This is a genomic window from Chitinophaga sedimenti (assembly GCF_023156195.1).
GTDB classification, from domain to species: Bacteria; Bacteroidota; Bacteroidia; order Chitinophagales; family Chitinophagaceae; genus Chitinophaga; species Chitinophaga sedimenti.
On record NZ_JAKUKA010000001.1, the window covers coordinates 4,191,529 to 4,246,340 of the forward strand.

64 protein-coding genes and 3 pseudogenes (2 of these 67 only partly in view) are annotated in these 54,812 nt (G+C 49.7%); 26 read left to right on the plus strand and 41 right to left on the minus strand.

Going from position 1 to position 54,812, the window contains the following annotated elements:
• The 3 genes from MKQ70_RS23860 to MKQ70_RS23870 form a co-directional block, all read right to left on the minus strand.
• Positions 1-87, minus strand: partial view of a hypothetical protein gene (locus tag MKQ70_RS23860; protein ID WP_248074787.1) — the beginning only. The gene continues 168 nt to the left of window position 1, outside the view; the window shows 87 of its 255 coding nt (coding positions 1-87); the start codon lies at positions 85-87; its stop codon lies beyond the left edge, outside the window.
• A 346-nt stretch (positions 88-433) separates the two neighbouring features.
• Complete coding sequence (gene uvrA / locus MKQ70_RS23865) at positions 434-2,782, minus strand: excinuclease ABC subunit UvrA (RefSeq protein ID WP_248074789.1); 2,349 nt, start codon at positions 2,780-2,782, stop codon at positions 434-436.
• Complete coding sequence (locus MKQ70_RS23870; protein ID WP_248074790.1) at positions 2,758-3,060, minus strand: hypothetical protein; 303 nt, start codon at positions 3,058-3,060, stop codon at positions 2,758-2,760. The genes uvrA and MKQ70_RS23870 overlap by 25 nt, the downstream gene beginning before the upstream one ends.
• Positions 3,061-3,792: 732 nt before the next feature.
• On the opposite strand from MKQ70_RS23870, the gene MKQ70_RS23875 reads away from it, so the two are divergent.
• Positions 3,793-4,380, plus strand: a complete 588-nt coding sequence (locus MKQ70_RS23875; RefSeq protein WP_443657567.1) for a sigma-70 family RNA polymerase sigma factor — start codon at positions 3,793-3,795, stop codon at positions 4,378-4,380.
• A gap of 58 nt (positions 4,381-4,438) precedes the next feature.
• Here MKQ70_RS23875 and MKQ70_RS23880 read toward each other — a convergent pair whose 3' ends face one another.
• Positions 4,439-5,644 carry a thiolase family protein gene (locus MKQ70_RS23880; RefSeq protein WP_248074791.1) on the minus strand — a complete coding sequence of 402 codons (1,206 nt, stop codon included), beginning with the start codon at positions 5,642-5,644 and terminating at the stop codon, positions 4,439-4,441.
• Positions 5,645-5,799: 155 nt separating this feature from the next.
• On the opposite strand from MKQ70_RS23880, the gene rlmN reads away from it, so the two are divergent.
• The 3 genes from rlmN to MKQ70_RS23895 all read left to right on the plus strand — a co-directional run bounded on the left by rlmN (position 5,800) and on the right by MKQ70_RS23895 (position 9,283).
• Entirely contained in the window at positions 5,800-6,870 is a 1,071-nt protein-coding gene (gene rlmN, locus MKQ70_RS23885) for a dual-specificity RNA methyltransferase RlmN (protein ID WP_248074792.1), read from the plus strand.
• A gap of 669 nt (positions 6,871-7,539) precedes the next feature.
• On the plus strand, positions 7,540-8,508 hold the full coding sequence (locus MKQ70_RS23890; protein ID WP_248074793.1) for a pseudouridine synthase: 969 nt from the start codon (positions 7,540-7,542) through the stop codon (positions 8,506-8,508).
• Between the two features lie 52 nt (positions 8,509-8,560).
• Complete coding sequence (locus MKQ70_RS23895; RefSeq protein ID WP_248074794.1) at positions 8,561-9,283, plus strand: RluA family pseudouridine synthase; 723 nt, start codon at positions 8,561-8,563, stop codon at positions 9,281-9,283.
• A gap of 109 nt (positions 9,284-9,392) precedes the next feature.
• Here MKQ70_RS23895 and MKQ70_RS43355 read toward each other — a convergent pair whose 3' ends face one another.
• The 4 genes from MKQ70_RS43355 to MKQ70_RS23915 form a co-directional block, all read right to left on the minus strand.
• On the minus strand, positions 9,393-9,572 hold the full coding sequence (locus MKQ70_RS43355; RefSeq protein ID WP_248074796.1) for a thioredoxin domain-containing protein: 180 nt from the start codon (positions 9,570-9,572) through the stop codon (positions 9,393-9,395).
• A gap of 56 nt (positions 9,573-9,628) precedes the next feature.
• On the minus strand, positions 9,629-10,027 hold the full coding sequence (locus MKQ70_RS43360; RefSeq protein WP_248074799.1) for a redoxin domain-containing protein: 399 nt from the start codon (positions 10,025-10,027) through the stop codon (positions 9,629-9,631).
• Positions 10,028-10,466: 439 nt separating this feature from the next.
• A complete protein-coding gene (locus MKQ70_RS23910) occupies positions 10,467-10,886 on the minus strand; it encodes a hypothetical protein (protein WP_248074801.1) in 420 nt (139 codons plus the stop codon).
• Between the two features lie 23 nt (positions 10,887-10,909).
• Positions 10,910-11,092, minus strand: a complete 183-nt coding sequence (locus MKQ70_RS23915) for a hypothetical protein (protein ID WP_248074803.1) — start codon at positions 11,090-11,092, stop codon at positions 10,910-10,912.
• Positions 11,093-11,193: 101 nt separating this feature from the next.
• Here MKQ70_RS23915 and MKQ70_RS23920 point away from each other — a divergent pair, with 101 nt between their 5' ends.
• Both MKQ70_RS23920 and MKQ70_RS23925 read left to right on the plus strand, forming a co-directional pair.
• Positions 11,194-11,532, plus strand: a complete 339-nt coding sequence (locus MKQ70_RS23920; protein WP_248074805.1) for a hypothetical protein — start codon at positions 11,194-11,196, stop codon at positions 11,530-11,532.
• Between the two features lie 76 nt (positions 11,533-11,608).
• A complete protein-coding gene (locus tag MKQ70_RS23925) occupies positions 11,609-12,199 on the plus strand; it encodes a helix-turn-helix transcriptional regulator (RefSeq protein ID WP_248074806.1) in 591 nt (196 codons plus the stop codon).
• 30 nt (positions 12,200-12,229) lie between these two features.
• On the opposite strand, the gene MKQ70_RS23930 is transcribed toward MKQ70_RS23925, so the two are convergent.
• From MKQ70_RS23930 to MKQ70_RS23940, 3 genes are all read right to left on the minus strand, one after another.
• The gene (locus MKQ70_RS23930) at positions 12,230-12,943 is read right to left on the minus strand and encodes a LolA-like protein (protein WP_248074807.1); all 714 of its coding nucleotides are present in this window, start codon (positions 12,941-12,943) and stop codon (positions 12,230-12,232) included.
• 72 nt (positions 12,944-13,015) lie between these two features.
• Positions 13,016-13,579, minus strand: a complete 564-nt coding sequence (locus tag MKQ70_RS23935; RefSeq protein ID WP_248074808.1) for a DUF4412 domain-containing protein — start codon at positions 13,577-13,579, stop codon at positions 13,016-13,018.
• Positions 13,549-13,737, minus strand: coding sequence for a hypothetical protein (locus MKQ70_RS23940; protein WP_248074809.1), 189 nt, complete (start codon positions 13,735-13,737; stop codon positions 13,549-13,551). Before MKQ70_RS23940 ends, MKQ70_RS23935 begins: the two co-directional genes overlap by 31 nt.
• Before the next feature lie 78 nt (positions 13,738-13,815).
• Between MKQ70_RS23940 and ade the strand changes: the two genes are divergently transcribed.
• Positions 13,816-15,459, plus strand: a complete 1,644-nt coding sequence (gene ade, locus MKQ70_RS23945; RefSeq protein ID WP_248074810.1) for an adenine deaminase — start codon at positions 13,816-13,818, stop codon at positions 15,457-15,459.
• Positions 15,460-15,509: 50 nt separating this feature from the next.
• Here ade and MKQ70_RS23950 read toward each other — a convergent pair whose 3' ends face one another.
• Complete coding sequence (locus MKQ70_RS23950) at positions 15,510-16,613, minus strand: anhydro-N-acetylmuramic acid kinase (protein ID WP_248074811.1); 1,104 nt, start codon at positions 16,611-16,613, stop codon at positions 15,510-15,512.
• A 120-nt stretch (positions 16,614-16,733) separates the two neighbouring features.
• Between MKQ70_RS23950 and MKQ70_RS23955 the strand changes: the two genes are divergently transcribed.
• From MKQ70_RS23955 to MKQ70_RS23970, 4 genes are all read left to right on the plus strand, one after another.
• Positions 16,734-17,462 carry a von Willebrand factor type A domain-containing protein gene (locus tag MKQ70_RS23955; protein WP_248074812.1) on the plus strand — a complete coding sequence of 243 codons (729 nt, stop codon included), beginning with the start codon at positions 16,734-16,736 and terminating at the stop codon, positions 17,460-17,462.
• Complete coding sequence (locus tag MKQ70_RS23960) at positions 17,405-18,703, plus strand: vWA domain-containing protein (RefSeq protein WP_248074814.1); 1,299 nt, start codon at positions 17,405-17,407, stop codon at positions 18,701-18,703. The genes MKQ70_RS23955 and MKQ70_RS23960 overlap by 58 nt, the downstream gene beginning before the upstream one ends.
• 19 nt (positions 18,704-18,722) lie before the next feature.
• Positions 18,723-19,376, plus strand: a complete 654-nt coding sequence (gene upp, locus MKQ70_RS23965) for a uracil phosphoribosyltransferase (protein ID WP_248074816.1) — start codon at positions 18,723-18,725, stop codon at positions 19,374-19,376.
• Positions 19,377-19,591: 215 nt separating this feature from the next.
• Positions 19,592-20,512: a PorP/SprF family type IX secretion system membrane protein gene (locus MKQ70_RS23970; protein ID WP_282457577.1), complete on the plus strand. Its 921-nt coding sequence runs from the start codon at positions 19,592-19,594 to the stop codon at positions 20,510-20,512.
• Here the strand turns inward: MKQ70_RS23970 and MKQ70_RS23975 are convergent.
• Positions 20,509-21,132, minus strand: coding sequence for a DNA-3-methyladenine glycosylase (locus MKQ70_RS23975; RefSeq protein ID WP_248074818.1), 624 nt, complete (start codon positions 21,130-21,132; stop codon positions 20,509-20,511). The genes MKQ70_RS23970 and MKQ70_RS23975 overlap by 4 nt on opposite strands.
• A gap of 111 nt (positions 21,133-21,243) precedes the next feature.
• Between MKQ70_RS23975 and MKQ70_RS23980 the strand changes: the two genes are divergently transcribed.
• Together MKQ70_RS23980 and MKQ70_RS23985 are read left to right on the plus strand one after the other, a co-directional pair.
• Positions 21,244-21,975 (plus strand): EI24 domain-containing protein, encoded by a 732-nt coding sequence (locus MKQ70_RS23980; RefSeq protein WP_248074820.1) that lies wholly within the window; start codon positions 21,244-21,246, stop codon positions 21,973-21,975.
• A 187-nt stretch (positions 21,976-22,162) separates the two neighbouring features.
• The gene (locus tag MKQ70_RS23985; protein WP_248074822.1) at positions 22,163-22,666 is read left to right on the plus strand and encodes an SAM-dependent methyltransferase; all 504 of its coding nucleotides are present in this window, start codon (positions 22,163-22,165) and stop codon (positions 22,664-22,666) included.
• An 89-nt stretch (positions 22,667-22,755) separates the two neighbouring features.
• Here the strand turns inward: MKQ70_RS23985 and MKQ70_RS23990 are convergent, their stop codons facing one another.
• Positions 22,756-23,145: a hypothetical protein gene (locus MKQ70_RS23990; protein ID WP_248074824.1), complete on the minus strand. Its 390-nt coding sequence runs from the start codon at positions 23,143-23,145 to the stop codon at positions 22,756-22,758.
• 9 nt (positions 23,146-23,154) lie between these two features.
• The gene (locus MKQ70_RS23995; RefSeq protein WP_248074826.1) at positions 23,155-24,528 is read right to left on the minus strand and encodes a M20/M25/M40 family metallo-hydrolase; all 1,374 of its coding nucleotides are present in this window, start codon (positions 24,526-24,528) and stop codon (positions 23,155-23,157) included.
• Between the two features lie 216 nt (positions 24,529-24,744).
• On the opposite strand from MKQ70_RS23995, the gene bshA reads away from it, so the two are divergent.
• Entirely contained in the window at positions 24,745-25,866 is a 1,122-nt protein-coding gene (bshA, locus tag MKQ70_RS24000) for an N-acetyl-alpha-D-glucosaminyl L-malate synthase BshA (RefSeq protein WP_248074828.1), read from the plus strand.
• A gap of 71 nt (positions 25,867-25,937) precedes the next feature.
• On the opposite strand, the gene MKQ70_RS24005 is transcribed toward bshA, so the two are convergent.
• The 11 genes from MKQ70_RS24005 to porU all read right to left on the minus strand — a co-directional run bounded on the left by MKQ70_RS24005 (position 25,938) and on the right by porU (position 35,831).
• On the minus strand, positions 25,938-26,150 hold the full coding sequence (locus tag MKQ70_RS24005) for a peptidoglycan DD-metalloendopeptidase family protein (protein ID WP_248074830.1): 213 nt from the start codon (positions 26,148-26,150) through the stop codon (positions 25,938-25,940).
• A gap of 28 nt (positions 26,151-26,178) precedes the next feature.
• Entirely contained in the window at positions 26,179-27,006 is an 828-nt protein-coding gene (locus MKQ70_RS24010; protein WP_248074832.1) for a murein hydrolase activator EnvC family protein, read from the minus strand.
• 20 nt (positions 27,007-27,026) lie between these two features.
• A complete protein-coding gene (locus MKQ70_RS24015; protein WP_248074835.1) occupies positions 27,027-27,350 on the minus strand; it encodes a hypothetical protein in 324 nt (107 codons plus the stop codon).
• A gap of 104 nt (positions 27,351-27,454) precedes the next feature.
• The gene (gene lolB1 / locus MKQ70_RS24020; protein ID WP_248074837.1) at positions 27,455-28,288 is read right to left on the minus strand and encodes a lipoprotein insertase outer membrane protein LolB1; all 834 of its coding nucleotides are present in this window, start codon (positions 28,286-28,288) and stop codon (positions 27,455-27,457) included.
• Between the two features lie 32 nt (positions 28,289-28,320).
• The gene (locus MKQ70_RS24025; RefSeq protein WP_248074839.1) at positions 28,321-29,292 is read right to left on the minus strand and encodes a tetratricopeptide repeat protein; all 972 of its coding nucleotides are present in this window, start codon (positions 29,290-29,292) and stop codon (positions 28,321-28,323) included.
• Complete coding sequence (locus MKQ70_RS24030; protein WP_248074841.1) at positions 29,223-30,077, minus strand: tetratricopeptide repeat protein; 855 nt, start codon at positions 30,075-30,077, stop codon at positions 29,223-29,225. The genes MKQ70_RS24025 and MKQ70_RS24030 overlap by 70 nt, the downstream gene beginning before the upstream one ends.
• Positions 30,078-30,079: 2 nt before the next feature.
• Positions 30,080-30,523, minus strand: a complete 444-nt coding sequence (gene dut, locus MKQ70_RS24035) for a dUTP diphosphatase (protein ID WP_248074842.1) — start codon at positions 30,521-30,523, stop codon at positions 30,080-30,082.
• A gap of 33 nt (positions 30,524-30,556) precedes the next feature.
• Positions 30,557-31,054 (minus strand): 2-C-methyl-D-erythritol 2,4-cyclodiphosphate synthase, encoded by a 498-nt coding sequence (gene ispF / locus MKQ70_RS24040; protein WP_248074844.1) that lies wholly within the window; start codon positions 31,052-31,054, stop codon positions 30,557-30,559.
• 136 nt (positions 31,055-31,190) lie between these two features.
• Complete coding sequence (gene porV, locus MKQ70_RS24045; protein WP_248074846.1) at positions 31,191-32,348, minus strand: type IX secretion system outer membrane channel protein PorV; 1,158 nt, start codon at positions 32,346-32,348, stop codon at positions 31,191-31,193.
• 323 nt (positions 32,349-32,671) lie between these two features.
• On the minus strand, positions 32,672-33,400 hold the full coding sequence (locus tag MKQ70_RS24050) for a type IX secretion system sortase PorU (RefSeq protein ID WP_248074848.1): 729 nt from the start codon (positions 33,398-33,400) through the stop codon (positions 32,672-32,674).
• A complete protein-coding gene (gene porU, locus MKQ70_RS24055) occupies positions 33,375-35,831 on the minus strand; it encodes a type IX secretion system sortase PorU (RefSeq protein WP_248074850.1) in 2,457 nt (818 codons plus the stop codon). Before porU ends, MKQ70_RS24050 begins: the two co-directional genes overlap by 26 nt.
• Before the next feature lie 229 nt (positions 35,832-36,060).
• Between porU and MKQ70_RS39365 the strand changes: the two genes are divergently transcribed.
• The 3 genes from MKQ70_RS39365 to MKQ70_RS39375 are packed head-to-tail and all read left to right on the plus strand — an operon-like array spanning position 36,061 to position 37,614.
• On the plus strand, positions 36,061-36,519 hold the full coding sequence (locus tag MKQ70_RS39365) for a formylglycine-generating enzyme family protein (RefSeq protein WP_282456685.1): 459 nt from the start codon (positions 36,061-36,063) through the stop codon (positions 36,517-36,519).
• Positions 36,520-36,557: 38 nt separating this feature from the next.
• On the plus strand, positions 36,558-37,040 hold the full coding sequence (locus MKQ70_RS39370) for an SUMF1/EgtB/PvdO family nonheme iron enzyme (RefSeq protein WP_308199150.1): 483 nt from the start codon (positions 36,558-36,560) through the stop codon (positions 37,038-37,040).
• Between the two features lie 4 nt (positions 37,041-37,044).
• Positions 37,045-37,614: an SUMF1/EgtB/PvdO family nonheme iron enzyme gene (locus tag MKQ70_RS39375; RefSeq protein ID WP_282456686.1), complete on the plus strand. Its 570-nt coding sequence runs from the start codon at positions 37,045-37,047 to the stop codon at positions 37,612-37,614.
• A gap of 453 nt (positions 37,615-38,067) precedes the next feature.
• On the opposite strand, the gene MKQ70_RS42625 is transcribed toward MKQ70_RS39375, so the two are convergent.
• From MKQ70_RS42625 to MKQ70_RS24115, 11 genes and pseudogenes are all read right to left on the minus strand, one after another.
• A complete protein-coding gene (locus tag MKQ70_RS42625) occupies positions 38,068-38,196 on the minus strand; it encodes a thioredoxin domain-containing protein (protein WP_372490025.1) in 129 nt (42 codons plus the stop codon).
• A gap of 62 nt (positions 38,197-38,258) precedes the next feature.
• Positions 38,259-38,528, minus strand: a pseudogene (locus tag MKQ70_RS24070) (peroxiredoxin); the annotation flags it as partial.
• A gap of 8 nt (positions 38,529-38,536) precedes the next feature.
• Complete coding sequence (locus tag MKQ70_RS24075) at positions 38,537-38,740, minus strand: Ig-like domain-containing protein (protein ID WP_248074852.1); 204 nt, start codon at positions 38,738-38,740, stop codon at positions 38,537-38,539.
• A complete protein-coding gene (locus tag MKQ70_RS24080; RefSeq protein ID WP_248074854.1) occupies positions 38,730-40,100 on the minus strand; it encodes a M23 family metallopeptidase in 1,371 nt (456 codons plus the stop codon). Before MKQ70_RS24080 ends, MKQ70_RS24075 begins: the two co-directional genes overlap by 11 nt.
• Positions 40,101-40,276: 176 nt before the next feature.
• On the minus strand, positions 40,277-41,080 hold the full coding sequence (locus MKQ70_RS24085) for an ABC transporter ATP-binding protein (RefSeq protein ID WP_248074856.1): 804 nt from the start codon (positions 41,078-41,080) through the stop codon (positions 40,277-40,279).
• On the minus strand, positions 41,077-41,550 hold the full coding sequence (locus tag MKQ70_RS24090; protein ID WP_248074858.1) for an ABC transporter permease: 474 nt from the start codon (positions 41,548-41,550) through the stop codon (positions 41,077-41,079). Before MKQ70_RS24090 ends, MKQ70_RS24085 begins: the two co-directional genes overlap by 4 nt.
• Positions 41,537-41,854, minus strand: a complete 318-nt coding sequence (locus MKQ70_RS24095) for an ABC transporter permease family protein (protein ID WP_248074860.1) — start codon at positions 41,852-41,854, stop codon at positions 41,537-41,539. The genes MKQ70_RS24090 and MKQ70_RS24095 overlap by 14 nt, the downstream gene beginning before the upstream one ends.
• A 60-nt stretch (positions 41,855-41,914) precedes the next feature.
• Positions 41,915-42,745 carry an OmpA family protein gene (locus MKQ70_RS39380; protein WP_282456687.1) on the minus strand — a complete coding sequence of 277 codons (831 nt, stop codon included), beginning with the start codon at positions 42,743-42,745 and terminating at the stop codon, positions 41,915-41,917.
• Between the two features lie 62 nt (positions 42,746-42,807).
• Positions 42,808-43,677, minus strand: coding sequence for a hypothetical protein (locus MKQ70_RS24105; RefSeq protein ID WP_248074862.1), 870 nt, complete (start codon positions 43,675-43,677; stop codon positions 42,808-42,810).
• Between the two features lie 108 nt (positions 43,678-43,785).
• Complete coding sequence (locus MKQ70_RS24110; RefSeq protein WP_248074864.1) at positions 43,786-44,772, minus strand: PspA/IM30 family protein; 987 nt, start codon at positions 44,770-44,772, stop codon at positions 43,786-43,788.
• Positions 44,772-45,293 (minus strand): kinetochore Spc7 family protein, encoded by a 522-nt coding sequence (locus tag MKQ70_RS24115; RefSeq protein WP_248074866.1) that lies wholly within the window; start codon positions 45,291-45,293, stop codon positions 44,772-44,774. Before MKQ70_RS24115 ends, MKQ70_RS24110 begins: the two co-directional genes overlap by 1 nt.
• A 711-nt stretch (positions 45,294-46,004) precedes the next feature.
• Between MKQ70_RS24115 and MKQ70_RS24120 the strand changes: the two genes are divergently transcribed.
• The 9 genes and pseudogenes from MKQ70_RS24120 to MKQ70_RS39390 all read left to right on the plus strand — a co-directional run bounded on the left by MKQ70_RS24120 (position 46,005) and on the right by MKQ70_RS39390 (position 52,341).
• Positions 46,005-46,436: an ATP-binding cassette domain-containing protein gene (locus MKQ70_RS24120; protein ID WP_248074868.1), complete on the plus strand. Its 432-nt coding sequence runs from the start codon at positions 46,005-46,007 to the stop codon at positions 46,434-46,436.
• Between the two features lie 29 nt (positions 46,437-46,465).
• On the plus strand, positions 46,466-46,819 hold the full coding sequence (locus tag MKQ70_RS24125) for an ATP-binding protein DrrA1-3 family domain-containing protein (RefSeq protein ID WP_248074870.1): 354 nt from the start codon (positions 46,466-46,468) through the stop codon (positions 46,817-46,819).
• A 57-nt stretch (positions 46,820-46,876) separates the two neighbouring features.
• Complete coding sequence (eno, locus tag MKQ70_RS24130; protein WP_248074871.1) at positions 46,877-48,166, plus strand: phosphopyruvate hydratase; 1,290 nt, start codon at positions 46,877-46,879, stop codon at positions 48,164-48,166.
• 86 nt (positions 48,167-48,252) lie between these two features.
• A complete protein-coding gene (locus MKQ70_RS24135) occupies positions 48,253-48,567 on the plus strand; it encodes an FtsB family cell division protein (protein ID WP_248074872.1) in 315 nt (104 codons plus the stop codon).
• 198 nt (positions 48,568-48,765) lie between these two features.
• The gene (locus MKQ70_RS24140) at positions 48,766-48,966 is read left to right on the plus strand and encodes a hypothetical protein (RefSeq protein ID WP_248074873.1); all 201 of its coding nucleotides are present in this window, start codon (positions 48,766-48,768) and stop codon (positions 48,964-48,966) included.
• A 53-nt stretch (positions 48,967-49,019) separates the two neighbouring features.
• Positions 49,020-49,403 (plus strand): endonuclease III domain-containing protein, encoded by a 384-nt coding sequence (locus MKQ70_RS24145; RefSeq protein WP_248074874.1) that lies wholly within the window; start codon positions 49,020-49,022, stop codon positions 49,401-49,403.
• On the plus strand, positions 49,400-49,732 hold the full coding sequence (locus tag MKQ70_RS24150; protein WP_248074875.1) for an endonuclease III domain-containing protein: 333 nt from the start codon (positions 49,400-49,402) through the stop codon (positions 49,730-49,732). The genes MKQ70_RS24145 and MKQ70_RS24150 overlap by 4 nt, the downstream gene beginning before the upstream one ends.
• A gap of 130 nt (positions 49,733-49,862) precedes the next feature.
• Positions 49,863-50,575, plus strand: a pseudogene (locus MKQ70_RS39385) (MFS transporter).
• An 8-nt stretch (positions 50,576-50,583) separates the two neighbouring features.
• Positions 50,584-52,341 (plus strand): MFS transporter, encoded by a 1,758-nt coding sequence (locus MKQ70_RS39390; protein ID WP_282456688.1) that lies wholly within the window; start codon positions 50,584-50,586, stop codon positions 52,339-52,341.
• On the opposite strand, the gene MKQ70_RS24165 is transcribed toward MKQ70_RS39390, so the two are convergent.
• The 4 genes and pseudogenes from MKQ70_RS24165 to MKQ70_RS24180 form a co-directional block, all read right to left on the minus strand.
• Positions 52,338-52,919, minus strand: coding sequence for a DUF6134 family protein (locus tag MKQ70_RS24165; RefSeq protein ID WP_248074876.1), 582 nt, complete (start codon positions 52,917-52,919; stop codon positions 52,338-52,340). The two genes, MKQ70_RS39390 and MKQ70_RS24165, sit on opposite strands and share 4 nt — an antisense overlap.
• Before the next feature lie 118 nt (positions 52,920-53,037).
• Complete coding sequence (locus MKQ70_RS24170) at positions 53,038-53,364, minus strand: hypothetical protein (protein ID WP_248074878.1); 327 nt, start codon at positions 53,362-53,364, stop codon at positions 53,038-53,040.
• An 85-nt stretch (positions 53,365-53,449) separates the two neighbouring features.
• Entirely contained in the window at positions 53,450-54,196 is a 747-nt protein-coding gene (locus MKQ70_RS24175; RefSeq protein WP_372490142.1) for a hypothetical protein, read from the minus strand.
• Positions 54,197-54,310: 114 nt separating this feature from the next.
• A pseudogene (locus MKQ70_RS24180) lies at positions 54,311-54,812 on the minus strand (2-oxoacid:ferredoxin oxidoreductase family protein); its annotated part runs 109 nt beyond the window's last position; the annotation flags it as partial.

Below are 54,812 nucleotides of genomic sequence, written 5' to 3' on the forward strand. Positions count from 1 at the left end.
GAATGCAATCAGACATCCGGCTATACCGTCATATTTTTTATCGCTACCTAAATTTTCTTTTGACACTGCCAATAACTGCACTTCCACGCGTTTGTCCGTATCTATATAATCCAAGCACACAAGCCCAAGTATATCTTCCCCATCCGCCAAACACAACTTAAAAACCTTATCCCGTGGATACATCTTCCACTAAAAAAATACCGCCGCACCGTTATTCTCTTAAAGTCTCTTGCCTCAACCGGCACGATAATAACAGCATGCTCCATCCCGGTAGCCACCTCCATTATACGCATATGCAATATACAGAAATTTACATTTTTTGCCAAGTCAATCTCCAATACCATAGGACCTCACCAACGAATTTACCGTACGATATGCACATAAAAAAGCGTGCGGTGTATACACCGCACGCCGTCAATTATTTACAGATTTATTACAAAAACTTACCCGTATAACTCTCCTTTACCTTTTTCAACCCTTCGGGCACACCCGCATACAACAGGTTACCGCCACCTTCCCCACCTTCAGGCCCCAGGTCAATTAACCAGTCCGCCGATTTAATCACGTCCATATTATGTTCAATAACCAGGATCGAGTGCCCCTGTTCAATCAGCGCATGGAAGGAGTTCAACAGCTTTTTAATATCATGAAAATGCAAACCGGTAGTGGGTTCATCGAAGATAAACAGGATATGCCCCTGCGCCTTGCCTTTGCCCAGGAACGATGCCAGTTTCACACGCTGCGCCTCGCCACCGCTCAGGGTATCCGACGATTGTCCCAGCTTCACATAACCCAGCCCCACATCACTCAGCGGACGAATTTTATTCACCACATCCTTGTCATCTTTAAAGAACTCAATCGCATCATCCACCCCCATCTCCAGCACATCGTAAATATTTTTGCCTTTATAGGTTACTTCCAGTACTTCTTCCTTAAATCTTTTACCACCACAGCTTTCACACTGCAGATGCACATCGGCCAGGAACTGCATTTCCACGATCACTTCGCCCTCACCTTTACAGGTATCGCAACGACCGCCATCAACGTTAAAAGAAAAATGTTTCGGCTGGAAACCGCGCATTTTACTTACCGGCTGCTTCGCATACAGGTCACGAATCTCGTCGTAAGCCTTGATGTATGTAACCGGGTTTGAACGGGATGATTTACCGATCGGGTTCTGGTCGATCATTTCCACCTGCGTCACATCATCCACGGCGCCTTTAATCGCGCGGTGTTGTCCTACACGGTCTGTAAACTCGCCTTTCATTTTCATCAGGGCGGGATACAGGATCTGTTTCACCAGGGTGGTTTTGCCCGATCCGCTCACACCGCTCACCACACACAATACACCCAGCGGAAACTTCACATCAATATTCTTCAGATTGTGCTGACGCGCCCCTTCCACCTCTATAAACTGCTTCGCCTTCCGTAACTGCTGCGGCGGTTCAATCTGCAATGCACTGCTCAGGTAGCGGCCGGTAAGGCTTTTCGGATCTTTCAAAATCTGCTCGTAAGTACCTGCAAAAATCACTTCACCGCCTAAATGGCTTGCCAGCGGCCCCATATCAATAATATAATCCGCTTCTTCCATCAGCTGCTCGTCATGCTCTACTACGACCACCGTATTACCGAGGTCACGCAGCTCTTTCAGCACACCAATCAACCGCAGTGTATCGCGCGCATGCAAACCAATACTGGGCTCATCCAGGATGTAAAGTGAGTTGGTAAGGTTAGAACCCAGCGTACGCGTAAGTTGAATACGCTGACTTTCGCCACCGCTCAATGTATTCGCCACACGATTCAGGGTAAGATATCCTAAACCCACGTCCAGTAAAGTTTTTAACCGGTGATTGATTTCAATCATGATGCGTTTGGACACCTGTTGTTCGTATGCACTCAATTCGATGCTATCGAACCAAACCTTCAGCTTCTCCACCGGCATCTCCACCAGGCGGGAAATATCCGTTCCGCCCACTTTTACATACAACGCCTCTTTACGCAAACGGGCGCCGTTACAGGTGGGACAAATCGTTCGTCCGCGATAACGCGCCTGCAGCACACGATACTGCACTTTATACAGGTTTTGTTCCACCATCTTGAAGAACTCGTTCAACCCGTAAAAATGCTCGTTGCCTGTCCACAATACCTGGTACTGTTCGTCTGTCAGTTCCGAAATAGGTTTATGCACCGGGAAACCGAATTTCCGCGCTACTTTGATCAGCGCTTCTTTATACTCCCCCATCTTTTCCCCACGCCAGGGCGCAATCGCATTTTCGAATACGCTCAGGCGTTTATCCGGAATAACCAGGTCCGCATCGATCCCTAATACCTGCCCGAAACCTTCACAGGTCGGACATGCACCATACGGATTATTAAACGAAAACAAATTGGGCACCGGCTCTTCGAACTGCATGCCATCTAATTCATAACGATTAGAAAAATGCGGCTGCAACTCACCATCCACCTCTAAATGGCATTCGCCCTCACTTTCATAAAAAGCCGTTTGCACACTGTCCGCAATGCGATGTTTTTCATCGTCGTCGAAATTGCGCACGACGATACGGTCGATCAGCACAAAAGCATCCTTTGCCACTTTCGGCTTCTTTTCTTCCATCAGTTCTTCAATACGCTGCAGGCCTTTTCCGGGAAGGTACAAGCGCGAAAAGCCTTTCTGCATCAGGATATTCAGCTCCTCGCTCACTTCCCGTTTCGCATGATGCGGAAATGGTACAATGATGTGCACTTTGCTGCCTTCCTTCAGTTTGCTGATGAAATCCACCACATCGGCCACCTCGTGTTTTTCACCAGATCGCCCGAAATGGGGCTATATGTTTTGCCCGCCCTGGCAAACAGGAGGCGCAGGTAATCGTAAATTTCGGTCATGGAACCTACGGTCGAGCGTGGTGTGCGGGTAATCACTTTCTGCTCGATCGCAATAGCAGGACAAATCCCCTTAATGTAATCCACATCGGGCTTGTTCATACGCATCAGGAACTGGCGCGCATAGGCGCTCAGACTTTCGGCGTAACGACGCTGGCCTTCAGCGAACAGGGTGTCCATGGTAAGTGAGGACTTTCCGGAGCCCGATACGCCGGTAACAACTACCAGCTTGCTCCGGGGATCGAAACAGTCACATTTTTCAAATTGTGCGTGCGCGCTCCTTTGATAAAAATATGGTCCTGCGGACTAACTACCTCATCTTCAGTATTTTTCTCCTGGGTCTTAACTTTTGTACGCATAGAAATACAAATGTAAGGATTGTTCGGCTCCCGAAATCACCTCCTTTTTAGTTCGATTTTCATTCCATTTGATCACCGGCGATAGCATCCTCTGCTGTGTGTTGCCGGCAGCTCATTTTGACCATTTTTTTCCTGCTGTATCCCAAGAGAATATCGGGAGGATCGTAACTAATTGTAACTAAAATGTAGCTAATTAGCACTAAAACACTATGGCTTCAGTTACCATTCAGTTAGGATGCACTTAGGATGGTCTTAGGATGATGTGCCAATAAGCCCTGCTGTAAGGCAGCCGCCAGGCGCGGCCGTAGCTGCTCCAGTGCCCGCTATGGTAGCCTGTTTATGATATTTTTGTGTCATTTTGTTCTACAACGGGCCGAATTTTATAGGTCGTTCTTGTTTTATTCAACAATTCCTTTATATTTGCATTGACCATAATTTATTACTCAAACCTGTAAATAGTACGATTATAGCATAAACCTCTACTCAAAACTCTTATACTTTACCTACAGACTGTTACGGTCCTGTACTTATTTTATAACCGCTATTTGGTAGAATGTTTATGCAAGTAATGTACAAACTCAACGACGAACAACTCATCACACTGTTCAAGAAAGGGCACTCCTCCGCTCTTGAAGAACTGGTTTACAGGCACAAAGACAAACTTTACACCTCTATAGTATTGCTCGTGAAAGATGCATTCCTGGCAGAAGATATTTTCCAGGATACCTTCATTAAAGTAATCGATACCATTCGTGCAGGACGCTATACTGAAAAAGGTAAGTTTCTCCCATGGGCCATGCGTATTGCGCACAACCTCTGTGTGGACCATTTCCGCAAAATCAAACGTACGCCGCTGATTAAAACCAGCGACGATAAAGATATCTTCAATGTACTGAGCTTTTCGGAGTCCAGCGCGGAGGAAAAAATGATCACGCGCCAAAGCCACGACAGCGTTCGCAAAATGCTGGACCTGCTGCCGGAAGAGCAACGCGAAGTAATTATCCTGCGTCACTATGCCGAATTGAGCTTTAAAGAAATTGCTGACCTTACCCAGGTTAGTATCAATACTGCGTTGGGTCGTATGCGCTACGGCCTGATAAACCTCCGCAAAATGATGACGGAGAAACAGATTTGTTTGTAAAACCCTTTTTGCTTGCCATCAACGGGCGGCCTGATGCAAATCCGACCGCTCGTTATTTTTACACCTTCTCGAACACCATCGCCGCGCCCTGTCCCACTCCCACACACATGGTTGCCAGTCCCCGCTTTACATGCTGATGCCTTTTCATTTCATGCAATAACGTTGTAACGATCCGCGCACCGCTGCAACCCAACGGATGCCCAATGGCTATGCTGCCGCCATTCCGGTTGATCTTTTGCTCATCCAGCTGCAACTCATGAATGCAGGCCAGCGCCTGCACGGCAAACGCCTCGTTCAACTCGATCAGATCGAGGTCATTTACGCCAATACCTGCGCGCTGCAATGCTTTCTGCGTAGCCGGTACCGGGCCTATGCCCATAATCGCGGGATCTACACCTGCCACCGCCATGGAGCTGATACGCGCCAGGGGCCGCAGGTTAAATGTTTTCAGCGCTTCTTCCGAAACAACCAGTACTGCCGAAGCCCCGTCGTTGATACCAGCGGAGTTACCTGCCGTTACCGAACCATCTTTCAGGAACGCAGGTTTCAGCCCGGCGAGCTTTTCCAGCGATGTATCGCGGGGATATTCATCTTTAGAAAAAATGACCTGGTCCTGTTTATTCGGCGTAATCGTAACCGGGATAATTTCATCTTCCCACTTACCGGCCAGCAGCGCGGCTTTATATTTTTCCTGGCTGCTTAAGGCGAAGGCATCCTGCGCTTCGCGGCTGATCTGCCAGCGGCTGGCGATATTTTCAGCGGTTTCGCCCATGGAATAGGGATGATACATGGCAGCGAGCTTCTTGTTGGTAAAACGCCAGCCGATGGTCGAGTCGTGCACTTCCGTATGCCGGCTGAAGGCGCCTTCGGCTTTGGCCATCACAAAAGGCGCGCGGGTCATGCTTTCTACGCCGCCGGCAATGTACACCTCGCCATCCCCGCACATCACACCACGGGCCGCATCCATAATGGCCTGCAGTCCGGAGGCACAAAGGCGGTTAACAGTGTTGCCGGCTACCGTTACCGGAAAGCCAGCGAGCAGCGCAGCCATGCGGGCCACATCGCGGTTATCTTCGCCAGCCTGGTTGGTAGCGCCGGCAATTACATCTTCAATTGCAGCGGGATCCAGGCCGGGATTGCGTTTCATAAGGCTGGTAAGCATCAGCGCGAGGAGATCGTCGGGCCGTATAGTGCTGAGCGTGCCGCCGTAACGACCTATGGGCGAACGTACGGCGTCGGCGATGTATGCAGTTTTTCGTAACATGGCATTAAAGGTAGGATTTCCCGGCAAAACATGACAAAAGGGAGTAACAATCTATAAATCAGCATCTTAACCAACACAGCGTTAATTAAAGATTACATTTGTATTAACACGCCGTTGACCGGATATTGCTTTTTTACACCTACCTTTGCAGCGAAATGAGGAAGCAAAATATACGCGAGCTGAGCCTGCAGCAGTTACAGGAATACTTTGTAAAGATCAACGAAAAACCATTCCGCGCCAAACAGGTGTATGAGTGGTTGTGGCTGCGCCATGCCCGAAATTTCGAATCCATGTCCAACATTTCCAAGCAGTTACGCACCACACTCGAAGAGCACTTCGAGCTCCCGGCGATCAAAATCGATGTAACGCAGCAAAGCTCCGATGGCACCATCAAAACGCGCTTCAAAACGGCAGATAATGAGCTGGTGGAAGGCGTACTGATCCCCACCGAAAGCCGCCAGACCGCCTGTGTATCTTCCCAGGTAGGCTGCAGCCTGAGTTGTAAATTCTGCGCTACCGGCTACATGAAGCTCCGCCGCAACCTCAATTACGACGAAATTTATGATGAAGTGGCGCTGCTTAACCAGCAGTCCCCGGAATCTTCCGGTAAAAAACTCACCAATATCGTGTACATGGGTATGGGTGAGCCGTTACTGAACTATAAAAACGTTCTTAAATCCATCGAGAAAATTACTTCTCCCGATGGTTTGGCGATGTCGCCGCGCCGTATTACCGTTTCTACAGCCGGCGTAGCAAAAATGATCAGGCAGCTGGGCGATGACCAGGTGCGCTTTAACCTGGCGCTGTCGCTGCACGCGGCAAACGACCAGAAGCGTAGCGAGATCATGCCCATCAACGACACCAACAACCTGAAGAACCTCGTGGAAGCGCTCAACTACTTCTACAAGGCTACCAACAATGAAATCTCTTTCGAATATATCCTGTTCCACAACTTCAACGACTCGCTGAAGGATGCGGACGAGCTTATAAAGATTTACCGCCAGGTGCCGGTGGACCTCGTGAACATCATCGAGTACAACCCGATTGACAATGCACGGTTCCAGAAGCCTTCGGCAGAAACTACGCAGCGGTTTATGGAATACCTTGGCAAAAACCGCGTGAACGCGCGTTTGCGCCGCAGCCGTGGTAAAGACATTGACGCCGCTTGCGGACAGCTGGCCAATAAGGACACGCAACCGCATCTCGAAGAAAGCGAGAATGCTTAAAAATATACCGTACTGCAGGAATGCAGCATGCTAAACAAAACACATGAAGAAGAACAAACCAGGCACTTCCAAAAGCACCGGCAAGGGCTTTTCACCATTTAAGGAAAACAAGTCGGATGCCCGCAAAACGGATGCTGCGCGGCCTTTTGCGAAATTCGAAAAGAAACCGAAGCCGCAATTCCGCGATTCTGACGCCGATAACCAGGATGATAAGAAGCCTTTCAGCAAAGGCGATCGCAAACCTTTCGGCGATAAAGAAAAAAATCCTTCGACCGCAAACCTTTCGGTGACCGTGAGAAGAAGCCGTTCGACAAAGACCGCAAACCCTTTGGCGACCGCGAGAAAAAGCCCTTCGATAAAGATCGCAAACCCTTTGGCGACAGAGAAGGCAAGTCTTTCGACAAAGACCGTAAACCCTTCGGCGACAGAGATCGCGAGAAAAAACCGTTTGACAGAGAGCGTAAATCTTTTGGCGATAAAGAAGGTAAATCCTTCGACCGCGAGAAGAAACCGTTTGACAGAGAGCGTAAGTCGTTCGGTGACAAAGAAGGCAAATCCTTCGATCGTGAGAAAAAACCTTTCGATAAAGACAAGAAATTCTCCAAAGATAAAGGCGACCGCAAAGGCCGTAAAGGTGATGATCAGAAACCCAAATCATTCTTTGACGGAATGGACATCTGGGCCAGCGACAAGCCACGACGCGACGACCTGCATGAGCAACTCCCCGATTTTTCCAAACACATCGATGACGACTGGACCGATAACGCTCCTTACACCAAAGAAGGAGAGAAAGCCGAAAAAGGCCGCCGTCCCGAAGGTGCACAAACCCGCGCATCTATCCATCGCAAAAAGAAAACAGAAGAAGATCGCAGGCCCGGCCGCAAACGCATCGAAGTAAAAGATAAAAGTGCTAAAGAAGCCAGCGACGAAATGCCGCTGAACAAGTACCTCGCACACTCCGGCCTTTGCTCCCGCAGGAAAGCCGTAGATTATATCAAAGACGGTAAGGTTACTGTAAACGGCGTACAGGTACTGGAGCCAGCGACCAAAGTAACGCCGAAAGACCTCGTAAAGCTGAACGATAAAAAGCTGACGATCTCTAAAAACCTGGTGTACGTGTTGCTGAACAAACCGAAAGGTTATATCACCACCACTGACGATCCGGAAGGCCGCCAGACCGTAATGGAACTGGTTGCGGATGCTACTGACGAACGCGTGTTCCCGGTAGGTCGCCTGGACCGCAACACCTCCGGTTTGCTGCTGCTCACCAACGATGGTGACCTGGCGCAAAAACTGGCGCATCCTAAGCACAACATCAAGAAGATATACCACGTTGGCCTCGACAAACCGTTGACCAAAGCCGATTTCGAGAAAATCATGAACGGCGTGGAGCTGGAAGACGGCGTAGCGGGTGTTGATGCACTGGGTTATGTAGATAACAAAGACAAAACCCAGATCGGGATTGAGATCCACAGCGGTAAAAACCGTATCGTGCGACGTATTTTCGAACACACGGAATACAAGGTGGAGAAACTGGACCGTGTGATGTATGCGGGTCTTACTAAAAAGAACGTCAACCGCGGCAAATGGCGCTTCCTGACAGAGAAGGAAGTGATCTTGCTGAAACATTTTAAATAACGATCGTACAGTCCCGGCCACACCGGGACTGTTTTTTACATACAGATTCCATATGCGAATAGAAGACATCATCCTGTTTGAAAACGATGATTTAGTAGCGCTTAACAAACCCTCCGGCCTGCTTACCATCCCGGACAGGCACGACAATGAACTGGCTTCCTTACAAGGCTTGTTGAAAAAGAAGTACGGGCAAATTTTCACGGTACACCGCCTGGACCGCGATACCAGCGGGTTGATACTGTTTGCGAAACACGAAGCGGCGCACAAGTATCTGTCGCAGCTGTTTGAATCCCGCGGTGTACAGAAATATTACCTGGGACTGATCAATGGCGAGTTGCCTAATGAAAAGGGGAGCGTAGACCAGCCGATCATGGACCATCCTGTACAGAAAGGTAAAATGGTAACCAACGCCAAAGGACGCCCGTCGCTTACAGACTATGAGGTATTGGAAAACTTCAGCCTTTACAGTCTGGTTAAACTACAGCTGCATACCGGCCGCACGCACCAGATCCGCGTACACATGAAGTACCTGGGCCATCCGATTGCAGTGGACGAACTATACGGAACAGCCACGCCGGTTAAATTATCGGCGATCAAAAAGAAGTTCAAACTGGGAAAACATACGGAAGAAGAACGTCCGTTATTGAGCCGCCTTGCCCTGCACGCGTTCCAGCTGCACTTTACAGATATGCACGGTCAGAAGATGACCCTGGAAGCCCCGCTGTCGAAAGATATGCAGGCGGTACTGCAACAATTACGAAAACATAAGGCATAAAAAAACGGGGAAAAATCCCCGTTTCGTAAAATCAAAAACCAACCATTAAAAAAACAATTCAGGGAGTTACCCCAGTATATTTAGCTTACGCTTTTAAGTTTTGCAAACCTTATTTATTCGGCTGAGGTGTTGTTCTCAGGTAAGGTTTGATGATTTTGTGCCCTTTCGGGAAGCGGCTCGGAATTTCGTCCGTAGGAACCGACGGCACAACGATTACATCTTCACCATCTTTCCAGTCAGCCGGTGTGGCTACGCTGTACTTGGCGGTCAGCTGCAGGCTGTCAATCACGCGCAGTACTTCTACAAAATTCCTGCCGGTTGAAGCCGGGTACGTGAGCGTCAGCTTTACTTTTTATCCGGGCCGATCACGAACAGCGAACGTACCGTAAATGTTTCTGAAGCGTTCGGGTGGATCATACCGTAGAGATTAGCCACGGTGCGGTCTTCGTCCGCAATGATCGGGAAGGTAACGTTACAGTGCTGTGTCTCGTTAATATCACCTACCCACTGATTATGTTTGTCTAAAGGATCTACACTTAGTGCCAGTACTTTCACATTACGTTTCTCGAATTCACCGTTCAGCAAAGCCGTTTTTCCTAATTCAGTTGTACAAACCGGCGTAAAATCGGCAGGGTGAGAGAACAGGATACCCCAGGAGTCACCGAGGTAATTGTAGAAGTCTATTTCGCCTTGCGTGGTTTGAGCCTTGAAATTTGGAGCTATATCACCTAACCTTAAACTCATGATCATATCAGTTTTACGGTTTCAAAAATACCGATTTCCTATAAATATTATAGACTTATGGCACTTTTTTTGGCTTTTTTTGATGAATGGGGCCATGATATTGCAGTTCAGCGAACCACTCCTTGCCTGTTAAGGGTTTCCGGGCGATTTCACCTCCAAAAAAGGGGGATTATGGCCAATATTTTTAGGGGCCATTCACCCCAACGTGATCAAAAAAACGGCCCCGGACTATGTAGCAGTAAAAAAGAAGAATTTTGGGGTATGTTCATCGTTTCGTCCGGAGCCGAATAAGCTGATGATTGCGGGCGTGGGGTTTTAGAGGGCTTCATGGGTAACAAACAAAGGGCATTTGAGGGTAACGAACAATGCCACGCACCGCAATCATGTCACTAATTTTTAATTCGTTGCTGATTTATCACCAGTCGTATTGATAGAACGATTAGATACTTTCCTGTTTCCAGGCGTAGTATGCCAGGGTATATTTTACGTCGTCGGCCAGTTCTGCCTCTTTACGGGCATACAGGTCGTCAAATTCCAGTTCGAGGTAACCGAGGTAAATCCGGTAGCATTGAGCGAGCTGGCTCATGCAATTGCCGATTTCTTCGGTATAGGGAGCGGCAGGCGCAGGCAGTACCTCGGCATTATCGATGTAGAAACAATGCTCATTTACATAATCCACCCATTCGTCCTGGCGCGTGTAGTGCGGCTTAGACAGGCTGAAGCGGATGTTATCAAATACCACGGGCGCGCCAAACTGTGCTTCCAGGTCGATCAGTTCAGGACCGTCCTGCATTTGCTCCAGTTTCTGAACGATGGCCATTTGCATGGCTTCACTCTTTTCTTCCATGGCGCGGAACATGTTGTTGAGTACCTCGTAGTTGGTTACGAAGTCGCAACGCTTCCAGCCTTCGGCTGTTTCAGGTAACCCCAGATCGTGAGATAGTGGGAGTTGTCAAGTATGATCTGGCCTACAGAGATGGCCGCTGCTTCTGGATCCTCGCTGTTTGTGTAGTTACCTTTTTCATATTCATATCGATTAATAACACTACAAAAGTATAAGGTCATTACGCACAGGATTTGCGTGGTGATTTATCATCAAAAAAATGCTGAAAAAGTTTCCTCCCCGGAGAATTGCCTTATTTTTAGCGCGACTAATTTTAGCCTGTATGCCTAAAAACAAGGACGCCCTTTCCCGATACAGATGGATCGACGAGCGCCTGCGCAACAAGCGCCAACCCAGGCCCACCCTGGAAGACCTCATTAAATACGTGTCCGATAAAATGGATACGGATATCTCCATGCGCACCATGCAGAAAGATATACAGGACATGCGCAGTGACAGGGAGCTGAATTATATGGCCCCGATCGAGTACGATCGTAAAACCAAGGCCTATCATTATACGGATGAAAACTTCTCCATCAACAGCATCCCGATCGACGAAGCCGACCTGCAGGGGCTGGAAATCGCCATCGGCATCTGGAACAGTTCCGCAGCCTGCCAGTGATCCAGCAGTTTGAGGACGCCATCCTCAAGATTGCCGCCGGCCTTAAAATGAACCGGGAAGCCCGGAGAATCAGGGCATGATCAAATTCAGCCGGACCAACCAGTACAAAGGAGCGGAACACATTGCCACCATCGTGGACGCGATCAAAAACCTGGAAGTGATCCGTATTGCGTACCAGAGTTTTGGTCGCAACGAACCCAAGGAACACTGGGTGGAACCCTACCACGTACGCGAGTACCAGCACCGTTTTTATTTGATCGGCAAAAGCCAGAAAGCGAAAGAGGACGGCGCACTGCTGACGTTCGCACTGGACCGTATGGTTGATATATGGCCCACCAATAAGCACTTCGACAAAAAGAATTTTGATGATGCCTCTTATTTCCAGCATGCCATCGGTATTACGGTGCCGGGCGGGGAGCCGGAACAGATAGAGCTGTCGTTTACTCCCTTACAGGGAAAATATGTGAAGTCGCAGCCGCTGCACCCCACACAGCAAACCACCATCGATAATGAGCAGGAATGCCGGGTAACGTTAAATATCGTGGTGAATCACGAATTACTGATGCTGCTGCTGAGTTACGGGGCGAACGTGAAAGTGCTGCAGCCTGCAACATTGGTGCAGCGCATAGCGGAAGAAGCAAAAGCGATGACAAAGTTGTACAAATAAAAAAGGCCGGCATATACCGGCCTCCCTGTTTTATTTTGCGGGCTTCTTAAATAGCGCGTCGTCCAATGGTTTATTCACTTCCACTTTCGTGAGTTTGATCGTAGCCATCTCTCCCTGCTCCAGGGTATACGGCACCACCAGTCCTTCCGGTGTTTTGTGATAGTCAGACATCTTCAGCGTTGTGGCCACGTCCTGTCCCTCTACGTTCGCATCGATATCTATTTTGTTGATGTAATAGGTATGTGCATCCACGTACAGGTCCATTTTAGCGCCTGACGCTTTTTCCAGGTGCAGTTTGAATTCATCCTGCCCGCCATTACTTTCTTTGCCAAGCAGCGTCACTTTCCAGCCTTTTTCGGCATAGTTGAACAGGTCTGTGGACAAATCAGTTTGTTTCAACAGTTCGTCCAGTTTATCAGCCGGCAGGTCCTGCGGCTCGGACATCCCCATGATCGGCATCAGCATCCAGCCGGTTGTTTTATGGATCGCCTGAATGTTTTTGGCGCCCATCACTTCAAACTCGATACGTAATGACTCCTTGTTCTTTGTATACACCTTCATTGGCAAATCCATGCCCATCGTGCCGATGGTACCTTCGGTATAAAGTGTTTTAATGTTATCATAGATCTTTTCGCCGCCCATAGCCTTTTTATGACTGGCGATAATCTGGTCTGCTGTCTGTGCCATTACACTGCCGCTAACAAACAGGCAGGCCGCAAAGGACAGGGATTTTAATAAATTCATTCGGTCGTGTTTCTGTAAATGTATAAAAAAATGGCCCACTGTATCAGCAGGCCTGTGTTAAAGTTTTACCAATCAGGACGGCTTTTTGAAAAGCGCTTCGTCGATCGGTTTATTTACTTCAATTTTAGTCAGTTTAAAGGTGATGGGCGGACCAACGCTTTCCTGTACCATCGAGTAGGGAAATACATACCCTTCAGGCGTCTTTTTAAAATCACTCATGCTGGTCTTGATAGTAACGCTCTGCCCGCTCACTTTCAGATCGGCTTCACTGTGTACCATATAATAGGTGGTAGCGTCGATCAGCATGGTAGTGGACAACCCCTCCGCGTCCGTGAGTTTTAATTTGTAGGTCTGTTGTCCGCCGGTGGTTTCTTTGCCTACCAGCTCCAGCTTTTTATTGAGTTCTTTGTAATTGACCAGCTCTCCACCCAATGCCAATCCACGTTTGGCAAGTTTGTGCTGGTCGGCGGGGAGATCAACGGGCGAAGACATCTGCTGAACCGGCATCAGCATCCAGCCAAAATCGGAAGTGACAAACTGGATGTTTTCTTCGCCATTATACTCGAATTGCAGGCGCATCGCTTTATTGTTGATCTGGTAAAGTTTCATTGGCAGTTCGGCGCCGGGAACCTCCATGCTGCCTTCGGAGTAAACGCTGTTGAGGGTTTTGATTTTTCTGCGCCGCCCATGGCGTCGATGTGTTTTTGTACGATTTCTTCGGCGGTCTGTGCCTTCGCGCTGGTTATTACGGTGAGCGTAACCAGTGAAAGGGCTAACATCTTTAAAGCTCTCATAAATGCAGTTTAAGAATGGTGAATATTTGTAGTTGATACCTGTCAACTAAAGATACGTAAAACCATTAGATTTACGGAATGAACACATTTACGCTGACGGCCAACCTGGTCGACATTCCGGGCAAACGTACCTGGCCCGCTCACATCGCCGTTGAAAACGGCCGCATCCGCAGTATTACGGCTGCGGAAACCGCCACAGGCTATGTGTTGCCGGGCTTTATAGATGCACATGTGCATGTGGAAAGTTCTATGTTAATTCCTTCTGAATTTGCGCGGCTGGCCGTGGTGCATGGTACCGTAGCCACGGTGTCCGACCCGCATGAAATTGCGAACGTGCTGGGTGTGAAAGGTGTAGAATATATGCTGGACAATGGCAAACAGGCGCCTTTCAAATTCTGGTTCGGAGCTCCGTCGTGCGTACCGGCAACGGTGTTTGAAACTGCGGGGGCGGCGGTTACAGCGGAAGATGTAGACCAGCTGCTGCAAAGACCCGACGTAGTGTATCTTTCTGAAATGATGAATTTCCCCGGCGTTTTGATGCAAGACCCGGAAGTGATGCAAAAAATAGCTTCCGCGAAAAAGTATGGGAAGCCTGTAGATGGGCATGCGCCCGGACTTCGGGGTGACGATGCACGCCGGTATATTGCAGCCGGCATCAGCACGGACCATGAATGTTTTACGGCGGAAGAAGCGTTGGACAAACTGCAATACGGCATGAAGATATTGATCCGCGAAGGCAGTGCGGCGCGCAATTTTGAAGCGCTGGCACCTTTGTTGGACGAGCACTATGCGAACATGATGTTTTGCAGTGACGATAAACACCCGGACAACCTCGTGGAGGGACATATCGACGTACTCGTGAAACGCGCATTGGCAAAGGGAATTGACGTGTACAAAGTATTACAGGTGGCCTGCATCAATCCCGTTCAACATTATAAACTGGATGTAGGATTGTTGCAGATCGGCGATCCGGCTGACTTTATCGTCGTGGATGATCTGCAAAACTTTACAGTGCAGGCTACTTATATCAATGGACAGCAAGTAGCGGAGGGTGGGCAAACACTCATCCCCAGCATACCTTCGGAGCCCGTAAATTACTTCCATGGCCGGCACTGGAAGCCGTCGGAGTTTCGCATTCCCGCACCACCAGACGCGGGCGATTACGTTACTGTAAAAGTGATAGAAGCACTCGACGGGCAACTGATCACCAATACTATCACCGCCGAACTGCCTGTCATCAATAACTTCGTCACGACAGATGTGGCGCACGACGTATTGAAAATCGCCGTGGTGAACCGTTACAAAGAAGCGCCGGCAGCCATCGGCTTCATCCGCAACTTTGGCTTGCAGGAAGGCGCGATCGCCTCGTCGGTGGCGCACGACAGCCATAATATTATCGTGGTGGGGGTGAGCGACGAAGATATCTGCGACGCTGTGAACGAAATTATCCGCCACCAGGGCGGCGTTACGGTGACATTAAACACATCTTCCCAAACTTTACCTTTACCGGTAGCTGGCTTGATGAGCCCACTCGACGGCTACGAAGTAGCACGCAGGTACAGCGAAGTGGATGCTGCGGCAAAAGCCCTGGGCAGCACGCTGGAGGCGCCTTTCATGACATTATCGTTTATGGCGTTGCTGGTCATCCCACATCTCAAACTCAGCGACCTGGGGTTATTTGATGGTGATACGTTTTCCTTCACCGAAGTGCTATTAAAATGAAAGACGCCCGGGCATGTGCCCGGGCGTCTTTTTAATGTTGATATTTTTATTTACGCTTGGCCCATCCACAACGCTCCACCAACGCTGTTGCGCGAAGCGCCGGTTACAGACGATAACACATTTTCTTCCTGCCTCCAACGCAATGCGCCGATTAAGGCCATAATAATCGCTTCTTTGTAAGCCACCGTTTGCTCGTCCGGCACCACCACATCGATACCCAGTTGCTCCAATTTGTCATGAATTCGCTGCACGAGAAACGTATTGAATGCGCCACCGCCCGTTACCGGGAGTTTCCTGGCCGGCACCGTGGGCGTAATACCCGGATGAATTTTCAGGATCGCTTCATATACCTGCTGCGCCACGTGCTCTACGTACGTGCGTAGTTTACCCTGGATTGAAATACTGTGCTCGCGGATGATTGGCAGCACAATGTCGGTTCCGAATTCGTTAGCCAGCGACTTAGGGAAATTTTGCCCGTAATATGGCAAGGCGTTAAGTCGTGCAAGCAACGCTTCGTCCACAATACCGTTGGACGCCAGGACGCCGTTTTCGTCGTATTCGCGGCCCAGCTGCTGCGACAACGTGTTCAGCACACGATTAGCGGGACAAATATCAAATGCCACAAATTTACCGGCGGCTGTTTCCGCAGAAATATTCGCGATGCCGCCGAGGTTAAGCCAACCCGAGAAGCCCGGCAGCAAAAGCTTTTCGCCAATCGGTACAATAGGCGCCCCTTGTCCGCCCAATGCCACATCCATCGCGCGAAGGTCGCTGATTACCGGCAAGTTGGTAACCGCACTGATTGCAGCGCCATCGCCAATCTGGGCGGTCATACGCTCTGCGGGAGCGTGAAACACGGTGTGGCCGTGCGATGCAATAAAATGCACCTGGTGGTCCAGTTGATGTTGCTGAATAAAATCATTCACCTGCTCGCCCAGGTAGTGCCCGTAGGCGCTGTGCAGCAACAGGTATTCTTTAGCGGATAATTGCGGGGCGCCGGCAAGTTTCCCGAGCCATTCGGCGGTGTAGGGTTTGCAATCGGCCGCCACAATGGCGTACGTCCACTGCCCCCTGACTTCCGTTAACTCTGCAAAAACGATGTCCAGCCCATCGAGCGAGCTGCCGGACATTAAACCGATCACCTTATATACCATGCCTGTTTTTTTGCGCAAAGGTAAAGTCATTGGCGGAAAAAGAAATTTTGAAAAAAGAGGATCGTGTTTATGGAATACCTGATTTCCACTGCATCCTGTTGTCAGAACAAAGAAAAAACCATGAAGCATACATTTGTCACCCTACTGATATTATTACTGGGCATTGGCGCCCAGGCGCAAACCCGTGTGGTAAAAGGATTGGTAAAGGACGAAAACGGGCAACCTTTGCCTGGTGTGAGCATCCAGATTACCAATACCAATAAAGGCTATACAACAAACACCCAGGGTGTTTACTCGGGCGCTTTCCCACAGTTGGCGACATCGCTGACGATAAGCTATATCGGATATGATCTGCAGGTGGTGCGCCTTCCGGCGGGTAAAAGGGATACGACGGTTAACTTTTCCCTGACACCCAGTCAGCAGCAGCTGAAAGATATCGTGGTGGGCTACGCAATGCAGGAGAAAGCTGCCGTAGCAAGCGGCTACGTTCAGGCACAGCGCCGGGAACTACGTAGAAGCAAACGCGAAGCCCCGGCCCCCCGCCCCATGAACACGGAAGACTACAGCGCCATCAACGAAAACATCTTCCACCAGGTTAAAAACCGGCCACTGAGCACATTTTCAGCGGATGTGGACAGGGCTTCGTACTCCAACGTGCGCCGCTTCCTGAACCAGGGTTTGATGCCGCCGAAAGATGCGATCCGCACAGAAGAAATGATCAACTACTTCGATTACCAATATGCGCAGCCAACGGACGACGCGCCGGTGGCGATACATACAGACATGGCGGTTTGTCCCTGGAACAGCGCGAACCGGCTGGTGCGTATCGGCATACAAGGAAAAAAGTAGATGTAAAGGACCTGCCAGCCTCCAATATTGTATTCCTGCTCGATGTATCCGGCTCGATGAGCGATGAAAACAAACTGCCGCTGGTGAAACAGGCGTTCCGCGCACTGGTGGCACAGTTGCGCGCGCAGGACAAAGTGGCGATCGTGGTTTATGCAGGGGCTGCCGGTCTTGTGCTGCCTGCGACATCCGGCGAACACAAAACCCGTATCCCGGATGCGCTGGATAAATTGTCGGCCGGCGGCTCCACGGCGGGCGGACAGGGTATTGAACTGGCCTATAAAGTGGCAGTAGAGAATTTCGTAAAAGGCGGCAACAACCGGGTGATACTGGCTACAGACGGAGATTTCAACGTAGGCTCTTCCAGCGATGCAGACATGCAACGGCTGATCGAATCAAAGAAGGAAAGCGGCGTATTCCTGTCCGTACTCGGTTTCGGCATGGGCAACTATAAAGACAATAAACTGGAAACCCTTGCCGATAAAGGTGATGGCAACTATGCTTACATCGACAATTTTGAAGAGGCGCGCCGCATTTTTGTGACCGAATTTGGTGGCACGCTGTTTACCATTGCGAAAGACGTGAAACTGCAGGTGGAATTCAACCCGAAGCTGGTAGCAGCTTACAGGCTGATTGGCTATGAAAACAGGGCGCTGAATGACGAAGACTTCAACAATGATAAAAAAGATGCGGGCGATATGGGCTCCGGCCATACCGTTACGGCTTTGTACGAAGTGGTACCTGTTGGCACCCCCATGGCTGCCGGGCAGGTGGACCCGCTAAAATACCAGCAGTACATTACCGGTCCGGGAGCGACCAGTGGCGAAGTACTCACCGTAAAAGTACGCTACAAAAAACCGGATGGTAACAAAAGCATGCTCTTATCCAAAGTATTGAACAGCTCTTCGCAGCCTATCGACAATGCACCGGCCGACTTCCGGATGGCGGCTGCCGTGGCCGAATTTGGGATGCTGCTCCGGGATTCGGAATTTAAGGCGAACGCCAGCTACGGCCAAGTGATTAACATGGCCGCCGGGGCGAAGGTACAGACGCGGAAGGTTACAGGGCCGAATTCATTCAATTGGCAAAGAAGGCCGCCCTGCTGCACCCGGATGTGGCAAAAGCAGAATAAGCAAATTTTTCACCAGGAAGATAAATTAACCCGGGAAGCGGCCACAAGGCCGCTTCTTCTTTTAAAACAACACGTATTTTGCAGTCGGTTTGCCAATAAAGTGGTATTTTGAAACAGTAAACGGGCAATGTATGATCATCAATCTCAGTGAATTAAACTCTCTTGTAGGCGATTGGCTGGCAGATATCCGCGACGTGGAAGTGCAGAACGACCGCATGCGTTTTCGCCGAAACCTTGAACGGGTGGGCGAAGTAGCAGCTTATGAAATCAGCAAAATGCTGGATTTCGTAGCCAGGGAAGTGCAGACCCCGCTGGGTACCGCCAACTGTATGGTCATAAAAAACCAACCGGTTATCGGCACAATATTAAGGGCAGGGTTAGCGTTACATCAGGGTTTAGTCAATTATTTTGATAAAGCGGACCATGCGTATATCTCGGCCTACCGGAAACACAACCACGACGGTTCGTTCGACATTAGCCTGGAATATGTTTCATGCCCTGCGCTGGATAACAAAGTGCTTATTCTATCGGATCCTATGCTGGCGACCGGCGCCTCACTGGTAAAAACGATCGAACACCTGATGGTTTATGGCAAACCCGCTCATATTCACATCGTTACGGCCATTGCCTGCACCATCGGCATCGAATACGTGCAACGCATCACCGATGTGCCGCTCACGATCTGGGCAGGTGATGTGGATGACGAACTAACTGCTAAAGGATACATTGTTCCCGGACTCGGTGATGCAGGCGACCTTGCATTTGGGGCAAAAATGCAGCAGTAAAGGGCCTTTTTACCTGGTAAATCGATACTTATTATATAATTTTAATTTGAAATATGACATTATTCATGTACTTTCACATTGTATAGTGTCTGGAGTATCTACCCTATACGAAGAACCTGTATGAAACGATTACTACTATCTTTAGCCATAATCTTGTTTTTGACACGGACTGCCAGTGCACAGGATCCGCACTTCACGCAATTTTTGCGTCACCGCTGACACTGAACCCGGCTTACACCGGCTACTTTTCCGGAGATGTCCGTTTTGCAGCCAACTACCGCTCCCAGTGGCGCAGCATAGCATCGCCGTTTATTACCGGTACTGCGTCTGCCGACTTTTCCATCTTAAAGAATGTAATTGCTTATAATGATATATGGGGTGTGGGCGTGATTGGCTTGTATGATAAAACAGGCGCCGGTGCGCTGACATCCAACTATGTTGGCCTGAGCACTGCCTACCATAAGGGACTTGACCCGGAAGGCCTGCACACACTGGGTTTAGGCGTCCAGGTAGCGTGGGTGTCTAAACGTGTAGACCCGACGAAGCTGATTTTTGAGAACCAGATTGATAACAACGGTTACAACCCTTCTATTCCAAGCAACGAAAATATTCCCAACCCGAGCATCGGTTACCCGGACTTCAATGTAGGCCTACTTTACAACGGCCTGATCGGCGAAAACTCCAACATGTTCCTGGGTGCTTCCTACTACCATATTACCCAGCCCACAGAAACTTTCATGGACCAGAACAACAACCGCCTCAGCTACCGTTATACGTTCCAGGGTGGTGGTTCGTTCCCTGTAAACGGCAACAACCGCATTCACATGAGCGCGCACTACATGCGCCAGAATGAGGCCACAGAAACTGCGTTCGGTGGCGCTTACGGCTTTTTGCTGAATGGTATGCCCGAAGATCCGACCACCTTTTACATTGGCAGCTGGTATCGTTTAAAAGACGCGGTAAACCCATATGTAGCGCTGGAAATAAACGGCCTGCAGGTGGGCATCAGCTACGACATGAACGTATCTACCCTGAAGCCAGCATCGCAGTACAGGGGCGGCTTTGAACTGTCGATCATCTACATCCGCCGCCACAACGAAAATTCAAAATATAAAACATTGTGTCCCCGCTTCTAAAGCGGGAGTGCGTTGAGCCCTTTTCCTCTGCTGACCCATGGATTATTTTTCAGGGAAAAGCGATAGGGCAATAAAGCATCTTCTTTTGCGTAGGCCACGCCTACCCGGGTGCCAGCTACAATTTGAGTAGCTGGCACTTTTGTTTTGCCTTCTTCTATCCAGATTTCGTTGCCGGTTAAATCCGTGCCCGTATGACTGGTGTGGATGCCCAGCGCTTTGGTTAAACTACCGGGGCCGCCGGTGAGCGTATAATCCAGCTTCGTTTTCTTACACCTTTCCAACATGACATCGATCCCCTCGAGTGGTTGCAAAGCCCTTACGAGCACGGCATGCGGCACGTCACGGTGATTGGTGACCACGTTAAACAGGTGATGAATACCATAGCAGAGATATACGTAGGCGAGTCCGCCCGGGGCGTACATAATTTCCGTGCGGGCAGTGCGGCGGCCGCCAAATGCGTGCGAAGCTTTGTCCTTTACACCGGCATAGGCCTCGGTTTCCACGATCACGCCACTTGTTCGCATATTGTTAAATTGTGTTACCAATATTTTTCCGAGCAATGATTTTGCTATCTTACACACGTCCTGTTGCTCGTAAAATTCGCGGGCTACTTTATCCATCCTGTAAAAATGCATTAATTTAGAATGCAGGTCTAAGTTACTGGTAAAGCTCATTATGTCACATATAAAAAATTAATAGGTTTTGTTTTCGTTCAGAGAGTTCTGGGTGCGTTGCAGGCGTATGGCAAAGCACATCAATTCATCATCAAACACCGGTTATGGAAGTGGATTATCATTCCCGGTGTGATTTACTGTTTGTTGTTTATACTGGGCACGTTCTTCGTGTGGAGTTATTCTGGCGAGTTCGTGGAATATCTTTTTAACCTGTTGCCGCTAAAAATGTGGATCGCAGACCTGGAAAAAGTTGGGTCAACTTTTTGTTCCTGCTACTGGGCTTTTCTATCCGCATTATATTTTTCCTGTTATACGCCTCCTTTTAAGTATTTGTTTTTAATAGTGGGCTCACCGGTTTTTGCCTACCTCTCGGAGAAAACGGAAGCCATTATCCAACATAAAGATTTTCCTTTTAGCTGGAAACAGTTGATGGAAGATATTATCCGCGGTATAAAACTTTCGTTCCGCAATCTCTTGTACCAGACGGTATACATGTTCCTGGTTTTCCTGCTGGCCTTTATTCCCGTGGTGGGGTGGATTACGCCGCTCATTGCACTGATTTTAGAAAGCTATTATTTTGGATTTTCGATGATGGACTACAGCTTCGAGCGCCGCCGCTGGACCATGGGACAGAGTATTAATTATATTGGCCAGCACCGCGGTATGGCCATTGGCAACGGTGTAGTATTTTATATCATGATGCTGGTGCCTGTTATCGGCTGGATCGTAGCGCCCTGCTACGCTGTAATCGCCGCTACTATTCACCTGCAACAACAACGCCTGCCATGAGCCAATTAGGAAAAGTTTACCTGCTGCCGACGGTATTAAGTCCGGACGCACTTTTTACCATACCCGCCTACATTACTGACCGCTCGCGGCAGATCAAAGTATTTTTGTAGAAAATGAACGTACTGCGCGGCGCTTCCTGAAAGCGCTGGACCGCAACATCAATATAGATGAACTGGAGCTGCACCTCATGCACGAAAACCATGCACCGGACCTGAATGTGGCGAAAAAAGCACTGCAGGCGGGAAAAGACATCGGGATATTGAGCGAAGCCGGATGCCCTGCTATTGCCGATCCGGGCAACCTCGTGGTACATGCGGCGCACAGTATAGGCGCTACCGTGGTTCCCATGGTGGGACCGAGTTCTATATTATTAGCATTGATGGCATCGGGGATGAACGGGCAGAATTTTCAGTTTATCGGTTACCTGCCAATAAAACCGCCGGAGCGTGGCAGAGCCATTAAGGAACTGGAGTTAACAAGCCAGAAAAACGGGCAAACACAATTGTTTATAGAAACGCCTTACCGGAACGGCCAGATGTTTAAAGATATTCTCGCTAACTGTAAAGACCAAACGCTCCTCTGCATAGCGGCCGACCTGACCGCACCGCAAGAATACATCCGCACATTACCCATTAAAGAGTGGAAAAAATGCCGGAGCCTGCATTACACAAGCGTCCGGCAATATTCTTAATCATGGCGGGTTGAGCGCCTTGTTGCGGTTGAAGTGAGTGACACAGCGGCGGCTGAAAAAAGATCAGCGGCTGGTCACATTAAAAGCCACTATGGTAAAGTAGTGCTGGTGGGAGACGGGCTTACGCTGATCACACTGTCCACAATATATTTGCTCATCCCCCGCCAGGGCAATGCGCCCCGGTACTCCCTGTAATGTACATTTACCCATTTGCCGCTGTTGGTCATCAGCTGCTGGGCAACTCTTTCGTCCTCCACCGAAAACTGGAACTCGTTGGATTGAAACGATCCGGAGGCGCCCTTGAAGCCGACCTGTATGATTTTTGCTTCGTAGGTTTTCCAGATGTAGCCTTTTTTCATGATGTAGTTGAGCTCTCCTGCGCGCGGGCCTTCGCCAAACACGAAAAAGAACTGGAACCAACCCCAACCCAGGATCAGCAGTACGATGACCACCGTAATAATTGTAATGAAACGACGCATATGTTAGTTTTATAAACCATATTGATCCACCAGGTACAACAACGCCGCCATGCCTACTGCACCAAGCTCCAGCTCGCGCTTGTTCACCGCTTCAAACACATCGGACGCTGCATGATGCACGTCAAAATAACGCTGGGAGTCCGGAGAAAGTTCACCCATGGGTGTACCCAGTGCGCGATGCAGGAAGCCCACATCTACACCGCCGCCTTCTTCATCAAAATCGTACAGGCCGTAAGGCAGCAATAGCGGCTTCCAGGAAAGTACCTTTGCTCTTTTCGCGGGTTCCATTTCCAGCATAAAACCACGGGGTGTAAAGCCTCCCGCATCACTTTCGAGGGCAAATACATGCTTTTCGTTTTTTGCTTTGGCCTCGTCGGCATACTTGGCCGCACCGCGGGCGCCGTTTTCTTCGTTAGCAAATAATACTACGCGCAGCGTGCGTTTGGGACGAATACCCAATGCTTTATAAGCTCTTAAGATTTCGATGGATTGTACACAACCGGCACCATCGTCATGCGCACCTTCGGCGAGGTCCCAGCTATCGAGGTGACCACCAACGGTGATATACTCGTCGGGGAATTCACTGCCGCGGATGTACCCGATCACGTTATGGCCAATGGTATCGGGCAGCTTCTGGCAATTCGTGCGCAGGTACAACTGCATCGATGGATCGTTGCCAATGCGCTGGCTGAAGCGGTCGGCATCTTTCAGGCCAATGGCTACCGCGGGGATCTTAGGCGCGTCTTCCGCGTAGTTCACTGAGCCGGTATGCGGGTGGTTGTCTGCACTGTGCGACATAGACCGTACTACCACGGCTACAGCCCCGTATTTGGCAGCGCGGCTGGCGCCCGAACCGCGGTACTTCACGGCATCGCCGTAAGAATGAAAGGTCTTAACATGCGTATCGATAAAAGGATAATTGTAGAACACGATTTTGCCTTTCACTTCATCTTTGCGCTTCTCCAGCTCTTCGAAAGATTTTACCTCGATCACAGCTGCCGTAACGCCTTTGGCGCCCGTACCCACGGAGTTGCCGAGGGCGGCGATGTTCAGCGGCGGTACGAAGTCGCGGCGTTTGGAAATGATGCGGGCCTGTTCTTTGGCGCCCCTGATCCAATGCGGTACCATACATTCCTGCAGGTATACGGAGTCGGCACCGGCGGCTTTCAGCGCGGCCACGCCCCATTTTTCGGCTTTCACCATGCCGGCAGATCCCGCCAGGCGGGCGCCCACCGTTTTGGTGAGTACTCTCAGATCCTCATAGGCATTACTGTTGGAGAGAATTTCGTTGGCAATCCTGCGTATCTCTGCGGAGTCCTTTTGCTGTGCGTAACTAAACTGGAAAGCTCCGCAGGCCAGGGCAATTAATAAGTGTTTTTTCATTCAGCTGGTCCGGATTTTAAATTAAAGCTAATTAATTACCGCTGCTCCTGCAAATAGCCCGGAATTGATTTTTGTAGTTTACCTTCGCAGGCGAAACAGCGAATTGTTGTGCGGCCTTACGGGCCGGCGTAATAAAGGAACCAGCCGGGGCATGTTTCCACGTAAAAGCCGGACCTTTCGGGGTCGCAATTGTGTAATTATCTTAAAAACAACTTCATGCGTATAGGTATCGTATGTTATCCAACGTATGGGGGAAGCGGAGTACTGGCAACAGAACTGGGCAAAGCGCTGGCGGATAAAGGGCATATGGTGCACTTTATTACTTACCAGCAACCGGTGCGACTCAACGCTTTCCATGCGAATATTTATTACCACGAGGTACAGGTGCCTACCTATCCTCTTTTTGACTTTCCACCCTATGAATCTGCGCTGAGCAGCACCATGGTGGATGTGATTTTGAACCAGCAGCTGGACCTGCTGCACGTGCATTACGCTATCCCACATGCCTCTACCGCTTATATGGCGCAGCAGATCGTAGCGAAACAGGGCCGACACATACCGTTCATCACAACCCTTCACGGAACCGATATCACCCTGGTAGGCAAGGATAAAACCTATGCTCCCGTGGTAACCTTCTCCATCAATGAATCGAACGCCATCACGGCGGTATCCAGCAACCTGCGCGAAGAAACATTTAAATCATTTCCGATTGATAAAGAGATTGAAGTGATTTACAACTTCGTAGACACGGCACGATTCAAACGCCGCGAATTACCGCACTTCCGCCAGGCCATTGCGCCCAAGGGAGAGAAGATATTGTTGCATGTGTCCAATTTCCGTAAAGTGAAACGGGTACCGGATGTGATCAAGATCTTTAAACAGGTACGGGATAAAATGCCGGCGAAACTGTTGCTGGTAGGCGATGGCCCCGACAGACCCATGATCGAATGCATGTGCCGCGAAATGAACCTGTGCGACGATGTTCGTTTCGTTGGTAAGCAGGAGCAGCTGGAAGACGTCATGTCGATTGCCGACCTGTTTATCCTGCCTTCGGATTATGAGAGCTTTGGCCTGGCAGCACTGGAAGCGATGGCTTCTGAGGTGCCGGTTATTTCCTCGAATGCAGGCGGCCTGCCAGAGGTAAACATCAACGGAGAAACAGGCTACACCAGCGCTGTAGGCGATGTAGACCGTATGGCGGCGCATGCGATCGAAGCACTGCAGAATGAAGAACTGCTGGCCCGTTTAAGGAAAGGCGCGCTGGAACAGGCGTTACGCTTCCATATCGATAATATCATACCGCAGTATGAAAAACTGTATGAGAAGTTGATTAAATAAAAACGCTTTCAAATAAAAACTCCCGCAATTGATGCAATTGCGGGAGTTTTCTTTTATGCTGATGACTTAAATTATCTCGGAGCCAACCACAGGCGGGGATTCATGTTATTATCACCGCTATCTTTATAAATCTCGAACTGGAACAGGGAGGCATTTTCCTCCACGTTAAACAGCACCGTTCCCAAAGCCTGGCCGGTTTTCACCTTATCACCTTTTCTCACAGAATAAGAATTCAAGTGCACATAGTTGGTAAAGTAGCGGCCGTGTGATACGATCACCCCCATCCGCCACCTGGACCGGTATTATATACCATCAACACTTCACCATCAAACGAAGCGCGTACCTGTGCCCCTTTAGGTGTAGAGATAAGAATGCCATCCAGCTGGGTCGTAATTTTGATCTCCTCCAGTTTTTGCTTCCCCACTCGCCTACTACCGTGCCCGAAATCACCGGCCATGGTAGTTTGCCTTTATTGTCCTCGAAACGACCGGAGAGATTCGCGAACTCGGAACCGTCGTTAAACATTGTTACCGGCTTTTCCGGCTTCGGCGTTTCTTTCGGTGGCGGAGGCGTTACCGGTGTAGCAGGTTTCGTTGGATTATTAGCAGCGGTATTGTTGTTATTATTATTCTCTTTTTCTGCGGCGGCAGCTGCGGCTGCGGCTTTACGGGCAGCTTCCTCGCGTTTGCGGCGCTCTGCTATCTCGGCTTTACGCGCAGCCTCTTCGGCAGCGGCACGCTTGCGCGCCTCTTCCATTTCGCGGGCAATGATAGAGCGGATGCTCGCCTGGATACGTTGTTGTTCCTTTTTACGTTTGGCGATATCGGCATTCAGCTCTTTCTCTTTACCACGCAGTTGCGTTACCAGTTCATTCTTCTCTTTACGGTCTGCTTCCAGCACTTCCCGTTGTTCCTGTTCCGTTTTGAGTACCACATTACGTTTGCCCTTCTGGTCTTCCAGGTTCTTCACTTTCTGCTCGAGCTGCGCCGTTGTTTGCACAATGTTATCTGCCTGGCGCTTGCGATACTCGCGGTAACGCTTCATGTACTCATATCGGCGCACAGCGTCGTTGAAGCTCTTTGCGGAAAATACGAAATTGAGCATGGCGTAGTCGCCACGGTTTTTATAAGCGTACACCACCTGCTGCGCGTATTGCGCTTTCAGGGTATCCGGTCGCGCTTTAATGTTTGCACATCGCGCAAGGCGGCATTGATGTCGCCATTAATAAAGTTGATTTCGGAGTTGATGTTGCGGATCATGCCTTCGCGCAGCGATATTTTTTTACGCAATGCGTTCAGCTGTATCAGGCTTTGCTTGGACGATTTCTTGGTTTCGTTCAGTGTGGCCTGCGCCTGGTTGAGTTCCTGTTGCAGTTCCCGTTTCTGGCGTTCGAGTTCTTCCCGCGACTGTTGCGTGTTTTGGGCACGCACAATGGCAGGGGCGGTGAGAGCGAGCAGCAGTAAAAGTGGGATAAATTTCTTCAATTGCAACATGATAAATTTAAAATGAGCTCAGGAAACTGGTTATATAAACGATAAATATACAACGTTAATAATTAAAAATGATTGCGTGCGGGCTGCCAGCTCCGTTATTCTTTGGTGTAGTTGGCCGGAATACGGAATGGTGTGGACACCGGTGCATCAAATTCAATCTTATCCTTAAAGTCCATTGCTATTTTCAAGATGTTCTTTTCTTCTATAAAAATCCTGCGCTGGGTGGGGAATTTACGCCCCTGAACGGTTTTATATTCACCGTAGGTAAGCTCGCAGGAACGGCCGGCGCTGTCTTTATCCGTTACTTTGCTCTGTTGCAGGCCAAAGTCATCTGCAAATACATTAAACAGGCTTATCAGCGTGGGGTGCTGACAGCTGAACGATACTACCGATGAGGTTTTAACAATATTGGTGATAGAGTCATTGAAGTAAATAGCATTACCGATCAGCAGGTCCTGCAGGGTGGCGAAGTCGAACGGAATGTTCAGCGTCTCCTTTGCCGTGGCTATATCGCGCAGCAACACCGTTTTATCCTTACGGTTCACCAGCTTCAGGCTGTCTTTCGTAATCATACACCTTACCACGTCGTCGAGGATGAGTACGGAGCAGGAGATCCAGATCACACTATCCTTGATCATACGCACGTTTGCGCGGATGTTGTTGAAAGAATTGCCCTTGTCACTGTTGTAATCCACCTTTAATTTGGCCTCAAAGGTTTTAAAGTCGATGTGATTATCTTTCATTTTTTCGGAGATACCGGCTGCCAGGGCACGCTCTGCCTCCGCTGTGGTTGCCGACGAATCTCTCTTCACGATACCGGAAGTATCAGATGGAAAATTTGCGCGGGTGATCTTTTTGGCGGATCCACAGGATAAAAGCGCCAGGCTGATAACGGCAACAATACATTGTAATAAGGCTGTTCTTCTCATGATTAAATAGTTCGCTTGCCAAAGGGGCGGCATTACTGCTGCGAGGCAGCCCCGGGTTTAATATATCTTTTCTCTGCAATTTTCCTGGCCAGGCTGATGGACGAAGCGCCCTTTTCTTTTGCCTGCTGCCAGTACATCACAGCTTTTTCTTCTTCTTTCAGATTGAATAAAATATCCCCATAATGTTCCAGTACGTCGGGGTCCTGCTGCGCCTGGGGATGTTGTAGTGCTTTTTCTATCCACTGCCGTGCCAAATCGTATTTACCCATGCGGAACAATATCCAGGCGTATGTGTCGAGGTACACCGGATTGTCCGGCCGCAACTCCGAGGAGTAGCGCGACATCTGCTCTGCCTTTTCCAACTTTTCGCCCCGCATCGAGAGGTAGTAGCTGTAGTTATTCAGCACCACATCATCCTTCGGGCGTACGGTCAGGGCGGCATCGTAACTGCTGTCGGACAGGTTATGCTGGCCCGTGGCGTGGTACACATCACCCAGCAATGCATACACATCGGCCTTGTAACGCGGTTCGCCGGCGCCGATCTGCAAGGCGCGGTTCAGCGAGCGGGCGGCCTTATCATATTGCTGGCCAAAGTAATTCGCCATGCCGTTAAAGTAAAAGCCCATAAATTCCTGCGGGAACAGCCTGGTAACGGTTTCGCTTACACGCAACAGGGAATCAGCCTGGTCGCTCTGCGAATACAGCCACATCAGCTGGTACCATACCGAAAATCGGGTGCTGTCCAGCGATACGGCTTTGCGATAATTAACCAGCGCGCTGTCTGTCAACTCGGCCTGTGAAAACATATCGCCGCGCAGGGCGTACGCTTTGGCCTCCTGCGGATGCGTTTCGATGATCAGGGAGCTTAAAGCAAGCCCCTCATTTAACTTGGTGCTGTCCAGCGACTGCATCTGCAGGTAAGGATATACGTAGGCTACCTTTTCATCAATATTATAATCCGGGTTGGAGAAAGCGCGGGTGAGGAATTGCCAGTACTCGTCCATCCGCTTTTCCTTTTTGCATAGGTTGCAAAAGCGATCAGTGCGCGCGGGTTGTACGGATCTTTCTGGAGTACAGTATCATACATGGCTTTCGCCTTCGGGATCATGTCGTTGGCGTCGTACAGTTCGGCCTGCAGCAGGTAGTAGCGTGCCTCGCCGGGATTTAACACCACCAGTTTGCGGATCTCGTCCACAGCATCTTCCACGCGATTTTCCTTTACGAGTAGCTTCTGTATCTGGTACACCACTTCTTCCACAGGTCCTGCCTTTTCTTCCAATTGGTAAAAAATGGCAAGGGCTTCCTTGTTTTTATTGGCGCGTGCCAGGAACACGCCCTGGTTAAAGCGATAGTCGTCGTTTTCGGGATATAGCCGGGCCAGTTTGCCATAGGCATATGCTGCGCTGTCGAACAGTTCGTTTACGGCAAATGCATCGGCCAGCGCCATCTGGTACCATTTGTTGGTACTGTCCAGCTGCGTGGCTTTCCTCGTGAAGCCCAGGCCGTACTGCGCGTTGCGCAATTCCATGAACAGGCGCCCTACTTCATAATACACCGCCGCATTATCGGGATCGAGGCGAAGACAATCGGAGTACTGGGTAATGGCGGTGCGGTAATCTCCCAGCATTTTAGAGCGTTGGGCGGCAAAGAAGAAACTATCGGCACGCTGCTGCAGTACGGCCGGGTCCTTCACGCCGGAAGTTCTGCCACCCTGAGCGGTTTTGCCGGTTTTGCAGGCTGTTACCCACAATCCGCCACCAATCAATATTATGCTGAGAAGTTTGCGCATCCTTACGATTTTCCGGTGTGGCCAAATCCGCCGGCGCCGCGGTCGGTGTCTGTCAGTACAGCTACTTCGGCCAGTTTCACCTGTACAAAAGGCGCAATCACCATCTGTGCGATACGGTCGCCGTGCTGGATGGTTTGCGGCTCATTGGACAAATTAATCATAATTATTTTGATCTCTCCCCTGTAGTCTGCATCTATCGTGCCGGGCGTATTCAGCAGGGTGAGTCCCTGTTTAATAGCAAGACCGCTGCGTGGGCGGATCTGCGCCTCATAACCCGCGGGCAGTTCCATGTACAGACCAGTGGGCACCAGCGTGCGTTCCAGGGGCTGCATGGTTATAGCGGTTTCGAGGTTAGCGCGGAGGTCCATACCTGCCGCATCTACGGTTGCGTAAGCCGGCAACGGGTTTTCCGACTTATTAATGATGTTTACTAAAATATCTGCCATTGCGTTAAAGTATGTAGAATCAATTTAGACCGGTTATCGTACGCTGCTCTGTTGTTTTTCGAGCAACACGTTTGCATAGGCTACTACGCCTTCTTCGCGGCCAACAAAGCCCAGCTTTTCGGTAGTAGTGGCCTTAATAGACACTTCTTCCACCGTAAGGTTTAACAACTGCGCAATTACTTCCTGCATCTGCGGCACAAAAGGTTTGATCTTAGGCGCCTGCAGGCAGAGCGTCGCGTCCATATTCACTACGCTGTAACCTTTTTCGGCTATCAGCTCCATACTACGTTTCAGTAAAATTTTACTGTCGATGTTTTTGTAAGCCTGGTCTGTATCGGGGAAGTGTACGCCAATATCGCCCAGCGCAGCTGCGCCAAGCATGGCGTCGCAGATAGCGTGCAGCAATACATCCGCATCACTGTGACCCAGGGCGCCTTTTTCATGTGGCACCAATACGCCGCCTAACCAAAAATCCCGTCCTTCTACCAATTGGTGAAAATCCACACCAAAGCCAATTCTTAAATTACTCATCCTTTTAATAGCTTATTTATAATTATTGATCTGACTGGCTGCTAAGTTAGGCTTTAAAAAGTTAAAAGCCTGTTTAAATGGAATGTCCCCCGCAGCTGCGCCACGGGGGACATTCCGCTATATTTTCCAACCGATATTATTCGGCACGGGAAAGATCAAAAGTGAGGGTAAACCGAAGCGTATTTGACAACGGGTTTTTCTGGATACCGGTACCGGAAGGTACGAGGTAAGAGAAGTTCAGGCCGAAAATGTCATACTTAATACCCAGGCCCGCCGTAAAATACTTGCGGTTGCCTTTGGAAGCATGTTCGTGGTAGTAACCTGCTCTTACCGCAAACTGGTCGTTGTACCAGTATTCTGCACCGGCAGAGTACATCAGCTCATGCAGTTCTTCTTTGAAAGGCGCATCGCCGAAGGAGCTGAAAATAGCGCCCAGCGGATCCTTATCGGGATACTGACCGGTAGCGGTATCCGGGGTGGGTACCAGCAGTTTGTTAATATCCAGTGCGAGGGTGAATTTATTATACTCGTCGATGCCGAAGGTATAAGCGCCACCGATGCCGAGGTTAGCGGGCAGGTAGTCTTTTTTATCGGCCGAACGGGTGTAGGAAATCCTGTTACCAATGTTGGTGATCGCGAAACCTAAGGCCAGTTTATTGTTGGCGGCGCCGTCTTCTTTCTCGTACTCTTTGGTGTAGTAACCGGAGAGATCGGCAGCTACCGCGCGCCCCGGACGGATGCTTTGTCCGGAAATATCGCCGCTGGCGAGGTTAGAATTGATGAAACGCAGCGCCACACCGAGACCGAAGTTATCGCTCAATTTACGGGCGTAACCAGCGTCGATGGCGAATTCACGGGGGCGGTAGTTACCCTGGGTATAACCGGTGATGTCCGTAAACTCGATATTTCCCAGTGAAAAATAACGCAATGAACCCGATACGGCGGAGAACTCGTCAATTTTAGTATAACCACTTACAGTGGCCAGGAACACATCGTTTACCAGTTCTTTCAACCAGGGCGTATAAGTTACCGAAACGGCAGAATTTTTCTCAGCAAAAGGTACTTTGGAAAGGTTCCAGAAGATGGAGTTCGCATCCGGCGAAATGGCTACACCAACATCGCCCATTGCACCACTTCTGGCATCTGGGGAAATACGGAGAAAGGGAACAGCAGTATTGATCGCATTCATTCTTCCGTCAAGTCTGTTCGTACCCGGGGTGTCCTGAGCGGAAGCAGTATTGGTAAGGGATAAGGAAAGAATACATGCTACAGCCGTTAATATCCTTCGATACATTGCAATTTTTAGTTTAATGTGAGTTTAATCAGATGTAAAAATAATATCTAATCTGTATTATTCAAGCAAAAAGACGTCTAAATGAATAATTCCACTTGCCTTACAGTATGTAATTTATAGTAATATGAGCTTACCACCAAACTTTTTTGACTTGCCCTGCCTGTTCATAATTGTTAGCTCATATAAATATATTCCATGGGGTAGTTTTACTCCCGAGTCGGCTCTTCCATTCCAGATAATGCCATCTAAACGGCCACCGGGGCTATTTATTGTATACTTCATGGTGCGAACGCATTGTCCCTGAACACTAAAAATCCGTACAACTACATCAAGGTCAGCATTTTGCTGGTTATGAGAAAAAAGAACTTTGTTTCCTCGCGGAAGGGGTTCGGATAGTTACCCACCTTTTCTACCACCAGGTTGGCGTTGGGCATTACCCTGAAGCGTAACCGGATGGTGCCCGAATTATTATGCGTATCCCAGGCGCGGATCGTAAGGGTATGCTCTCCTTCGGCCAGACCGCTGATAGGGAACCGCACATTGCCCTGCCGGTAATCGCCGGAAACGGCTTCGTAAAAATCATTCAACACAAAGTAACGGCTGCTGTCGTCGAGTATTGCCACCAGGTCGTGACCGATACCGCGGCCCGTGGTGTTAATCCCGTTTTCGTCTGAAAGATGAATAAGTAATACCGCATTTTCCCCGGTAATTCCTCCGTCTGTAAAGCTAAAATCGTTCATCCAGGCTTGCAGGGAAGGCCCTTGCTGATCGTTGGCTGCTGAAGCGGTGCCACTGATGGCTAACTCGTGGTAGTAACCCGCTCCGTCCTGTTGCTCGTTATAAGTATAGTAGCTGATCCTGCCGTTACCAGGGCGATAATCAATATCTGCCGGCACCACAAAGGTATGATTAAACCGGCCATTTAGGACACGCGCCCGGCCTTTAAATAAAATATTGTGTTCCTGCTGGTAAGGCGCTGCACTGCTGCCCGGATCGTTGCCACGCGTGCGCAGCTGCTCCGGTTTATCATATACGGTTACCTCGGTCGCCATTGTAAGTGATAGCCGGGCGACCGCCCGCATCCGTTACGCTCCCGCTGATGGTGTATTTGCCCAATGCCTTTAAAGTGTCCGTGCTGCTTACCGCCCTGCCGTTCAGCGAATCGACCCGTACCTTCAGTTCGGGGAAAGCGAGGGTCATAGCAGGATCGCCCAGGAGCTGGAATTTCCGGTTATTGACCACATCGGAAAAGTTACTATAAGTGAAGTTCTTCGAGTGCATAGCCGCCTGCCCCAGGCTGGGCATCTTTCCGTCCGCATCCGGTAAAAAGGCCAGGCGGAAGTAGTTGGCATTCATCACCAGGTTAGAATATGCGAACACCGCCCGGGTAGTGGTCATGAGCGCAATAGCCCCGCCTTTTTCGCGAAGCAGTACTTTTTCCCCTAAAGATGTGAATGCCGGGTTATCGAAAGGTGCAAAATCGCAGGTAGCCGTAATCATCAGCGGTAACCTGTCCGCATTATCCCACACTTTCATCATGCTTTCGTCGAGCAGCACCTCTTCTCCCAACCTTAAAAAGCTGCCGTGTCCCGTATAATTCCAGATGAGTGTACCGTTGAACATACCTGTATTGATCGCCTCATTCACGGCCGGGTAGCGGCTGCCTGCGGCGGAAGACACCTGGGGATAGGCATCTGCATAAATTTTCTGCACCCCGAACTGCGGGTTTTCATTGGTAACGATGCTGCTCACTTTCTCGGCGTCTTCGAAATGCAGGTTGCCATCTTCATCATCGGCCACAAAGGTTACGCGGTTACGCCAGGCGCCAAAGGTCGCAGGATCGTGGTAATGAATGATCTTATCTACCAGCACCTTTGCCTCGGCAGGCGTTTTGGCGGGCAGGCGGCCAATGCCCACATCCAGCAGGCTGATAGGCGATAAGGTATTTACATCGTCCCCGTCGCCGAGCAAACCGAAGAAGTCGTCCGAAGCATAGGAGTTGATCTGGTCGGCCGAAGCCGGACTTTGCCAGGTGGGAACAAGGTTGGTATTATTCGGGATGCGGTTTTTATAATCATACGAGGCATCGCCGAACAACAGCAGGTATTTCGGGGCGGGACCACGATCGTACAACATTTTCAGGAAGTCGCGGATAGCCGTGGGATCCTGTCTACCTGAAGAGAATTCATTATAGATGGTGGCGGGTGTTACCACCAGGCTGCTCAGTCCTTCCCGCAGGCGGTGATGATCGGCCAGCCGCTGCGCCTGGGGCACCAGGGCCGGGGCACTTACAATTACCATATCCACCGCGGCGGTGCCGTGTAAATCCTGGTTCGGTACCGCGCCCACTAATACGGGCGCCGGCAACGACGCGGGTTTGAAGGCTGCATACTCGCGCAGGCGGCTACAGTCGCGGCTGAATGCAAGGTTATCATTCGAAAGCGTGGTGCTTACTTGAACTGGCGACAAACCATCTGTTACGTCCCACACCAGTACTTCGTTATTAGCGGCTGCTATCCGGAACCCGGCCACACCACCGGCGCCTACGCTCGCCCGGTCGCGGAATAACAGCGAACCACCTGCGGGTAAGGTCAGTGCGGCCCGGGCATGCAGTTCTATAAAATCGACCCAGCCGCTGGCGCCGCCTGCCGGTATAAAATTGACGCCGACCTGGGCAGCCGTATGCGTACCGGCAACCGGCAACAGGCTGTTTACAGACGTTACCTGCGTTTCAAATATATTACCGCTGATGGGGTCAGGGTACAGTGCCTGTACCACCGACTGGTTGAACAAAATATCGAACCGGCTGCTGCCGGTGCTCTTCGCCGCTACCGACGCGCGGATGGCCACATTAGTAACACCGCCTGCAGGCAGGTCGAAATTATAGGTGCGGGTGTTCTTTTCCTCATCGAGCCAGCGTTTACCGCTACCCAGCACATTCACTTTATCATTTTCCACGAAGGCCCGGTAATTATAAGTGTTCACCACCCGGTTGGCGGTGGGTGTGGTATTATCCACCACCACCCGTTTGCCCGTTCCGCCCGCACTCAGAAAATAAAAGGCGGTATCTGCATACAGATGTTGCTGATGCTGAAAATATTGTGCGTCGGGCAGCCAGTTATTAGCGCCGGGCGTATAAAATAAAATGTAATCGTTTCCGTTAATAATACCGTCGCCACCATCGTGTATGTAGAGCGCGGTTTCAGGAAGATCGTCGTAACGTGGGCTGGCATTGTCTTCGGGCAACATATCGCCGGCATAACCAACAAGTCGCAGGGAAGCGGAAGAAAGGTTCAACGTATTAATTCCCATACGATTAAGCAAAGAAATGTCTATCTTGTACACGCCTGGCGCCGTAACAGCTACCTTGTACCAGTTACCGGCCGACAGCACAGCATGCGATGCATAGGTTCTTTGGGCATAAGCTTTGATGCCTGTGCAAAGTAAAATAAACAGCAAAAAGGGAATACGGGATTTCAACATCGCAGCCAGGCTGGTTTAACACAAACCTACTGTTTGCCTTGGATATTCCAAACCCCGGAATGTGGAAAATAAGTGCAAAAACGACACATGACAGGGTTAAAAGCACTGCTTTTCATCGAAATGCATGACCTAAAAGGCATGCATTTACAGATTAATTATTTTTGCTATAAAATAAAAAATATTACATTTGCGTTTACCTATTGAAATATCTTATAAAAAGCTGAATTACATGCGTAGATTAACCTCTTTATCACTGCTTGTAGGCGCCGGAATCATACTCGGCGGAGCCACCTCCTGTAATAAGGATGGCGGTGGTGGCCTGTTCGGCAAGAAGAAAGCGTCTTCTTCCGCGACCGGCTGGGCATACAACGATAAGAAAATGGGCGGCTTCTCTGTCGCCAAAAACGTGGACCAGAAAACCGGTCCCGGTCTTGTGTTCGTCCAGGGCGGTACCTTCGCTATGGGTGCTACCGAACAGGACGTAATGATGGAATGGAACAACATCCCCCGCAGGATCACGGTTTCTTCCTTCTATATCGACGAAACGGAAGTTTCCAACGTACACTACCGCGAGTACCTTTACTGGCTTACCCGCATGTATAACGAATCTTTCCCGGACGTAGTAAAGAAAGCCCTGCCGGATACCCTGGTTTGGCGTAGCGAGCTGGCTACAACGAGCCGCTGGTAGAATATTACTTCCGTCACCCCGCTTATAACGACTATCCGGTGGTAGGTGTTACCTGGAAACAGGCGACAGACTACGCAAAATGGCGTTCTAACCGTGTGAATGAAAAACTGCTCATGGACGCCGGCCTGCTTTCCAAAGGCGACGTTTCCAACCAGGCAGACGACAATACATTCGACACCAAATCATATATGGCCGGCCTGTACGAAGGTACACCGGGCAAAATGTCCAAATCAACTAAGAACCAGTTCCAGAACTCAGATGGTACCCCTCGTGGCGCCCAGTTCGAAGATGGTATCATGTTGCCAAACTACCGCCTCCCGACCGAAGCCGAGTGGGAATATGCCGCACTGGGTTATATCGGTCAAAACCCAAGCCCCTCTAAAAAAGAAGGTAACCGCGGTGAGGAATTGATCATGAACAAACAGATCTACTCCTGGGGAACGAACAACTCCGGCCTCCGCGACATTCGCCGCGGTAAATGGCAGGCGAGTTCTGGCGAACTTCAAACGTGGTTCCGGTGACAACATGGGTATGGCCGGTGGTCTGAATGACCGCGCTTCCATCCCCGCAGCCGTAAACACTTACTTCCCGAACACTTTTGGTATCTATAACATGTCCGGCAACGTGAGCGAGTGGGTACAGGACGTTTACCGTCCCCTTACCGCGATCGATGGTGATGACTTCAACTACTTCCGTGGTAACAAGTTCCAGACGGTTTTTATGAACAGCGAAGGCGAACTTGAAAAAGACAGCCTGGGTCAGCTGAAAATGCGTGATGTAACCGACGAAGAAAGTGCCAGCCGCCTCAACTACCAGAAAGGCGACGTAATCAACTACCTCGATGGTGACTCCCTGTCGCTTGTTGAATATGGTTACGGTGTAACTACCCTGATCAACGACAAATCCCGTGTGATCAAAGGTGGTTCCTGGAACGACCGCGCTTACTGGCTGTCGCCCGGCACCCGCCGCTACATGCAGGAAGATATGGCCACCAACACTGTAGGTTTCCGTTGCGCAATGGACCGCGTGGGTAGCCCGGAAGGTAACAAGTTCAAAACTGGTAACCTGTTCCGCAAACAGCGTCAGAAAAGATAATTCAGCTTAAACTACGCTATAATCAAGGGTCGTATCTTCGGGATACGGCCCTTTTTGTTATCAGCCATACCTCTTTCCCCAAGCCGCAACACCAGCACCGAAATAGGCGAATAAATCACCAATAGCACGCTGGCCCTCTTGCCACCCCATGTGCGTATTGCGTTACAGCGCCCCGCCATGGTAGCGGGTTTATTTGGAGATCCTATATGCATCCTGTATGCATCCTATAAGGCCCCTCACCACCAGCGCGGGTTTGCGGGCATGAGCATATGGGATGCATACAGGATCCCTATAGGATCCCCTTACCTATTTTTTAGCCAAACCGATGATATTTTAACACAAAAAGAGCGCGGTTCGGTACCGTATCGATAAAGGGCGATAGTAGTGCCTAAACGGCGGCTGGGAACGCCCTCAAAGTTGCCCCATAAAAAAGCGCCCCGGAAGGCGCCTCTGTTATTTCCACATCTCCAATATCTCTTCCGTGTGCTCCTTGCTCTTCGGCTTACGGATGATCTTATCGATGATGCCCTTTTCATTAATGAGAAAAGTAGTGCGGTGGATGCCGTCGAATATGCGGCCCATGAACTTCTTTTCGCCCCATACGCCGTACTGGTTAAGGATTGTACGGTCCTCGTCCGCCAGCAGGGTGTAGGGTAAGTTGTTTTTGCAATAAACTTCTGGTGGCTCTTTTCCGAATCGGCGCTTACGCCGATTACTTCGTAGCCCCGGCCCGTCAGCTCCGCATAGTGATCGCGCAGGTTGCAGGCCTGCACGGTACAGGTAGCCGTACTATCCTTCGGATAAAAAAAGAGGATCACCTTTTTGCCTTTCAGATCGCTGAGCGACACCTTCTTTCCATTTTGATCAAGCCCTTTAAAAACGGGCGCTTTGTCGCCTTCCTTCAAATGAAACATCCGCTCGTTTATCTTTTAAAGTTGAGAGTATAAGTTGCTTCGTTACCCGCCACATCGTAAGCCGTAATCACCAGCTGGTGGTTGCCCGGCCGACAGTGATCGTCGAACGTATACGTAATCACATTGCCCTTACGGGAGAACAGGAGCCATTTACCGTCGAGGTCAGCGCGGTAGGATTTAATCCCGCTCGCATCACTCAGGCTAAACGACATCCCTGGTGAGCACGCCGGCATTCATGCCGTTCTTCAGCGCCCCGACTGGGGTAATTTTAGGTTTAATGGTATCTACCGCGAGGTTAAAATCACCAAAGTCGCGGAACGCACCTTTGTACCAGCCGTCCTCGAAAGTAGCGGCGGCCACGCTGCTGCCCAGGCCATTACGAACGATTACCATTTTGTTTTGCCATTCTGCCGGCACCTTTTTAGTCGGCCTGATGCGCACGGTAAAATTACTATGAATGGGTACCAGCGCGGTATGCAGCCGGTAAGTATTGGAAAAGGCATCGGGCCTGGTAGCTGCAATCTCCGTGTACCGGAAACAAATGCGGTCGTAAATAGCACCCTCCTCGAGGAAAAACTCTACCTGGTTATTCTCAAAAATATTACGCGAATCGGTGAACATCTTGTTCGCACAGGCACCATCGCCGGGCGATGCGCCATCCTGCTGGAGCGAGAAGGTTACGTCAGTGCTGTTTCCGTATGCGTCTTTTACTTCCACTTTCATCGGGTGTACTTTGCCGTCCGACAGGTCCACCACGCCATTACTGCCTTTGATATCGTGATAAATATTGAGCGCGTTGCCCGGCAATGAGTACAACAACTGCACGAACGGACCACCGCCCTTCTTCATCTTATAGTCCACGTGGGCATTCAGGTAGCGGGTTTCCTCGTACCCGATGTTATCCAGTTGAAAACCGGTGAGCGGCACATTGTTATCGTACACCACCGCCTGGAAAATACCATTCGGGTTGGTGGAATTACTTTGCCTGTCCAGCGCGCCCACAGCAATGCCCGCCTTATCTGTATTCACTTTCACCAAAGGCTTCGCCGCCACGTATTTACCTGCCTTGTTGCGGGTAATGGCCACCATGATGGGTGTTTGCTCATACAAACTGCGGTTGCGGTCATATATCGCAATGCGCTGAATTTCCGGGGCACGGGTATCGGGAATGCTGAAGCCGAAGAGCATGCCGTTAAGCGGCTTCTCCGTTTTCGTGTCGCGGATTTCAAAGTGCAGGTGCGGACCGGCAGAGCCCCCTGTATTACCGCTCCAGGCAACAAAGTCGCCCTTCTTCACGGGGAACAGGTGTGCGGGGATCACCAGATCAATCGCCCAGCTTTGCTGATCGTATTGTTTCTGCTTCACGTACTGTTCCAGGGTCGGAAAGAACCGGTTCAGGTGCGCGTAAACAGTCGTATAACCATTTGGGTGAGTAATATAGAGCACGTTACCGAAACCGGTGTGCGAAATGCCGATACGGCTGATATAACCTTCGGCCGCCGCGTGTACGGGCAGGTTTTCACGTTGCTGTGTTTTAATATCCAGCCCCGAGTGAAAGTGATTGGGACGCAACTCGCCAAAGTTGCCCGCCAGTACAATAGGGATTTCGAGCGGATTGCGGAAATATCCTTTAGGATAGTTTTTACCGGAATATCCTGTGCCGAAGCCAATGCCGGAGCTAAAGAAAAAGGCCGATTAATTTCTTCATCCCGCAAAGGTAAGGATAAAGGCATAACCGGCCTTTCCGCTTATAAATGCCTCCGGATATCGGCCAGCAATTCCACGAAGCGCATATTCTCCCGGATGTTTGGCGTCCAGGCCAGTTCCATTTCACAAAGATCATATTCCTTTACAATGGTAGCGCCGGGTTTACCGGCCTCGGGAGCCAATACCCATACCATGTCCGAGATCGCCGCGGCATTCTCTATATCATGACTCACGATGATCAGGGTATTATGCTCGTTAAGCGTGGAGATTTTCAGCAGCAGCTGCATCACACGGTCTACCATCAACACATCCAGTCCGGAGAACGGCTCGTCGAGCAATATAAATTTATTGCCGGTCAGCACCTGCTGAATAATACTCACACGCTGGCGTTGCCCGCCACTCAACTGCGCAGGGTACTTTTTCAGGTGTTCGCTTAGTTCAAAAGCAGCGGCGCATTCCTCAATGGTTTTACGCTTGTGTGCTTCGGTAAGCTGGCCTCCGGCACTATCCAGCCCGATCTTCAGGTTCTGGTAGATAGTCCGGTGATTAAACAAAATATAGTTCTGCGGCACAATCCCCACCTCACCGGGCTGCACCACGTGCTGGTCTTCATCCATCTTTACCTGCCCTGTATTCGGACGCCGTAAACCGGAAAGAATACGGAACAGCTGTGTTTTACCGATGCCACTCCTTCCGATCAATGACACTACCTGTCCCTGGTTAATTCCCTGGCGGCGAATATCACGGATGGTAAAATTTACATCGCGCAGCACTACTTTTCCGCCGTACTGCAGGCCCACGTTTTCGGCGCTTAACAACACCTCGTGCTTAGTATATGCGTTCATCGGCGTACGGTTAATTTAGTGTAAGGAAATAACCAGTGGCGCAACAACCCCAGCAGGTAATCGAATAAAATACCGAGGATGAAAATGATGACCAGTGTGCCGAACACGACGTCCAGCTGTACATACTTGTTCGCTTTGATCAACATGACCCCAAGTCCGCCCTCACTCATGCTCAGGCCTTCTACAGAAGTAATCATTAACCAGGCGATCGCAAAGTTCTGCCGCATCACTTCAAACACCTGGTCTAACCGCCCCACGATAATCACTTCCCACAAGGTTTTCCAGCGATTCATGCGCAGTGTGGTACAGAGCTCAAATTCCTGCGCATGAATATGATCGATCACACTTAATAAAGACGTTACGAAAAACGGTACGATACCGAAAATCAGCAAACTCAATTTTAACTGGTGACCGCTTTGCGTGAGCAGTGTAAAAGAAATATCAAGCCGGTTAACGTCAGATAGCGGCATTTGATGACGAACCGCGCGATGGGCTGAAAAAGGGCACGATCGACAGGTAACTGATCAGCAAAGCGATGGCGATACTGATGAACATCCCTTTCATCGTCAGCGATAAACTGGCAAAGAGATTATCTAAAAAATCGGGCATTTGCACGATGTGTCCCAATGCCGCCAACACTTTAGTGGGCGTGGGAATAAGACCGTTGCCGCTCAACTGCCAGGCGGCGAGCGCCAGCAACACCTCCACTGCAACCAGGATGGTGAGTGTGCGTTTGTCCAGGATACGCAGCGGTTCAAATATTTGTTTAAGCATATGCTAAAGGTTTTAAAAACATGCCGCGCTGTTACACGCGGCATGTACAAAACAAACAGATTAATTACCTAACACGATCTGCACGCGGCGGTTCTTCGCACGGCCTTCGATGGTACTGTTATCTGCAACGGGTTTGGTAGCGCCATAACCTCTGGCTTCTACACGTTCGGATGAAAGGCCTTCGCTCTGCAGGTAGTTTTTTACCGCGGCGGCTCGCTCTTCTGACAATTTAATATTCGCATCATCTTTACCTACATTATCGGTGTGACCGTATACGCCCAGCTTCAAACCTTCCGCCACTACGGCACTTTTCAGGATTTCCTCCAACACCGGGTAGGACACGCTGCGGATCTGCGCACTACCGGTTTCAAATTGTATTTCGTACGATTTGGATGAAACCTCACGGGTGATTTCCGTTACGTACTCCTGCTTAATCGCAGCACCTTCCAGGAGTTCGGGGTGATTAGACACTACCGATGTGAGGAACGACTTATCGACCACCTTGCTGTACACCGGGTACGACGGCACCAGTTCAGGATACATCTTCACTAAAATATCACCGAAGGTGTTGTACACTATTTTGTAACGGTCAATACCATCTTTGCCCAAACCGAACATGTTCGCAGCATCCGCCAGATTGTAGGCCATAGAGCCGCCCAGGCTTACATTGATGCCCTGCGCGTCTTTTTCCTCTGTACCATTATAATACTTTAACCAGTACTCGCCGTTCTGCTCGTTGTAGACTTTCGCAGACACGTTAGCGGCAAAGGATTTGGCTTCACTGAACGAACGTACCTGGTCGCCGGCCTGCGATAACGCCATGATCAGGTTCTCCATATCCGTACGGTGGTCGTACGCAAATTTCTTGATGGTGATGGTGATGTTCGGCATCTGTGAGCTATACTCTTTAGTAGATGCAATATTGACCAGGCCACCTTTCTTCTGCGCGATGGTTACGTCACCCGGCGTCCGGTGCTCACGGCATCTACACCTACGGTGGTGTCTTTACTGATCTTTTTACCATCTATCACCAGCTTGCGCGATTCCTTATAATCGGTGATGTACTTGTTGGCCGCGTCCAGGAAATCGTTGGCAGCAATCAAGTTGATGGCGTTGCGGTCATACGTGGTTTCATCCGGGTTTACGCGCATACCGTTGTCGCCCGCCCATTTCACCAGGATGTTCATATCACCGTCGCGCAGTACACAGGCCACGGTTTTACCGATCGCATTCTTCGGATCACGTTTCCAGTCGATGGGGCCCATCAACTTATCTTCGCCATAACTTTTACCCATGGCGTAAAAAGCCACCGGCTGATAATCGGGGCCTAACGGCTCCAGTTCCTTTGCCAGCGCGGCGAAGAACATAGGCATACCGTCGCCCATAAACGATGCGAACACACCGGGCGTGTTAGGATTGCTTTTATACTCCTGCGCAAACTTTACCATATCGGCGATCGACTTGTTACAGTCGTCCTGCCGCACGATTTCCAGTTGCAACTGCGCTTTATCGAGCAGGGAACCTTTGGTGGTGTTTGCGCCACCGTTGGCGTACATCAGCGGGAACTGTGAGTTCCAGGCCATGATGCGCCAGCTGATTTTTGTACCGCCGTTCATGGCTTCTTCCGCGGAAGGCAGCGGTATCACGGCATCTTTACTTAAGGAGGCTTCGGGTGCGTCGGGCAGTTTTACCGAACCAATTTCCGTTGCGGCCTTCGCCTGTTGGGGGCGCTTATCCCACCAAAATACCTTTGCGGCGTAAATACCACCTAATACGAGTACGATACCTAAAATTTTACCACCGGGTTTTACTTTAACTGACATTGTGAATAGATTTAAATGTTATAGTGTTGTTATTAGCTCAATTTTTAAACATAGCTCCGCCAGGCCCGCCATTTTGCAGGCTTACGGGGTTATGCTAACTGCAAAGTGTTAGCTCAGCAGGTCGTTGTAATTATCTTTTGCCACGGTACCGGGCTTGCGCTCGGCTTTCGACGGCTCCCATTGCTGCGTGTTCAGTTTAAACGCCTTATCGGGATCGAACGATTCCAGCATCTGCAGTCCCTGTAATTCATACGTGGCATTATCCAGGTCAATGGAGCGCATAAAGTCGTTCGAGTAATTGATCGCCTTCTTCATGCTGGACAGCTTGGTCGCGATATCTTCCTTCAAAAACTCCATGGACTGTTCTACCATCAGCTTTTTCTCAGGATCGCCCTTAAAGATTTTCAATGCGGAACTTAAAGCCTTGTTGCCCGATGTAACGGATTTGTACAGGTCTTTTTTCAGTTCCAGTTCATTGCGTGCATCTTCAATCAGGTAAGCACTGTTCTTGTGTACCTTGGTGAGATAATCGCCAATGCGGGCGAGATTATCACGTATCGGCGTCAGTTGCATGATGTATTCTTTCAGTCGTGCAATCTGTCGCGTGGCGTTGCCTAATTCCGGCAGCATATTATTGCTCTGCGCAGCTTTGGCCCTGCCTACGAGATGCCCCATCTCGCGTTCTTTTTCAGCGATCTTGAGATCGATCTTCTCTTTCTGTGCATCTACATCTATAGATTGTTTATACAGCTTTTCACGCTGCTCTTCCATGTCTTCGATATAGTCTTCCGCAATCAGGAAGGGATCGAGTTCTATCACTACGCCGATCAACTTTTTCATGAGCCATTCGTAGAAGTAGAACAAAGCCAGGCGCAGTTTTCGGTGTGTTACCGCGTACAGGAATATACCCAGCGCCACCAGCGCGATGCCGAAGTTAACGGTGTTCCATACCACCTGCGTGAGGATGGGTATTACATAGTAGCCAATGAGTACCAAAACACCCAGGCCGATGATGATACCGAACTTACCGCCTGGCCTGTTCCAGTACGACTTCAATTTTTGTTCGGAACCTGCGGGAAAGAATTGTGTTTCCATTAGAGTGATGTTTGAATTTTTTGAATGTCAGTAATAATTTTATTGATCATTGCTTCACTCGCCACCTGGTAACCCTGCCGGTTTCCAGCGATCTTCCTTTCGTGTTCCGTCACTTCGGTTTTCAGCTCCGCTGCTTTACTTTGTGCCGCTGTAATCTCCTGCGTCAGCTGTTGAATCAGTGCAGTATTGTCGGCAATCTGCTTTTCCATGTCGGCCAGTTGTTGCTGGCGTCCCTGTATTTCTTCAGATGCTTTGTCGGCAACAGCTTTGTCGAACTGGTTGCGGTCCTGCTCCACAATTAACTTGTATTGGGCAGCCGATTCCAGCAACTTGTCTTTCGTTAAACCTTGTACGCTTAGTGTGGCGTAAACGACCGACAGCCGGGCTTTTTCATCGGGCAGATGGGATTCGAGCGTTTCCATCATTTTCCAGAACTCGAAGTAATCCGGTCCGGGCAGGTTACTTTGCTCGAACAGCTTGGAGAAGTGTTGCCCGAATTTGTCGAACTCCGCTTCAGACATAGCTGCGGCCGCATCTTTTAACTGCGCGATGTTTTCGGGGGAATATTTTGTAAGGGCGCACTTTCCCCATCGGGCTCGAATTCCACGAAGAGCCCTAGCGCCTTTTTGAAAAGGTTTGCCATTGTTGTTGTTATGTAGTGGTGAACAAGAAGCGGGTAAGCATAGCTATCGCACGTGCACTTGCGCAAGCCAGCGGCATACCATTGATGATGACATAAGGTCACCTGGAAAGCATGTACAGAATAGCAGTACGCGATGCCGCGCCTTGCATTCGGAGCTTACCTTTGAGTTGGGTTTCTATATTACCAATCGGGGGAAGGTTGTACAAATATTCTGTAATGCTTTACAGCGTATTCATATCATTTGTGAGAGTGTGTTGTCTACATGTTCATTTATCATATTGACGACGTAAAATTATAACAAATTTGAGATCTGCAAAATTCCGGAGGAGCGCTGCGGGTGCAGTGTTTTTAAATAATTAAAAGATTTTGGGGCTGGATTTTAACATTTCATTAATAGCAAAGCCTGCCGGATTTACAACGTATACCTGCGGGGGCCGTGGATTAAAGGAAAACTATATTTTAAAACTTTACTACTTTAGCTATCCAATTAAGCAAGCATGTCTATCACGGTAACAAACCTTTATAAAGTTTATGGCGAACAACAAGCCGTAAAAGATGTTTCTTTTCAATTAGATAAAGGTGTGAGATCGTGGGTTTCCTCGGCCCGAACGGCGCCGGTAAAAGCACCACGATGAAAATGATTACGGGCTTTTTGCCGCCTACCTCGGGTAAAGCGGTGGTTTGCGGGTTCGATGTGGCCTTACAGCCAATGGAAGTACGCAAAAGAGTAGGTTACCTGCCGGAAGCCAATCCTTTGTACCACGATATGTTTGTGCGGGAGTTCACGGAATTTATCGCCGGCGTACACCAGCTGGGCGGCCAAACGAAAGCGCGGATCGACGAAATGATCGAACGCACGGGACTTACGCCGGAGCGGAATAAAAAGATCGGGGCACTGTCCAAAGGGTATAAGCAACGTGTGGGACTGGCGCAGGCCCTGCTGCACGACCCTGAAGTGCTGATCTGGACGAACCCACCTCCGGACTGGACCCGAATCAACTGGCGGAGATCCGGCAATTGATCCGGGAAGTAGGAAAAGATAAGACGGTTATGCTGAGCACCCATATCATGCAGGAGGTGGAGGCGATGTGCAGCCGGGTAATCATTATAAACAAAGGGAACATCATTGCGGACGATGCCATTGCCAACCTACAGCAGATGGGACAAGGGTTTGTAGAGGTTAGCTTCGGCGAAACGGCAACGCAGGCGGAACTGGAAAGTATAGTAGGGGTAAACCGCGCTACAGCACGGGATAACAACACCTGGCAGTTATATTCGGACGACCCGGAGACGGTACGTAAAAACCTCTTACAATTCGCTTTGATAAGTAACCGAAACATCCTTTCTTTGCGAAGCAATTCGCAGTCACTGGAGGATATTTTCCGGGAAAAGACCCAAAAGTGATAGACATTGTCTAATAAAATGAGAAAAAACAGAAAAACCTTTCAATAATTTATCATTATGAGCATAATTTCAGAAATCCACGCCAGGCAGATACTTGACAGCCGCGGCAACCCTACTGTAGAAGTAGACGTAACTACCGAAGACGGTCATTTTGGACGTGCAGCTGTGCCATCCGGCGCATCTACCGGTAAACACGAAGCAGTAGAACTGCGCGACAACGATAAATCCGTTTACGTTGGTAAAGGCGTTTTACAGGCTGTTAAGAATGTGAACGAGATTATTGCGCCTGAGCTGGAAGGCTGGGACGTAACTGACCAGGCCGGTATTGATAAATTGCTGATCGAGCTGGATGGTACCGATAACAAAGCCAAACTGGGCGCTAACGCTACCCTGGCGGTAAGCATGGCGGTGGCTAAAGCTGCTGCTGATGTATCCGGCCTGCCCCTGTACCGTTACCTCGGTGGTGTGAATGGTTGTGTACTGCCTATGCCGCTGATGAACATCATCAACGGTGGTGCGCACGCCGATAACAAAATCGACTTCCAGGAGTTCATGATCGTGCCGGTAGGCGCAGAAACTTTCTCTGAAGGTCTCCGTTGGGGCGTGGAAATCTTCCATACCCTGAAATCTGTACTGAAAAAGAAAGGCTACAGCACAAACGTAGGTGATGAAGGTGGTTTTGCACCGGATATCCAGAGCAACGAAGAAGCGATCGAAACGGTGATCCAGGCGATCGAAGCAGCTGGCTATAAACCAGGTACACAGGTGGGTATTGCCCTGGACGCTGCGAGCAGCGAAATGTACAACGAGGCAGACAACACCTACAAATTCTACAAAAGCACCGGCAAAGTAATCTCCAGCGACGAAATGGTTGCTTACTGGGCGGAATGGTGCAAAAAATACCCTATCGTTTCTATCGAAGATGGCATGGCCGAAGACGACTGGAACGGTTGGAAAAAACTGACAGATGCCGTTGGCGGCGACGTACAGCTGGTAGGCGACGATCTGTTCGTAACCAACGTTAAACGTTTGAAAAAAGGTATCGACGAGCGCATTGCAAACTCTATCCTGATTAAAGTAAACCAGATCGGTACCGTTACCGAAACGATCAACGCTGTTAACATGGCGCACAAAGCTGGTTTTACTTCTATCATGAGCCACCGTTCCGGCGAAACTGAATATACGATTGCTGACCTGGCGGTAGCCCTGAACTGCGGTCAGATCAAGACCGGTTCTGCTTCCCGTACAGACAGGATGGCGAAATACAACCAGCTGCTCCGCATCGAGGAGGAACTGGGCAGCACCGCCATTTATCCGAAAAATTCCGTTACATTTGGTAAGAAATAACCAATCATAACGTTATTTAGTGGTCAACTCAATCAGACATTAACCGGGGGCCCACAAGGCTCCCGGTTTTTTAAAATCCATCACCCATGCTGAAAACGCCATTTAAAGTACCTGCGCTGATCCGGAATAAATATTTCGTGACGACCGCCGCCTTTATAATATGGCTGGCTTTCCTGGACCGCAACAATATGCTTTCCCAGTACGAGCTTACGGCAGAGGTGAATAAAATGGAGGACCAAAAGAACTTTTATATCGAAAACAACGAATCTACGCGCAAAGAGAGCCAGGAACTGCTGTCCAGCATGGAAAAACTGGAGAAATTCGCCCGCGAGAAGTATAAAATGAAGAAGGACAACGAAGACGTATTCCTGATCATCCCCCAAAAAGGAAAAGAAGAGTAGGCTTAGACGCTGCAAATCAATTAGTTCCGTTCATCATCAGAAATGGCCATCCGCCCGCCCCATCCATCCTTTTATCTTGCAAAAGCGAATTTTTTGGGTTAAATTGACAATACGTTAGTATCGATCCGCGTTATGTACGTGTTAACTTAAATTATCAACACGCATCAAAACACCATTTAACCAAAAACTGTATTTCGCATGAGTAATTCTACACTACCACTATTTATTACTTCACACGCTACCACCGAAAAAAAGAACAGGCATATGAATGAAATGAAAAAGATGCAACGTGAAGAAAAGGCACTTATCGCCATTACTGCAGACGCGCTGAAAACCATCCAGTATACTCCGCGCACCAGCACATTAGACGCCATCTTTGAATACGCAAAGAAAAAATAGGCGTTCCCGTTAATTCACTACGGTAACTATTTCACAACGCTTATACGCCTTTCTTGCGCCCTGCCCGCAGTGTGCGGTTTTCGCACTATATTTACGGCATGACCAAAAAAGAGCGATTCGCGTATGTAATCAGCTATTTCGAGCAACATGCTCCCAATGCTGAAACAGAGTTGATATACGACAATCCGTATCAATTACTGGTAGCCGTCATTCTCTCGGCCCAATGCACCGATAAGCGGGTGAACCTCACGACGCCCGCCATTTTTGACGCGTACCCCGATGTGTATGCGCTCAGCAAAGCTACGTTCGACGACCTGTTCCCATTGATCAGAAGCATTTCTTATCCGAATAATAAAACCAAACACCTCATCGGCATGGCCAATATGGTCGTGGACGATTTCAGGGTAATATTCCAGAAACCGTACCCGAGCTGGTGAAACTGCCTGGTGTGGGACGTAAAACCGCGAACGTTATCACTTCCGTGGTACACCATCAACCTAATATGGCGGTAGATACGCACGTGTTTCGTGTATCCGCGAGGTTAGGACTCACCACGAACGCCACCACGCCACTGCAAACGGAGATGCAGCTCCTGAAATACATCCCGAAGGAAAAGGTGCACGTAGCTCACCACTGGCTGATTTTGCATGGCCGCTACATTTGCCTGGCGCGCAGTCCGAAATGCGGAGAATGCGGGTTGCGGCCGGTCTGTAAATATTACCAGTCGGTCATCCGCGGAAACCAGCTGGGTTTACCGAAGTACTAGTATTAAAAATTGCAACCGTCCTTCCTGTTATTGGGAATTTCGGATATATTTTACTTATCTTTTCCGGCTAAAAGCATAAAGTTTAGATTTCGTTATGAAAACAATTACGAAAGTACAGTTGTCGTTTATGATGTTCCCGGAGTTCTTTATCTGGGGATCGTGGTTCGTTACTTTAGGTACATTCTTAGGCAAAAACCTGTCGGCCAACGGTTTGGAGTCGGCCAGCGTATTTTCCACCCAATCCTATGGGGCCATCATTGCACCGTTTATTATTGGTTTGATCGCAGATAAGTACTTCAACGCCGAGAGAATCCTCGGTATCCTGCACCTGATTGGCGCGGGGCTCATGTTCATGATGTTTAAAGCGGAAAGCGTCAGCACGTTTTATCCTTATGTATTTGGCTACATGGTAGGCTATATGCCCACACTGGCGCTGGTAAACTCCGTTTCGTTCCGCCAGATGAAAGATCCCGAAAAAGAATTTTCCACGATCCGCGTATGGGGTACCGTGGGTTGGATTCTTGCCGGCCTTTCCATCAGCTATTTATTTCATTGGGATTCCGAAGAGGCGATTGCCGGCGGTGCGTTGAAAAACACCTTCGCCATGGGCGGTATTGCTTCACTGATCCTGGGTTTGTACAGCTTTACCCTGCCTAAAACACCCCGGTTAAAACCGGTCAAAGCAGCAGCATCAGCTCCCTCCTGGGTCTGGATGCCATTAAGCTGCTGGCTAACAAAAACTTCCTCATTTTCTTCGTATCCGCCATCCTGATCTGTATTCCGCTGGCGTTCTACTATCAGAATGCGCATCCGTTCCGGAGTCTACAGGTTTGCCTAACGTAACCGGTAAAATGGCTATCGGCCAGATTTCCGAGGCCCTGTTCATCCCGGCGCTGCCGGTGTTCTTCAAACGTTTTGGCTTTAAAAAGACCATCCTGGTAGGTATGCTGGCCTGGGCGGTGCGTTATACCCTGTTTGCTTACGGCAACGCGGGTGAACTTACCTTCATGCTGATTACAGGTATTGCCTTACACGGTATCTGCTATGACTTCTTCTTCGTATCCGGACAGATTTATACCGATCAACAGGCGGGCGAACAATATAAAAGTGCTGCGCAGGGCCTGGTAACACTGGCTACTTATGGCGTGGGCATGCTCATCGGCTTCTGGATCGCCGGTTTGATTACCGATGCTTACCAGGACGCGGCCAACAAATGGCAGATGATCTGGATGATCCCTGCCGGCATTGCGCTGGTAGTAGCTATCCTGTTCACGCTGCTGTTCCGCGATACTAAAAACAGGTGGCTTAAGATTTTACGCTTTCTATACAACTCCGCAGTGATAGCCTTATACCAACCGGCCTTTTGCTGCGGAGTTTTCATTTTATATCGATTTCACCACGTCAAAAAAGTACCCTTTATGCAACGTATTGCCATGTTAGGCTCCGGCTTCATCGGCCGTTTTTATGCCGATTCGCTGCTCGGACAACGTAGCCGCGATAGTATCGTGAGCATCTATTCAAGAAGAGAAGAAAGCGCAAAGAAGTTTGCCGACGATTACAAAGTTCCGCACTGGACTACCGACATGGAAACCGCCATCGCGCACCCGGACGTTACCGTGGTATGTGTTTCGTTGCCCAACAACCTGCACGAAACCGCGGTAAACCTTTGCTGCAAACACAAAAAAGCAGTGATCTGCACCAAACCCCTGGGTCGTAATGCAGAAGAAGCCAAACGCATGCTGGAGGCTGTAGAAAAGGCCGGTATCTTCCACGGCTACCTCGAAGACCTTGTGTACACCCCCAAGTTCCTGAAGGCGCTGCAAAGCGTGAAAAGCGGCGCTTTAGGCCGCATTCTCTGGGCCAAAAGCCGCGAAACACATCCTGGCCCCCACAGCGAGTGGTTCTGGGATAAAGAACAAGCAGGCGGCGGTTGTATCCTCGACTTAGGTTGCCATTGCGTGGAGATCGCACGCAGCTTTATTGGCAAAGACATCAAACCGGTAGAAGTAATGTGCTGGGCCGATACACAGGTAAAGCCTATTGATGCAGAAGATCATGCTATCGGCCTCGTGAAATATGAGAACGGCGCCATCGGCCAGTTTGAAGTAAGCTGGACCTTCCGCGGCGGCCTCGATCTGCGCGATGAGATCATGGGTTCTGAAGGTACCATCTGGCTGAACAGCTTCCTGCGTACCGGCTTCGACATGTTCACCACCGGCAAGGGCGCCGAATACGTAGCTGAAAAAGCAGAAAGCAATACCGGCTGGCTGTTCCCCGTAGGCGACGAACTGAACGAACTGGGTTACAATCATATGTTCGCCGATATGTTCCGCGCGATGGAAGAAGGCCGCGAACCAGCCGAGTCGTTCTATGATGGATATGTAGTGAACGCTGTACTGGATGCCGCCTACCGCTCTGCCACCAGCAAGCAGTGGGAGCCGGTAAAACTGGATATCTGGCGTGGACAGGAAGGCGTGGAAAAGATGCGTCCGCAAACGGATTACAATGAGCAGTACTACCTGATCAAAGAAGAAACCACGCACTACGGCGCCAAGAAACTCATCTTAAAAGATAAAAAAACGGGACAGATCGTGGAGCAAACGGTTTAACCCTCTACCCTGCGGAAGATGGCCTTGCCGATAACGTGGTTTACCTCAGCTTCGGCAAGCTTTCCTCCCGCATAGCGGTAGATATTCTTTTTCCCGTCGGGCATGGTGATCTCGTATTTCTGTTGGCCCATATCCCGCACCGGCAGCAGCCACCCCAGCGTTTCGGAATACACGTACTTCACCTGTTTGGGTTCTGTGATGTATAAGTCGGTTACACAAAAATGGATCTTATCTTCCGCCAGCACAGCCGCCTTTCCCTGCCGTACTACTTTATAATCTTTATCCTGTTTTTGAGTAGACGTTTCTTTTGTATCATTACCTAACCGCACCGCTTTCGCTTTTACCAGCACATTACTTTCGTACTCGTTGCTGATGTCTGTATCCACACTGATGCTTGCTATCATTTTTATCTTGACGCGACTTGCCAGCGTTACAAAACGGTTGGCGCCGCTGTTACGCTGATTCACTTTAATATCCCCCACCACTTTATTATTGAAGATCACCTCGTACCTGAAAGACTGGGCCTGTACCGAAAACAGGACACATAACAAGGCGTTAAGAAGGAATAGTCGTTTCATACTTTCAAATAGGTTGCAGGTTTAAAATGCACGGTACCCAAATCAATGTACGAAAAAAATCCTGCCCAACGCCGGACAGGATCTTTTCATTTATTGTTGATGCGTTTACTTTTTTTTTTTAGGCGAGCATTTCTTTAATGCGCACCACCAGTTCACTTTTCGTGATAGGAACGCCCATGATCTTATTATACCCCTGCGCAGGAATCAGGAACTCATCGCGGATAATGCGGATAAGCTGACCGTTGTTGATCTCCGGGATCAGTACATGATCGTAGCTGTGCAGTATTTCCGCGAGATTTTTCGGGAAAGGACGCAGGTGGCGCAGGTGTGCATGCGCTACTTCGTGGCCTTCGGCGAGCAGGTCCAGCACCGCACTTTTAATCGCGCCGTAAGTAGAACCCCATCCTAGCACCAATACTTTACCTTTTTCAGGCCCTAACTCCACCTTTTGCAAAGGAATATGATCGGCAATGCGATCTACTTTCTCTGGCGAATCTTCACCATTTGCTGGTGGTTTTCCGGATCGTAGCTTACATTACCAGTAATATTCTGTTTTTCCAGGCCACCAATGCGGTCTCCAGTCCGGGCGTACCCGGTACAGCCCACGGCCGTACCAGTTTCTCATCACGCTCGTATGGATAAAAATGTTCTTCGCCCTCTTCCAATCCTCTTTTGAAGGTCACCGGAATTTCAGGCAGATCTGCACTTTTCGGGAAGCGCCAGGGTTCTGCACCATTGGCAATATAACCGTCGCTCAGTAAAATTACCGGCGTCATATGTTGCAGGGAAATGCGGGTAGCTTCAAACGCAGCCTCAAAACAATCAGAGGGCGTGGAGGCAGATACAATAGGCATCGGACATTCGCCATTACGGCCGTAATAGGCCTGCAGCAGGTCGGATTGCTCTGTTTTCGTAGGCAGACCGGTAGATGGGCCGCCACGTTGGATATCTACTATTACCAGCGGAATTTCCAGCATTACTGCCAGGCCCATGGCCTCACCTTTCAGTGCCATACCGGGGCCGGAAGTAGTCGTAATAGCAAGGTGACCACCATAGGAAGCACCAATTGCGGAACTGATGCCTGCAATTTCATCTTCTGCCTGGAAGGTGCGTACGCCAAAGTTTTTAAAGCGGCTCAGCTCGTGCAGGATATCGGATGCCGGCGTAATCGGGTAAGTACCCAGGAACAGCGGCAGTTTCGATTTTTGTCCGGCCGCGATGAGACCATAAGCAAGCGCGGTGTTACCGGTAATACTGCGGTAGGTACCGGCCTCCATGCGGGCCTTTTCTACCTTATAACGGGTGGTGAAGGCTTCCACGGTATCACCGAAGTTGTAACCCGCATGCAGCACTTTCAGGTTACTTTCCAGGATCTCCGGCTTCTTGCCGAACTTATCGCGAAGGAAGTTTTCGGTGCTTTCCATGTCGCGGTTGTAGAGCCAATAGATAAAGCCCAGTACGAACATATTCTTCGCACGGTCTTTCTCCTTCATGCCCAAGGTAGTTTCTTTCAGCGCCTCGCGGGTGAGTTTTGTCACATCGATCGTGTGCAGCTCATATGCTTTAAGCGAGTCATCTTCGAGCGGATTAACGCCATCGGGATAGTTAGCCAGGCGCAAGTTTTTAGCGTCGAAGCCATCTGAGTTGGCGATGATGATACCACCTTTTTCAGCCCTTTCAGGTTGGCTTTAAGCGCAGCCGCGTTCATTGCAACCAGTACGTCGCAGGCATCGCCTGGCGTAAAAATGCGGTTAGAAGAAAAGTGCAGCTGGAAGCCGCTCACACCCGCGAGTGTACCCTGCGGGGCGCGGATTTCCGCCGGGAAGTCGGGAAAAGTACTCAGGTCGTTACCTACAAGCGCCGTGTTGTTCGAAAACTGGCTACCTGTTAGCT

Excerpts from the sequence above, each read along its gene's own strand:
- MKQ70_RS23870 (WP_248074790.1), bottom strand. The coding sequence starts at position 3,060 with ATGGACACCCTGTTCGCTGAAGGCCAGCGTCGTTACGCCGAAAGTCTG.
- MKQ70_RS23875 (WP_443657567.1), top strand. The coding sequence starts at position 3,793 with ATGTTTATGCAAGTAATGTACAAACTCAACGACGAACAACTCATCACA.
- MKQ70_RS23880 (WP_248074791.1), bottom strand. The coding sequence starts at position 5,644 with ATGTTACGAAAAACTGCATACATCGCCGACGCCGTACGTTCGCCCATA.
- rlmN (WP_248074792.1), top strand. The coding sequence starts at position 5,800 with ATGAGGAAGCAAAATATACGCGAGCTGAGCCTGCAGCAGTTACAGGAA.
- MKQ70_RS23890 (WP_248074793.1), top strand. The coding sequence starts at position 7,540 with ATGGACATCTGGGCCAGCGACAAGCCACGACGCGACGACCTGCATGAG.
- MKQ70_RS23895 (WP_248074794.1), top strand. The coding sequence starts at position 8,561 with ATGCGAATAGAAGACATCATCCTGTTTGAAAACGATGATTTAGTAGCG.
- MKQ70_RS43360 (WP_248074799.1), bottom strand. The coding sequence starts at position 10,027 with ATGAGTTTAAGGTTAGGTGATATAGCTCCAAATTTCAAGGCTCAAACC.
- MKQ70_RS23910 (WP_248074801.1), bottom strand. The coding sequence starts at position 10,886 with ATGTTCCGCGCCATGGAAGAAAAGAGTGAAGCCATGCAAATGGCCATC.
- MKQ70_RS23915 (WP_248074803.1), bottom strand. The coding sequence starts at position 11,092 with ATGACCTTATACTTTTGTAGTGTTATTAATCGATATGAATATGAAAAA.
- MKQ70_RS23920 (WP_248074805.1), top strand. The coding sequence starts at position 11,194 with ATGCCTAAAAACAAGGACGCCCTTTCCCGATACAGATGGATCGACGAG.
- MKQ70_RS23925 (WP_248074806.1), top strand. The coding sequence starts at position 11,609 with ATGATCAAATTCAGCCGGACCAACCAGTACAAAGGAGCGGAACACATT.
- MKQ70_RS23930 (WP_248074807.1), bottom strand. The coding sequence starts at position 12,943 with ATGAATTTATTAAAATCCCTGTCCTTTGCGGCCTGCCTGTTTGTTAGC.
- MKQ70_RS23935 (WP_248074808.1), bottom strand. The coding sequence starts at position 13,579 with ATGGAGGTTCCCGGCGCCGAACTGCCAATGAAACTTTACCAGATCAAC.
- MKQ70_RS23940 (WP_248074809.1), bottom strand. The coding sequence starts at position 13,737 with ATGAGAGCTTTAAAGATGTTAGCCCTTTCACTGGTTACGCTCACCGTA.
- ade (WP_248074810.1), top strand. The coding sequence starts at position 13,816 with ATGAACACATTTACGCTGACGGCCAACCTGGTCGACATTCCGGGCAAA.
- MKQ70_RS23950 (WP_248074811.1), bottom strand. The coding sequence starts at position 16,613 with ATGGTATATAAGGTGATCGGTTTAATGTCCGGCAGCTCGCTCGATGGG.
- MKQ70_RS23955 (WP_248074812.1), top strand. The coding sequence starts at position 16,734 with ATGAAGCATACATTTGTCACCCTACTGATATTATTACTGGGCATTGGC.
- upp (WP_248074816.1), top strand. The coding sequence starts at position 18,723 with ATGATCATCAATCTCAGTGAATTAAACTCTCTTGTAGGCGATTGGCTG.
- MKQ70_RS23975 (WP_248074818.1), bottom strand. The coding sequence starts at position 21,132 with ATGGATAAAGTAGCCCGCGAATTTTACGAGCAACAGGACGTGTGTAAG.
- MKQ70_RS23985 (WP_248074822.1), top strand. The coding sequence starts at position 22,163 with ATGCACGAAAACCATGCACCGGACCTGAATGTGGCGAAAAAAGCACTG.
- MKQ70_RS23990 (WP_248074824.1), bottom strand. The coding sequence starts at position 23,145 with ATGCGTCGTTTCATTACAATTATTACGGTGGTCATCGTACTGCTGATC.
- MKQ70_RS23995 (WP_248074826.1), bottom strand. The coding sequence starts at position 24,528 with ATGAAAAAACACTTATTAATTGCCCTGGCCTGCGGAGCTTTCCAGTTT.
- bshA (WP_248074828.1), top strand. The coding sequence starts at position 24,745 with ATGCGTATAGGTATCGTATGTTATCCAACGTATGGGGGAAGCGGAGTA.
- MKQ70_RS24005 (WP_248074830.1), bottom strand. The coding sequence starts at position 26,150 with ATGGGGGTGATCGTATCACACGGCCGCTACTTTACCAACTATGTGCAC.
- lolB1 (WP_248074837.1), bottom strand. The coding sequence starts at position 28,288 with ATGAGAAGAACAGCCTTATTACAATGTATTGTTGCCGTTATCAGCCTG.
- MKQ70_RS24025 (WP_248074839.1), bottom strand. The coding sequence starts at position 29,292 with ATGGACGAGTACTGGCAATTCCTCACCCGCGCTTTCTCCAACCCGGAT.
- MKQ70_RS24030 (WP_248074841.1), bottom strand. The coding sequence starts at position 30,077 with ATGCGCAAACTTCTCAGCATAATATTGATTGGTGGCGGATTGTGGGTA.
- dut (WP_248074842.1), bottom strand. The coding sequence starts at position 30,523 with ATGGCAGATATTTTAGTAAACATCATTAATAAGTCGGAAAACCCGTTG.
- ispF (WP_248074844.1), bottom strand. The coding sequence starts at position 31,054 with ATGAGTAATTTAAGAATTGGCTTTGGTGTGGATTTTCACCAATTGGTA.
- porV (WP_248074846.1), bottom strand. The coding sequence starts at position 32,348 with ATGTATCGAAGGATATTAACGGCTGTAGCATGTATTCTTTCCTTATCC.
- MKQ70_RS24050 (WP_248074848.1), bottom strand. The coding sequence starts at position 33,400 with ATGGCGACCGAGGTAACCGTATATGATAAACCGGAGCAGCTGCGCACG.
- porU (WP_248074850.1), bottom strand. The coding sequence starts at position 35,831 with ATGTTGAAATCCCGTATTCCCTTTTTGCTGTTTATTTTACTTTGCACA.
- MKQ70_RS39365 (WP_282456685.1), top strand. The coding sequence starts at position 36,061 with ATGCGTAGATTAACCTCTTTATCACTGCTTGTAGGCGCCGGAATCATA.
- MKQ70_RS39375 (WP_282456686.1), top strand. The coding sequence starts at position 37,045 with ATGGGTATGGCCGGTGGTCTGAATGACCGCGCTTCCATCCCCGCAGCC.
- MKQ70_RS42625 (WP_372490025.1), bottom strand. The coding sequence starts at position 38,196 with ATGGGCCGCATATTCGACGGCATCCACCGCACTACTTTTCTCATTAAT.
- MKQ70_RS24075 (WP_248074852.1), bottom strand. The coding sequence starts at position 38,740 with ATGTCGTTTAGCCTGAGTGATGCGAGCGGGATTAAATCCTACCGCGCT.
- MKQ70_RS24085 (WP_248074856.1), bottom strand. The coding sequence starts at position 41,080 with ATGAACGCATATACTAAGCACGAGGTGTTGTTAAGCGCCGAAAACGTG.
- MKQ70_RS24090 (WP_248074858.1), bottom strand. The coding sequence starts at position 41,550 with ATGCCGCTATCTGACGTTAACCGGCTTGATATTTCTTTTACACTGCTC.
- MKQ70_RS24095 (WP_248074860.1), bottom strand. The coding sequence starts at position 41,854 with ATGCTTAAACAAATATTTGAACCGCTGCGTATCCTGGACAAACGCACA.
- MKQ70_RS39380 (WP_282456687.1), bottom strand. The coding sequence starts at position 42,745 with ATGCCGAACATCACCATCACCATCAAGAAATTTGCGTACGACCACCGT.
- MKQ70_RS24105 (WP_248074862.1), bottom strand. The coding sequence starts at position 43,677 with ATGTCAGTTAAAGTAAAACCCGGTGGTAAAATTTTAGGTATCGTACTC.
- MKQ70_RS24110 (WP_248074864.1), bottom strand. The coding sequence starts at position 44,772 with ATGGAAACACAATTCTTTCCCGCAGGTTCCGAACAAAAATTGAAGTCG.
- MKQ70_RS24115 (WP_248074866.1), bottom strand. The coding sequence starts at position 45,293 with ATGTCTGAAGCGGAGTTCGACAAATTCGGGCAACACTTCTCCAAGCTG.
- MKQ70_RS24125 (WP_248074870.1), top strand. The coding sequence starts at position 46,466 with ATGCTGAGCACCCATATCATGCAGGAGGTGGAGGCGATGTGCAGCCGG.
- eno (WP_248074871.1), top strand. The coding sequence starts at position 46,877 with ATGAGCATAATTTCAGAAATCCACGCCAGGCAGATACTTGACAGCCGC.
- MKQ70_RS24135 (WP_248074872.1), top strand. The coding sequence starts at position 48,253 with ATGCTGAAAACGCCATTTAAAGTACCTGCGCTGATCCGGAATAAATAT.
- MKQ70_RS24140 (WP_248074873.1), top strand. The coding sequence starts at position 48,766 with ATGAGTAATTCTACACTACCACTATTTATTACTTCACACGCTACCACC.
- MKQ70_RS39390 (WP_282456688.1), top strand. The coding sequence starts at position 50,584 with ATGGCTATCGGCCAGATTTCCGAGGCCCTGTTCATCCCGGCGCTGCCG.
- MKQ70_RS24165 (WP_248074876.1), bottom strand. The coding sequence starts at position 52,919 with ATGAAACGACTATTCCTTCTTAACGCCTTGTTATGTGTCCTGTTTTCG.
- MKQ70_RS24175 (WP_372490142.1), bottom strand. The coding sequence starts at position 54,196 with ATGGAGGCCGGTACCTACCGCAGTATTACCGGTAACACCGCGCTTGCT.